The organism is Micromonospora sp. NPDC051924, from assembly GCF_055586005.1.
In genome coordinates, this window is sequence record NZ_JBVJJA010000020.1 from 55,286 (window position 1) to 107,726 (window position 52,441).

63 protein-coding genes, 1 pseudogene and 1 riboswitch (2 of these 65 cut by a window edge) are annotated in these 52,441 nt (G+C 73.4%); of the genes and pseudogenes, 32 read left to right on the forward strand and 32 right to left on the reverse strand.

The genetic code is table 11. The features are described 5' to 3' along the window. Window positions 1-1,860, forward strand: partial view of a zinc ribbon domain-containing protein gene (locus ACZ6S5_RS17750; RefSeq protein ID WP_466001604.1) — the 3' portion only. Its footprint begins 45 nt before the window's first position; 1,860 of the gene's 1,905 nt are visible here — the last part of the coding sequence; its start codon lies off the left edge, out of view; its stop codon occupies window positions 1,858-1,860. On the opposite strand, the gene ACZ6S5_RS17755 is transcribed toward ACZ6S5_RS17750, so the two are convergent. Continuing rightward, window positions 1,782-2,087 (reverse strand): GNAT family N-acetyltransferase, encoded by a 306-nt coding sequence (locus ACZ6S5_RS17755; protein ID WP_466001749.1) that lies wholly within the window; start codon window positions 2,085-2,087, stop codon window positions 1,782-1,784. The two genes, ACZ6S5_RS17750 and ACZ6S5_RS17755, sit on opposite strands and share 79 nt — an antisense overlap. Window positions 2,088-2,331: 244 nt before the next feature. Between ACZ6S5_RS17755 and ACZ6S5_RS17760 the strand changes: the two genes are divergently transcribed. Both ACZ6S5_RS17760 and ACZ6S5_RS17765 read left to right on the forward strand, forming a co-directional pair. Next, window positions 2,332-3,750, forward strand: a complete 1,419-nt coding sequence (locus ACZ6S5_RS17760) for an OFA family MFS transporter (RefSeq protein ID WP_466001606.1) — start codon at window positions 2,332-2,334, stop codon at window positions 3,748-3,750. After that, window positions 3,747-3,869 (forward strand): MFS transporter small subunit, encoded by a 123-nt coding sequence (locus ACZ6S5_RS17765; protein WP_466001608.1) that lies wholly within the window; start codon window positions 3,747-3,749, stop codon window positions 3,867-3,869. The genes ACZ6S5_RS17760 and ACZ6S5_RS17765 overlap by 4 nt, the downstream gene beginning before the upstream one ends. Window positions 3,870-3,920: 51 nt before the next feature. On the opposite strand, the gene ACZ6S5_RS17770 is transcribed toward ACZ6S5_RS17765, so the two are convergent. Then, window positions 3,921-4,649 carry an SDR family NAD(P)-dependent oxidoreductase gene (locus tag ACZ6S5_RS17770; RefSeq protein WP_466001610.1) on the reverse strand — a complete coding sequence of 243 codons (729 nt, stop codon included), beginning with the start codon at window positions 4,647-4,649 and terminating at the stop codon, window positions 3,921-3,923. A gap of 79 nt (window positions 4,650-4,728) precedes the next feature. Here ACZ6S5_RS17770 and ACZ6S5_RS17775 point away from each other — a divergent pair, with 79 nt between their 5' ends. The 4 genes from ACZ6S5_RS17775 (at window position 4,729) to ACZ6S5_RS17790 (ending at window position 7,890) form a co-directional block, all read left to right on the forward strand. Further along, window positions 4,729-5,562: a patatin-like phospholipase family protein gene (locus ACZ6S5_RS17775; RefSeq protein ID WP_466001612.1), complete on the forward strand. Its 834-nt coding sequence runs from the start codon at window positions 4,729-4,731 to the stop codon at window positions 5,560-5,562. A 44-nt stretch (window positions 5,563-5,606) separates the two neighbouring features. Beyond that, window positions 5,607-6,065 (forward strand): peroxiredoxin, encoded by a 459-nt coding sequence (locus tag ACZ6S5_RS17780; RefSeq protein ID WP_466001614.1) that lies wholly within the window; start codon window positions 5,607-5,609, stop codon window positions 6,063-6,065. Between the two features lie 67 nt (window positions 6,066-6,132). Next, window positions 6,133-6,819 carry a hypothetical protein gene (locus ACZ6S5_RS17785; protein WP_466001616.1) on the forward strand — a complete coding sequence of 229 codons (687 nt, stop codon included), beginning with the start codon at window positions 6,133-6,135 and terminating at the stop codon, window positions 6,817-6,819. Between the two features lie 180 nt (window positions 6,820-6,999). Further along, window positions 7,000-7,890, forward strand: coding sequence for a GNAT family N-acetyltransferase (locus ACZ6S5_RS17790; protein WP_466001618.1), 891 nt, complete (start codon window positions 7,000-7,002; stop codon window positions 7,888-7,890). A gap of 66 nt (window positions 7,891-7,956) precedes the next feature. Here the strand turns inward: ACZ6S5_RS17790 and cydB are convergent, their stop codons facing one another. Together cydB and ACZ6S5_RS17800 are read right to left on the reverse strand one after the other, a co-directional pair. After that, window positions 7,957-8,955: a cytochrome d ubiquinol oxidase subunit II gene (gene cydB / locus ACZ6S5_RS17795; RefSeq protein ID WP_466001620.1), complete on the reverse strand. Its 999-nt coding sequence runs from the start codon at window positions 8,953-8,955 to the stop codon at window positions 7,957-7,959. A gap of 15 nt (window positions 8,956-8,970) precedes the next feature. Further along, on the reverse strand, window positions 8,971-10,383 hold the full coding sequence (locus tag ACZ6S5_RS17800) for a cytochrome ubiquinol oxidase subunit I (protein WP_466001622.1): 1,413 nt from the start codon (window positions 10,381-10,383) through the stop codon (window positions 8,971-8,973). A 177-nt stretch (window positions 10,384-10,560) separates the two neighbouring features. On the opposite strand from ACZ6S5_RS17800, the gene ACZ6S5_RS17805 reads away from it, so the two are divergent. Then, window positions 10,561-11,337, forward strand: coding sequence for a lysophospholipid acyltransferase family protein (locus tag ACZ6S5_RS17805; protein ID WP_466001624.1), 777 nt, complete (start codon window positions 10,561-10,563; stop codon window positions 11,335-11,337). Between the two features lie 65 nt (window positions 11,338-11,402). After that, entirely contained in the window at window positions 11,403-12,251 is an 849-nt protein-coding gene (locus ACZ6S5_RS17810) for an SDR family NAD(P)-dependent oxidoreductase (protein ID WP_466001626.1), read from the forward strand. A gap of 69 nt (window positions 12,252-12,320) precedes the next feature. Here the strand turns inward: ACZ6S5_RS17810 and ACZ6S5_RS17815 are convergent, their stop codons facing one another. Continuing rightward, window positions 12,321-12,689: a DUF4180 domain-containing protein gene (locus ACZ6S5_RS17815; RefSeq protein WP_466001628.1), complete on the reverse strand. Its 369-nt coding sequence runs from the start codon at window positions 12,687-12,689 to the stop codon at window positions 12,321-12,323. Next, window positions 12,682-13,140 carry a helix-turn-helix domain-containing protein gene (locus ACZ6S5_RS17820; RefSeq protein WP_466001630.1) on the reverse strand — a complete coding sequence of 153 codons (459 nt, stop codon included), beginning with the start codon at window positions 13,138-13,140 and terminating at the stop codon, window positions 12,682-12,684. The genes ACZ6S5_RS17815 and ACZ6S5_RS17820 overlap by 8 nt, the downstream gene beginning before the upstream one ends. 99 nt (window positions 13,141-13,239) lie before the next feature. Here ACZ6S5_RS17820 and ACZ6S5_RS17825 point away from each other — a divergent pair, with 99 nt between their 5' ends. The 3 genes from ACZ6S5_RS17825 to ACZ6S5_RS17835 all read left to right on the forward strand — a co-directional run bounded on the left by ACZ6S5_RS17825 (window position 13,240) and on the right by ACZ6S5_RS17835 (window position 16,213). Beyond that, the gene (locus ACZ6S5_RS17825) at window positions 13,240-14,007 is read left to right on the forward strand and encodes a glycerophosphodiester phosphodiesterase family protein (RefSeq protein ID WP_466001632.1); all 768 of its coding nucleotides are present in this window, start codon (window positions 13,240-13,242) and stop codon (window positions 14,005-14,007) included. A 14-nt stretch (window positions 14,008-14,021) separates the two neighbouring features. After that, window positions 14,022-15,413 carry an MFS transporter gene (locus ACZ6S5_RS17830; protein ID WP_466001634.1) on the forward strand — a complete coding sequence of 464 codons (1,392 nt, stop codon included), beginning with the start codon at window positions 14,022-14,024 and terminating at the stop codon, window positions 15,411-15,413. Between the two features lie 80 nt (window positions 15,414-15,493). Continuing rightward, on the forward strand, window positions 15,494-16,213 hold the full coding sequence (locus ACZ6S5_RS17835; RefSeq protein WP_466001636.1) for a thymidine kinase: 720 nt from the start codon (window positions 15,494-15,496) through the stop codon (window positions 16,211-16,213). A gap of 2 nt (window positions 16,214-16,215) precedes the next feature. On the opposite strand, the gene ACZ6S5_RS17840 is transcribed toward ACZ6S5_RS17835, so the two are convergent. Together ACZ6S5_RS17840 and ACZ6S5_RS17845 are read right to left on the reverse strand one after the other, a co-directional pair. Next, window positions 16,216-17,100 carry a metallophosphoesterase gene (locus ACZ6S5_RS17840; protein WP_466001637.1) on the reverse strand — a complete coding sequence of 295 codons (885 nt, stop codon included), beginning with the start codon at window positions 17,098-17,100 and terminating at the stop codon, window positions 16,216-16,218. Between the two features lie 20 nt (window positions 17,101-17,120). Beyond that, window positions 17,121-17,197, reverse strand: a riboswitch (ZMP/ZTP riboswitch). Window positions 17,198-17,236: 39 nt separating this feature from the next. Further along, window positions 17,237-17,695, reverse strand: coding sequence for an Rv0361 family membrane protein (locus tag ACZ6S5_RS17845; protein WP_466001751.1), 459 nt, complete (start codon window positions 17,693-17,695; stop codon window positions 17,237-17,239). A 133-nt stretch (window positions 17,696-17,828) separates the two neighbouring features. On the opposite strand from ACZ6S5_RS17845, the gene ACZ6S5_RS17850 reads away from it, so the two are divergent. Continuing rightward, window positions 17,829-18,200: a VOC family protein gene (locus ACZ6S5_RS17850; protein ID WP_466001639.1), complete on the forward strand. Its 372-nt coding sequence runs from the start codon at window positions 17,829-17,831 to the stop codon at window positions 18,198-18,200. Window positions 18,201-18,270: 70 nt separating this feature from the next. Here ACZ6S5_RS17850 and ACZ6S5_RS17855 read toward each other — a convergent pair whose 3' ends face one another. Beyond that, window positions 18,271-18,675 carry a VOC family protein gene (locus ACZ6S5_RS17855; protein WP_466001641.1) on the reverse strand — a complete coding sequence of 135 codons (405 nt, stop codon included), beginning with the start codon at window positions 18,673-18,675 and terminating at the stop codon, window positions 18,271-18,273. 87 nt (window positions 18,676-18,762) lie between these two features. Here ACZ6S5_RS17855 and ACZ6S5_RS17860 point away from each other — a divergent pair, with 87 nt between their 5' ends. Further along, on the forward strand, window positions 18,763-19,719 hold the full coding sequence (locus ACZ6S5_RS17860; RefSeq protein ID WP_466001643.1) for a helix-turn-helix transcriptional regulator: 957 nt from the start codon (window positions 18,763-18,765) through the stop codon (window positions 19,717-19,719). Window positions 19,720-19,725: 6 nt separating this feature from the next. Here ACZ6S5_RS17860 and ACZ6S5_RS17865 read toward each other — a convergent pair whose 3' ends face one another. Genes ACZ6S5_RS17865 through ACZ6S5_RS17890 form a run of 6 tightly spaced genes read right to left on the reverse strand, consistent with a single transcriptional unit; the run spans window position 19,726 to window position 24,065 of the window. Next, entirely contained in the window at window positions 19,726-21,345 is a 1,620-nt protein-coding gene (locus tag ACZ6S5_RS17865) for a YncE family protein (RefSeq protein ID WP_466001645.1), read from the reverse strand. Window positions 21,346-21,394: 49 nt separating this feature from the next. Continuing rightward, on the reverse strand, window positions 21,395-21,661 hold the full coding sequence (locus ACZ6S5_RS17870) for a hypothetical protein (RefSeq protein WP_466001647.1): 267 nt from the start codon (window positions 21,659-21,661) through the stop codon (window positions 21,395-21,397). A 39-nt stretch (window positions 21,662-21,700) separates the two neighbouring features. After that, on the reverse strand, window positions 21,701-21,985 hold the full coding sequence (locus tag ACZ6S5_RS17875) for an LLM class flavin-dependent oxidoreductase (RefSeq protein WP_466001649.1): 285 nt from the start codon (window positions 21,983-21,985) through the stop codon (window positions 21,701-21,703). A 29-nt stretch (window positions 21,986-22,014) separates the two neighbouring features. Then, the gene (locus ACZ6S5_RS17880) at window positions 22,015-22,389 is read right to left on the reverse strand and encodes a VOC family protein (protein ID WP_466001651.1); all 375 of its coding nucleotides are present in this window, start codon (window positions 22,387-22,389) and stop codon (window positions 22,015-22,017) included. Continuing rightward, window positions 22,386-23,030 carry a TetR/AcrR family transcriptional regulator gene (locus ACZ6S5_RS17885; RefSeq protein WP_466001653.1) on the reverse strand — a complete coding sequence of 215 codons (645 nt, stop codon included), beginning with the start codon at window positions 23,028-23,030 and terminating at the stop codon, window positions 22,386-22,388. Before ACZ6S5_RS17885 ends, ACZ6S5_RS17880 begins: the two co-directional genes overlap by 4 nt. Window positions 23,031-23,072: 42 nt before the next feature. Then, window positions 23,073-24,065: a tyrosine-type recombinase/integrase gene (locus tag ACZ6S5_RS17890; RefSeq protein ID WP_466001655.1), complete on the reverse strand. Its 993-nt coding sequence runs from the start codon at window positions 24,063-24,065 to the stop codon at window positions 23,073-23,075. A gap of 133 nt (window positions 24,066-24,198) precedes the next feature. Here ACZ6S5_RS17890 and ACZ6S5_RS17895 point away from each other — a divergent pair, with 133 nt between their 5' ends. Beyond that, window positions 24,199-25,209 carry a helix-turn-helix transcriptional regulator gene (locus ACZ6S5_RS17895; RefSeq protein WP_466001657.1) on the forward strand — a complete coding sequence of 337 codons (1,011 nt, stop codon included), beginning with the start codon at window positions 24,199-24,201 and terminating at the stop codon, window positions 25,207-25,209. A 6-nt stretch (window positions 25,210-25,215) separates the two neighbouring features. Here the strand turns inward: ACZ6S5_RS17895 and ACZ6S5_RS17900 are convergent, their stop codons facing one another. From ACZ6S5_RS17900 to ACZ6S5_RS17920, 5 genes are all read right to left on the reverse strand, one after another. After that, entirely contained in the window at window positions 25,216-25,641 is a 426-nt protein-coding gene (locus ACZ6S5_RS17900; protein WP_466001659.1) for an Hsp20/alpha crystallin family protein, read from the reverse strand. Window positions 25,642-25,737: 96 nt separating this feature from the next. Continuing rightward, entirely contained in the window at window positions 25,738-26,097 is a 360-nt protein-coding gene (locus ACZ6S5_RS17905) for a hypothetical protein (RefSeq protein ID WP_466001661.1), read from the reverse strand. A gap of 38 nt (window positions 26,098-26,135) precedes the next feature. Further along, on the reverse strand, window positions 26,136-26,657 hold the full coding sequence (locus ACZ6S5_RS17910; RefSeq protein WP_466001663.1) for a DUF2087 domain-containing protein: 522 nt from the start codon (window positions 26,655-26,657) through the stop codon (window positions 26,136-26,138). 70 nt (window positions 26,658-26,727) lie between these two features. Further along, on the reverse strand, window positions 26,728-27,297 hold the full coding sequence (locus tag ACZ6S5_RS17915) for a cysteine hydrolase family protein (protein ID WP_466001665.1): 570 nt from the start codon (window positions 27,295-27,297) through the stop codon (window positions 26,728-26,730). A 36-nt stretch (window positions 27,298-27,333) separates the two neighbouring features. Continuing rightward, window positions 27,334-27,861 (reverse strand): MarR family winged helix-turn-helix transcriptional regulator, encoded by a 528-nt coding sequence (locus ACZ6S5_RS17920; protein WP_466001667.1) that lies wholly within the window; start codon window positions 27,859-27,861, stop codon window positions 27,334-27,336. Window positions 27,862-27,929: 68 nt separating this feature from the next. Between ACZ6S5_RS17920 and ACZ6S5_RS17925 the strand changes: the two genes are divergently transcribed. Beyond that, a complete protein-coding gene (locus tag ACZ6S5_RS17925; RefSeq protein WP_466001669.1) occupies window positions 27,930-29,201 on the forward strand; it encodes an MFS transporter in 1,272 nt (423 codons plus the stop codon). Window positions 29,202-29,211: 10 nt separating this feature from the next. On the opposite strand, the gene ACZ6S5_RS17930 is transcribed toward ACZ6S5_RS17925, so the two are convergent. The 3 genes from ACZ6S5_RS17930 to ACZ6S5_RS17940 form a co-directional block, all read right to left on the reverse strand. After that, window positions 29,212-29,607 carry a cupin domain-containing protein gene (locus tag ACZ6S5_RS17930; RefSeq protein WP_466001671.1) on the reverse strand — a complete coding sequence of 132 codons (396 nt, stop codon included), beginning with the start codon at window positions 29,605-29,607 and terminating at the stop codon, window positions 29,212-29,214. Between the two features lie 46 nt (window positions 29,608-29,653). Beyond that, complete coding sequence (locus ACZ6S5_RS17935) at window positions 29,654-30,313, reverse strand: DUF4232 domain-containing protein (RefSeq protein ID WP_466001673.1); 660 nt, start codon at window positions 30,311-30,313, stop codon at window positions 29,654-29,656. A 136-nt stretch (window positions 30,314-30,449) separates the two neighbouring features. Beyond that, window positions 30,450-30,935 (reverse strand): GNAT family N-acetyltransferase, encoded by a 486-nt coding sequence (locus ACZ6S5_RS17940; protein ID WP_466001675.1) that lies wholly within the window; start codon window positions 30,933-30,935, stop codon window positions 30,450-30,452. Window positions 30,936-31,124: 189 nt separating this feature from the next. On the opposite strand from ACZ6S5_RS17940, the gene ACZ6S5_RS17945 reads away from it, so the two are divergent. Both ACZ6S5_RS17945 and ACZ6S5_RS17950 read left to right on the forward strand, forming a co-directional pair. Further along, a complete protein-coding gene (locus tag ACZ6S5_RS17945) occupies window positions 31,125-31,958 on the forward strand; it encodes a DUF2785 domain-containing protein (RefSeq protein WP_466001677.1) in 834 nt (277 codons plus the stop codon). 23 nt (window positions 31,959-31,981) lie between these two features. Then, window positions 31,982-32,800: a TIGR04222 domain-containing membrane protein gene (locus tag ACZ6S5_RS17950; RefSeq protein WP_466001679.1), complete on the forward strand. Its 819-nt coding sequence runs from the start codon at window positions 31,982-31,984 to the stop codon at window positions 32,798-32,800. Window positions 32,801-32,830: 30 nt separating this feature from the next. On the opposite strand, the gene ACZ6S5_RS17955 is transcribed toward ACZ6S5_RS17950, so the two are convergent. Next, window positions 32,831-34,303: a vWA domain-containing protein gene (locus tag ACZ6S5_RS17955; protein WP_466001681.1), complete on the reverse strand. Its 1,473-nt coding sequence runs from the start codon at window positions 34,301-34,303 to the stop codon at window positions 32,831-32,833. A 261-nt stretch (window positions 34,304-34,564) separates the two neighbouring features. Between ACZ6S5_RS17955 and ACZ6S5_RS17960 the strand changes: the two genes are divergently transcribed. The 6 genes and pseudogenes from ACZ6S5_RS17960 to ACZ6S5_RS17985 all read left to right on the forward strand — a co-directional run bounded on the left by ACZ6S5_RS17960 (window position 34,565) and on the right by ACZ6S5_RS17985 (window position 39,831). After that, on the forward strand, window positions 34,565-36,025 hold the full coding sequence (locus tag ACZ6S5_RS17960) for a hypothetical protein (protein WP_466001683.1): 1,461 nt from the start codon (window positions 34,565-34,567) through the stop codon (window positions 36,023-36,025). Window positions 36,026-36,065: 40 nt separating this feature from the next. Then, window positions 36,066-36,341 (forward strand): annotated as a pseudogene (locus ACZ6S5_RS17965) (hypothetical protein); the annotation flags it as partial. A 781-nt stretch (window positions 36,342-37,122) separates the two neighbouring features. Continuing rightward, window positions 37,123-37,605 (forward strand): hypothetical protein, encoded by a 483-nt coding sequence (locus tag ACZ6S5_RS17970; RefSeq protein ID WP_466001685.1) that lies wholly within the window; start codon window positions 37,123-37,125, stop codon window positions 37,603-37,605. A 46-nt stretch (window positions 37,606-37,651) separates the two neighbouring features. Continuing rightward, window positions 37,652-38,113 (forward strand): HNH endonuclease, encoded by a 462-nt coding sequence (locus ACZ6S5_RS17975; RefSeq protein WP_466001687.1) that lies wholly within the window; start codon window positions 37,652-37,654, stop codon window positions 38,111-38,113. Between the two features lie 158 nt (window positions 38,114-38,271). Continuing rightward, entirely contained in the window at window positions 38,272-38,679 is a 408-nt protein-coding gene (locus ACZ6S5_RS17980; RefSeq protein WP_466001689.1) for a YciI family protein, read from the forward strand. A 6-nt stretch (window positions 38,680-38,685) separates the two neighbouring features. Further along, window positions 38,686-39,831, forward strand: coding sequence for an RNA polymerase sigma factor (locus ACZ6S5_RS17985; RefSeq protein ID WP_466001691.1), 1,146 nt, complete (start codon window positions 38,686-38,688; stop codon window positions 39,829-39,831). Window positions 39,832-40,009: 178 nt separating this feature from the next. Here ACZ6S5_RS17985 and ACZ6S5_RS17990 read toward each other — a convergent pair whose 3' ends face one another. Then, window positions 40,010-41,152, reverse strand: a complete 1,143-nt coding sequence (locus ACZ6S5_RS17990) for a hypothetical protein (RefSeq protein ID WP_466001693.1) — start codon at window positions 41,150-41,152, stop codon at window positions 40,010-40,012. 60 nt (window positions 41,153-41,212) lie between these two features. Here ACZ6S5_RS17990 and ACZ6S5_RS17995 point away from each other — a divergent pair, with 60 nt between their 5' ends. Continuing rightward, entirely contained in the window at window positions 41,213-41,680 is a 468-nt protein-coding gene (locus ACZ6S5_RS17995) for a MarR family winged helix-turn-helix transcriptional regulator (protein WP_466001695.1), read from the forward strand. 183 nt (window positions 41,681-41,863) lie between these two features. Next, the gene (locus tag ACZ6S5_RS18000; protein WP_466001696.1) at window positions 41,864-42,676 is read left to right on the forward strand and encodes a class I SAM-dependent methyltransferase; all 813 of its coding nucleotides are present in this window, start codon (window positions 41,864-41,866) and stop codon (window positions 42,674-42,676) included. Window positions 42,677-43,085: 409 nt separating this feature from the next. On the opposite strand, the gene ACZ6S5_RS18005 is transcribed toward ACZ6S5_RS18000, so the two are convergent. Continuing rightward, a complete protein-coding gene (locus ACZ6S5_RS18005) occupies window positions 43,086-43,925 on the reverse strand; it encodes a helix-turn-helix transcriptional regulator (protein ID WP_466001698.1) in 840 nt (279 codons plus the stop codon). Between the two features lie 102 nt (window positions 43,926-44,027). Here ACZ6S5_RS18005 and ACZ6S5_RS18010 point away from each other — a divergent pair, with 102 nt between their 5' ends. Next, complete coding sequence (locus ACZ6S5_RS18010; protein WP_466001700.1) at window positions 44,028-44,735, forward strand: SDR family NAD(P)-dependent oxidoreductase; 708 nt, start codon at window positions 44,028-44,030, stop codon at window positions 44,733-44,735. A 40-nt stretch (window positions 44,736-44,775) separates the two neighbouring features. Here ACZ6S5_RS18010 and ACZ6S5_RS18015 read toward each other — a convergent pair whose 3' ends face one another. Further along, window positions 44,776-45,549 (reverse strand): SIR2 family NAD-dependent protein deacylase, encoded by a 774-nt coding sequence (locus ACZ6S5_RS18015; RefSeq protein ID WP_466001702.1) that lies wholly within the window; start codon window positions 45,547-45,549, stop codon window positions 44,776-44,778. A 98-nt stretch (window positions 45,550-45,647) separates the two neighbouring features. On the opposite strand from ACZ6S5_RS18015, the gene ACZ6S5_RS18020 reads away from it, so the two are divergent. Together ACZ6S5_RS18020 and ACZ6S5_RS18025 are read left to right on the forward strand one after the other, a co-directional pair. Further along, on the forward strand, window positions 45,648-46,214 hold the full coding sequence (locus ACZ6S5_RS18020) for a maleylpyruvate isomerase N-terminal domain-containing protein (RefSeq protein ID WP_466001753.1): 567 nt from the start codon (window positions 45,648-45,650) through the stop codon (window positions 46,212-46,214). A gap of 44 nt (window positions 46,215-46,258) precedes the next feature. Further along, the gene (locus ACZ6S5_RS18025) at window positions 46,259-46,852 is read left to right on the forward strand and encodes a TetR/AcrR family transcriptional regulator (protein ID WP_466001704.1); all 594 of its coding nucleotides are present in this window, start codon (window positions 46,259-46,261) and stop codon (window positions 46,850-46,852) included. Between the two features lie 198 nt (window positions 46,853-47,050). Here the strand turns inward: ACZ6S5_RS18025 and ACZ6S5_RS18030 are convergent, their stop codons facing one another. Then, window positions 47,051-47,539, reverse strand: a complete 489-nt coding sequence (locus ACZ6S5_RS18030) for a DnaJ family domain-containing protein (RefSeq protein ID WP_466001706.1) — start codon at window positions 47,537-47,539, stop codon at window positions 47,051-47,053. Window positions 47,540-47,676: 137 nt separating this feature from the next. Between ACZ6S5_RS18030 and ACZ6S5_RS18035 the strand changes: the two genes are divergently transcribed. Continuing rightward, entirely contained in the window at window positions 47,677-48,105 is a 429-nt protein-coding gene (locus ACZ6S5_RS18035) for a YkvA family protein (RefSeq protein ID WP_466001708.1), read from the forward strand. Beyond that, on the forward strand, window positions 48,106-48,825 hold the full coding sequence (locus tag ACZ6S5_RS18040; RefSeq protein ID WP_466001710.1) for a sulfite exporter TauE/SafE family protein: 720 nt from the start codon (window positions 48,106-48,108) through the stop codon (window positions 48,823-48,825). Between the two features lie 8 nt (window positions 48,826-48,833). Here ACZ6S5_RS18040 and ACZ6S5_RS18045 read toward each other — a convergent pair whose 3' ends face one another. Continuing rightward, complete coding sequence (locus ACZ6S5_RS18045; protein WP_466001712.1) at window positions 48,834-49,820, reverse strand: ABC transporter permease; 987 nt, start codon at window positions 49,818-49,820, stop codon at window positions 48,834-48,836. Window positions 49,821-49,949: 129 nt separating this feature from the next. Then, window positions 49,950-50,498, reverse strand: a complete 549-nt coding sequence (locus ACZ6S5_RS18050) for a GNAT family N-acetyltransferase (protein ID WP_466001714.1) — start codon at window positions 50,496-50,498, stop codon at window positions 49,950-49,952. 92 nt (window positions 50,499-50,590) lie between these two features. On the opposite strand from ACZ6S5_RS18050, the gene ACZ6S5_RS18055 reads away from it, so the two are divergent. Further along, window positions 50,591-51,241 (forward strand): LysE family translocator, encoded by a 651-nt coding sequence (locus ACZ6S5_RS18055; protein WP_466001716.1) that lies wholly within the window; start codon window positions 50,591-50,593, stop codon window positions 51,239-51,241. 76 nt (window positions 51,242-51,317) lie between these two features. Here ACZ6S5_RS18055 and ACZ6S5_RS18060 read toward each other — a convergent pair whose 3' ends face one another. Beyond that, window positions 51,318-51,827 (reverse strand): NUDIX hydrolase, encoded by a 510-nt coding sequence (locus ACZ6S5_RS18060; protein WP_466001718.1) that lies wholly within the window; start codon window positions 51,825-51,827, stop codon window positions 51,318-51,320. A 9-nt stretch (window positions 51,828-51,836) separates the two neighbouring features. Further along, window positions 51,837-52,441 carry the 3' portion of an SDR family NAD(P)-dependent oxidoreductase gene (locus tag ACZ6S5_RS18065; protein WP_466001720.1) on the reverse strand. Its footprint extends 220 nt past the window's final position, so 605 of the gene's 825 nt are visible here — the last part of the coding sequence; the start codon falls outside the window, past its right edge; it ends in the stop codon at window positions 51,837-51,839.

Sequence of the window (52,441 nt, forward strand, 5' to 3'; positions counted from 1 at the left end):
GAACGTGTCGGCTGGTGTGCTGATCTGGTGGCGGGCATGGTGGGCGCTCTGATCGGTGAGCATTGGAACCGGGCAGATGTGGATGTGCTCGCCCGCGGGCAGGACGCGGGTGGGCGGAGGTTGCCGTCGAACGCGTGGATGGCGTTGCGGCGGCTGGGCTGGACGGCTGCAGCGCCTGCGGGTGTGAGGGTTAATGACCGGATCGTTCGGATGGCCCAGGAGCAGGCGGGCCGTGTCCTACGGTCGGTGAAGTGGCGTGCCGATCTGACCGCCGGCGTTGTGGCAGCATGGCCGACCGATCCGCGTCGGCGCACCCCGATCGAGTGGGAGCAGGTACGCGCGGCGATCCCTGGCGGCCAGTCGCTCCCGTCGGGTGTCATCAAGGCCCGAACTCGGCAGGTCTTCACGTTCCTCAACGCCAATGGGCGTCTGCCGGTGGATGTGTTCGAACTCGAGAACAGCCCGAGAGTCTCGCGGATGCTGCTGCTGGCCGCGTGTGACCGGCAGCAGGCCACGATTGAACGCAGCGACAGCGACCCGGGCAGGGCGCTGCTGCGCCTGCAGTTGCCCAGCCGTCCGGATCCGCGCACGTACCGGGACTGGACGTGGGTGGCCTGCCTGATCAACCTGCCGCCCACCGTCCCCGCAGACGCGCTGCTGCACTTACCCACCCTGCGCCTGGCCGGCCGGCAGGTGCGGGCCGACGTCGCGTACACGCATGTCGTGCCGACAGCCCGGCGTGCCGGTCATTTCGTGGCGCTTGGTGTGGACTGGGGTCTGAACACGCTGCTCAGCACGGGGGCCCTGCGACTGCGAGAGGATGGCCGGATCACCGCATTGGGCGCTGGCGGCCAGTTCCGGGCCGCGGGTGTCCTTGCCAAGCAGCATCGCCTGCGCCGTCACGGTGAGCGGCTGCAGGGCAAGGCCGACCAGTATCAGCGGCTCATCGGCATCGACCCGCAGCATCACCTGCTCGGCAAGCTTGCCGTGCTGCGCGGCGAGATCCGCCGCGTGTCCGAGCGCCGCCAGAACCTGAACGCCGCGCTCGCGTGGGCTGCCGCCCGCTGGACGGTGGACCAGGCGATCGCCGCCGCCGCGACCGTCATCTACGTGGAAGACCTGCGATCTTTGGAAGCCAACGGCATGGGCGCCACCCTCAACACGCGCCTGTCCCAGCAGGTCCGCGGACAGATCGTCGACCGCATCCGGCACCTCGCCGCCGAGACCGGTGTCGCCGTGGTCACCGTCCCCGCCCGCAACACCTCCAAACACTGCCCGCAATGCCTGACCCCGCTGCACCATCGCAAAGCACCCGACAAGCCCACCACCCCAGGCTGGAAATGGGCCATCTGCCCCAACACAGGCAGCTGCGGCTGGCAAGGCGACCGCGACCACGGCGCCTGGCGGCGCATCGCCGCCCGCGGCCTCACCCACCAGACCAAGAGCATCACCGACCGCACCAACGGCACCATGGCGATCCCGACGGTGGTGGAGACCCTCGAAGCCGCCGCCGTCGTCACCCCCACCGTCAAGCCCAGCCGCACGGACCGGTCGAAAACCGGCCCCACCCGGCACCAGCCACCACGCCCCGCGCCCAGGCGACGCAGGGCACCCTCCCCCACCCGGCCCCACCACGGCCGGGCGGGTAAGCGTCCGGAGGGACACGCACCAACGGACCGGACGAGGCTGCCCCGCGCAGCCCACCGGCACCAGAGCGTGAACACGATCAGCACACCCACCACCGGCCATCGGCCACGAGGAGCCGCACTGGGCGCCGGATTTCACCTCCACGCCCACGCGACCCCACCACGGTGGGAAACGATCCCGGAAACCCAATCCGACGCAGGATCGCTTAGCTGATCAGAGACGCTGATCTGGCCGAGGACGCCGGTGGTGTCGGTGACGGCCCAGCCGGCGGCGGTCTCGGCCTGCCAGCGGCGTGGCCAGGCGGCGAGCCAGGCCTGGGCTTCGTCGTCGGTCATGGTGCGGCAGTGCCAACGGCGGATGTCGGGGTCGGTGTAGGCGGTGCGGACGGCGGGCAGGTCGTCGGGTTGCCAGGGGCGCAGGAGCAGTTCGCCGGCGGGGATGTCGGGGTTGTGGCCGGTGGGCCAGGTGGCCGGGGGTCAGGGCCGGGGTGGTGAGCAGGGGCATGGGGTGATCCTGCCGGAGAGACGGCGGGTCGTGGTGGGGTGACCGTCGGTGTGGGCGGCGGTGGGGGGTGACCGTTCGGCTCAGGGTTTCGACCGTCCGGCGCGCGGTGGGTTTGCCCGATGCGTGAGGTGTGGGCATGTGGCGGGGAGTTACCGCCATTTTTCGTGAGAGGAAGCAAGAATGCTTTCCGCACTCGATCGTCGGCACACCGTCGCGCCTCCGGGGTACAGCCGTTGGCTGATTCCGCCGGCGGCGTTGGCGATCCATCTCTGTATCGGGCAGGTCTATGCGACCAGCGTGTACAAGAACTCTTTGATCGCGCACTTCGGTGCCAGCCAGACGGCGATCGGGATCATCTTCAGCATCGCGATCGTGATGCTGGGGTTGTCGGCCGCGGTGGCGGGCACGTGGGTGGAGGCGAACGGGCCGCGTAAGGCGATGTTCGTCTCGGCGTGTTTCTGGGCGGCGGGTTTCCTGGTCGGGGCGTTGGGCATCGCGACGAAGCAGTTGTGGCTGCTGTACCTCGGGTACGGGGTGTTGGGTGGGATCGGTCTGGGGATTGGGTACATCTCTCCCGTCTCGACGTTGATCAAGTGGTTCCCGGACCGGCCGGGGCTGGCGACGGGTCTGGCGATCATGGGGTTCGGTGGTGGGGCGATGGTGGCCTCTCCCCTGTCCCGGCAGTTGTTGTCGTTCTACGACGCGGGGTACGACCCGGCGAACGCGGGGTCGACGGCGTCGGGGTCGGCGTTGGTGTGGTTGTTCGTGACGTTGGGCGTCGGCTATTTCCTGATCATGATGTTCGGGGTGTTCAACGTGCGGGTGCCGGCGGCGGACTGGCGCCCGGCGGGGTTCGACCCGGCGCGGGTGGCGGCGAAGCCGCTGGTGACCACGGCGAACGTGTCGGCGGCGAACGCGGTGAGGACGCGGTCGTTCTGGCTGCTGTGGGTGGTGTTGTTCTGCAACGTGACGGCGGGTATCGGGATCCTGGAGCAGGCGAGTCCGATGATTCAGGACTTCTTCCGGGACAACGGGACCTCGGCGGTGTCGGTGGCCGCGGCCGGCGGGTTCGTGGGGCTGCTGTCGTTGTTCAACATGGCGGGCCGGTTCGTGTGGTCGTCGACGTCCGATGTGATCGGTCGTAAGCCGATCTATCTGGTGTATCTGGGTGTCGGGATGGTGCTGTACGTGTTGCTGGCGCTGTTCGGGCAGCTGGCGACGGCGTTGTTCGTGCTGTTGGCGTGCGTGATCCTGTCGTTCTACGGCGGTGGATTCGCGACGGTGCCGGCGTATCTGCGGGATCTGTTCGGCACGTTCGAGGTGGGCGCGATCCACGGTCGGTTGTTGACGGCGTGGTCGGCGGCGGGGGTGGCCGGGCCGCTGATCGTGAACGCGTTCCTGGACGCGCAGGGCAAGCCGGGCACGTTGACGGCGGCGGCGTATCGGCCGGCGTTGTTCACGATGGTCGGGGTGTTGGCGGTCGGGTTCGTCGCCAACCTGTTGATCCGGCCGGTGCCGGAGCGGTTCCACGAGCCGGCGTCGGGTCGGGACGTGGCGGAGGGTACGGAGCCGGTGGCGGCGGAAGGGAGCGCGCGGTGAACGAGGCGGGTCACGGGCAGCAGGTCCGGCTGGTGGTGTCGTGGCTGATCGTGTCGGTGCTGCTCGGTTACGGGGTGGTGCAGACGGTGATCACGGCGGCGAAGTTGTTCACCCACTGACGATCGGTATGCGCCGGCGGCCCGGGGGCTCTCCCCCCGGGCCGCCGGCGTTCAGAGGCCGCCGGCGATGCGCAGGACGGCGCCGGTGGTGTAGGAGGCGTCGGGGCCGAGGAGGAAGGCGATGGCGCCGGCGATCTCGTCGGGTTCGCCGGCGCGGCCGAGCGGGATGCGGCCGGCGGCGGTGTCGGGGCGGTCGGGGGCGCCGGAGAGGGCGTGGATGTCGGTGCGGATGATGCCGGGGGCGACGGCGTTGACCCGGATGCCGCGGGGGGCGAGTTCCTTGGCCAGGCCGACGGTGAGGGTGTCGGTGGCGGCCTTGACGGCGGCGTAGTGGATGTATTCGCCGGGGCTGCCGAGGGTGGCGGCGGCGGAGGAGACGTTGACGACGGCCCCGCCGGGGGTCATCCGGCGGGCGGCCTGCTGGGCGCAGAGGACGTACCCGATGAGGTTGACGTCGACGACCTGGCGCAGGTCGTCGACGCGCAGGTCGGTGAAGGGGCCGATCGGGCTGGTGATGCCGGCGTTGTTGACCAGGCCGGTGAGGGGGCCGAGGTCGGCGGCGGCGTCGAAGAGGCGTTGGACCTGGTCGGGGTCGGTGGTGTCGGCGGGGACGGCGACGCCGCGGCGGCCGGCGGCCTGGATGTCGGCGAGGACGGCCTTCGCGGCGGTGTGGTCGCTGCGGTAGCCGATGGCGACGTCGTGGCCGGCGGCGGCGAGCCGGCGGGCGGTGGCGGCGCCGATGCCGCGGCTACCGCCGGTGATGATGGTGACGGAGGTCAATGCCTGCTCCCCTGCCCTGGTGGTGTCGGTGACGTTACCGTGGCCGGGGCGGGCTGCGGGTGGAGAGGACGGTCACACCATGACGCGGGCGTTGGTGCTGGGGGGTGGCGGGGTGACCGGGGTGGCCTGGGAGTTGGGGCTGCTGGCGGGCCTGGCGGAGCGGGGCGTGGACCTGACGGGTGCGGACCTGGTGGTGGGGACGTCGGCGGGGTCGGTGGTCGGGGCGCAGGTGTGCTCGGGGATCCCGGTCGTGGAGTTGTACGCGGCGCAGTTGCGGCCGCCGCGGGGTGAGGTGGTGGCCCGGTTGGGGGCGGGTGTGCTGCTGCGCTGGGCGTGGGCGGGCGCCCGGGGGCGGGACGCGCTGCGGGCGCGGGTGCGGGTCGGGGCGATGGCGCTGGCGGCGCGTACCCCGTCGGAGGCGGCACGGCGGGCGGTGATCGGGGCGCGGTTGCCGACGTCCGACTGGCCGGCGCGGCGGCTGCTGGTGACGGCGGTGGACGCGACCTCGGGTGAGTTCGTGGTGTTCGACGCGGCGGGCGGGGTGTCGTTGGTGGACGCGGTGGGGGCCAGTTGCGCGGTGCCCGGGGTGTGGCCGCCGGTGACGATCGGGGACCGCCGGTACGTCGACGGTGGGGTGCGTTCGGCGGTGAACGCGGACCTGGCGGCGGGGGCGGAGGCGGTGGTGGTGCTGGCCCCGGTGTCGTCGGGGTTCGGGCCGATGCCGCGGCTGTCGGCGCAGGTGGCGGCGTTGCGGGCGGGGGGTTCGCGGGTGGCGGTGGTGTCGCCGGACCGGGCGGCGCGGGCGGCGATCGGGAGGAACGTGCTGGATCCGGCGCGGCGGGCGGGGTCGGCGCGGGCGGGGTTCGCGCAGGCGGCGTCGGTGGCCGGTGAGGTAGCGGCGATGTGGGGTTGATCGCCTAGGCTCACCGCGTCGGTGTCGACGAGCGGAGGTATGCGGTGGCGGTGGGTGTCGGTGACGTGGTCGAGGACTTCGAGCTGCCGGACGAGACGGACACGCCGCGGCGGTTGTCGGAGTTCCTGGCGGCGGGGCCGGTGGTGCTGTTCTTCTACCCGGCGGCGATGACCCGGGGTTGCACGGCCGAGAGCTGCCACTTCCGGGATCTGGCCGCGGAGTTCGCGGCGGTCGGCGCGCAGCGGGTGGGGATCAGTCGGGATCCGGTGGCGCGGCAGGCGGAGTTCTCCCGCCGGCACGGTTTCGACTATCCGCTGCTGTCGGACGTCGACGGGGCGGTGGCGGCGGCGTTCGGGGTGCGGCGGCGGTTGCCGTTGGGGGCGTTGAGCACGCGGCGGATGACGTTCGTGATCGGCCCGGACCGGCGGGTGCTGGCGGTGGTGCACAGCGAGTTGAGCATGAACGAGCACGCCGACGCGGCGTTGCGCGCCCTGGGGGGTTGATCTTCCGCTTGTCGCAGCCAGCTGGTATCAACGCTGCTAATCAAACGTGTGTACGGAAGAGGGCGTGATGGCGGGCCAGGGTTTGTCCACTGACGAGGTGCAGGGGATCCGGGAGGCGTTGGCGGCGGGCCGTAAGCCGAAGGTGGTGTTCACCGCGGCGGCCGGGCAGATGGCCGGTCAGCTCGGGCAGGTGATCGAGCTGACCGACCCGGAGCTGTCCGAGGAGTTCGTGGTGGTGCGGTTCGGCCGCGATGAGTTGCCCTTCTCCCCCGCCGACGTGGCGATCGCCCCGCGGGGGGCCGGGCGCAAGCCGGCGGAGCCGAAGCCGGAGCCGCCGGTCGAGCAGGAGCCGGCGGCGTCGGAGCCGGAGTTCGTGTTGGACACGCCGCGGGTGCCGGCGCCGCGACGGGAGGAGCCGAAGGTGGAGCAGCAGGCGGAGGCGAAGCCGGCGAAGCGGGCGGTGAAGGCGGCGAAGCCGAAGAGCCCGGCCGGGCTGACCGTCACGTTGGCGTACGCCGAGGGCGAGTGGACGGTGGCGGCGCAGCAGGGCGCGAAGGCCCTGGCGAAGCCGTACGTGGTGAAGCCGGCGGAGGCGTTGCGGATGGTGGCGCTTGTGGACGTGCCGGGGGTGCAGGAGGCGGTGGAGCAGATCCTGGCCGCGGAGCGGGCTGAGGCGGAGCAGCAGGCGGAGAAGCTGCGCGCCGAGTTGGCGGAGATCGAGGCGCGGCTGGCGGAGCTGCGCGAGGCCCGCTGAGCCCGGCCGGTAATCGTCTCGGCCGGGACGCCGGGGGTCTGGTACGGTTCCCCGGCGTCCTCGAGGAGACCGAAAGGGAGGTGAGCGCCATGGCACGTACGACTGACCTGCGCTCCCACCCGGCCGCGAGGACGTCGGGTTCCTGATCCGGGGAGCGCACCGCTTCCTGGAAGGACCTGCATGACCGACCTGGTCATCCGCCCGCTCGTCGCGGGCGAGGAACACCTTTTCGACTCTCTTTCCGACCCGGGCCTGGTCGGGCGGGCCGTGCTCGGCGACACGTACGCCGAGGGTGGTTACCGCCCGGAGTGGACCTGGGTGGCGCTGCGCGACGGCGTGGTCGTCGCCCGGGCCGCCTGGTGGGCCGGCCCCGATGATCCGGCGCCGCTGGCGCTGGACTGGTTCGACTTCACCGACCCGGACGCCGGTGTGGCGTTGCTGCGGGCGGCGCCGCTGCGCGCGGAGTACTCGATCCTGCTCCCCCACGGCTGGCGGGACGATCCGCTGGTCGCCGCGCAGGGGCAGGCCCGGATCGACGCGGCGACGGCCGCCGGTATGCGGGTGCTGGTGGAGCGGTTCCGGTACCGGTGGACGTCGGAGTGCGGCCTGCCGGCGCGGCCGTGCCGGCTGGAGTTCCGGCCCGAGCCGGACGACGCGGTGATCCTGGACGTGCTGCGCCGCATCGGTGAGGGCAGCCTGGACGCCCACTTCCGGCACGCGGCGGCCGCGCACGGCCCGGAGGCCGCGGCGCGGGAGGACCTGGACCTGCTGCGGTGGCTGCCGAGCCCGCGTGACTGGTGGCAGCTGGCCTGGACGCCGGGCGGGGAGCTCGCCGGGATCATCGTGCCGGCCCGCAACCCGACTGCGTACATCGTCGGGTTCGTCGGGGTGCTGCCGCAGCAGCGGGGCCACGGGTACGCCTACGACCTGCTGGTCGAGGCCACCCACCGGCTGATCGAGGTGGGTGCGCGGGAGATCGTGGCGGCCACCGACCAGGGCAACGCGCCGATGGCGGCCACCTTCGCCCGGGCCGGCTACCCGGTCGAGTGGGAACGCGTCGACCTGGTGTGAGACGCCCCGCGGGGCCGGTGCGACCCCCTCGCACCGGCCCCGCGTTTCCCCGCGCCCGCAGGCTGGTCAGTGTTGCGGGATGTTCTGTACCCCGATCCGCTTGCGGAACACCCAGTAGGTCCAGCCCTGGTAGGCCAGCACGATCGGGGTGAACACCACGGCCACCCAGGTCATGATCTTCAGGGTGTAGGGGGTGGAGGCGGCGTTGCCGGCGGTCAGGGTGCCGGCGGCGTCCAGGGTGGACGGCATGACGTTGGGGAACAGCGCGGCGAACAGGGTCGCCACGGCCAGGGCGATGGCCACGGCGGTGCCGGTGAACGCCCAGCCCTCCCGGCGTACCTTGGCGGCGGCGAGACCGCCGAGCAGGGCGAGGGCCGCGGCGACGGCGAGCACGACGGCGGCGGCGCTGGAGCGGATGGTGAGCGTCCAGGTCAGGAAGGCCACCGCGACGACGGCGGTGGCGGCGCCGACCTTGACGGCGAGGGCGCCGGCGCGGTCGCGGATGTCGCCGGTGGTCTTCAGGGCGAGGAACACCGCGCCGTGGGTGAGGAACAGCCCGAGGGTGGTCAGGCCGCCGAGCAGGGCGTACGGGTTGAGCAGGTCGAACAGGCCGCCGACGTACTCGTGGTCGGCGTCCAGTGGCACGCCGCGGAAGATGTTGGCGAAGGCGACGCCCCACAGGATCGCCGGGATCAGGGAGCCGACGAAGATGGCCTGGTCCCAGCGGCGCTTCCAGGACGCCTCGGGGCGCTTGTGCCGGTACTCGAAGGCGACGCCGCGGGCGATCAGGGCGAGCAGGATCAGCAGCAGCGGCAGGTAGAAGCCGGAGAAGAGGGTGGCGTACCACTCGGGGAAGGCGGCGAACATGGCGCCGCCGGCGGTGATCAGCCAGACTTCGTTGCCGTCCCAGACGGGGCCGATGGTGTTGATCAGGACGCGGCGTTCCCGGTCGTCGCGGCCGAGTACGGGCAGCAGCATGCCGACGCCGAAGTCGAAGCCTTCGAGGATGAAGTAGCCGGTGAAGAGCACGGCGACGAGGAGAAACCAGATGGTGGTCAGTTCCACGATGGGCTCCGGGGATCAGTAGGCGAACGCGAGCGGGCGCTCGGCGTCGTCGGTGTCGTCGTCGGCGGGGGTCGGGGTGACGTCGGGGACGCCGGCCTTGGCGTAGCGGACCAGCAGCTTGAACTCGATCACCGCGAGGGCGGCGTAGATCAGGGTGAATGCGGTGAACGAGGTGAGCACCTCGGTCAGCGAGACGGTGCGGGAGACGCCGTTGCGGGTGAGCATCTCGCCGAAGACGATCCAGGGCTGGCGGCCCATCTCGGTGAAGATCCAGCCGAAGGAGTTGGCCAGCAGCGGCAGCGCCGGCATGACCAGGCCGGCGCGCAGCAGCCACTTGCTGGTGGGCGTGCGGCCCTTGCGGTGGGTCCAGAGCACGATCAGGGCGATGGCGGCGGCGGCCAGCCCGAGGCCGATCATGAAGCGGAAGCTCCAGTAGGTGACCGGGATGATCGGGGTGTAGCTGCCGGCGCCGTACTGGGCGGCGTACTGGGTCTGCAGGTCGTTGATGCCCTGCACGGTGCCGTTGGGGTCGCCGGTGCCGAGGAACGACAGCAGGTACGGGATCTTGATGGCGAAGACCTCGCGGCTGCCGTCGAGGCTGCCGACGGTGAGCACGGAGAACGAGGCGGGGCTCTCGGTGGTGTAGAGGGCCTCGGCGGCGGCCATCTTCATCGGCTGCACGTCGGTCATGATCTTGCCTTGGATGTCGCCGGTGAACAGCACCAGCGCCGAGGAGATCAGCACCACCCAGGAGCCGAACTTCGTGGCGAAGCGGTAGGCGTCGGTGTCGGCGCTGTCGCGGTTGCGGATGACGTGCCAGAGGCCGACGGCGACGATCAGCGACCCGGCGACCAGGAACGCGCCGGAGAGGGTGTGCGGGAAGGTGATCAGGGCGACCTTGTTGGTGAGCACGGCGAAGAAGTCGGTCAGCTCGGCGCGGCCGGTGGTGGGGTTGATCCGGTAGCCGACCGGGTGCTGCATGAACGAGTTCGCGGCGAGGATGAAGTACGCGGACAGGTTGGTGCCGATCGCGGCGGCCCAGATGGCGGCGAGGTGCAGCCGCTTGGGCAGCCGGTCCCAGCCGAAGATCCACAGTCCGATGAAGGTCGACTCCAGGAAGAACGCCACGAGTGCCTCGATCGCGAGGGGCGCGCCGAAGATGTCGCCGACGAAGCGCGAGTAGTCCGACCAGTTCATGCCGAACTGGAACTCCTGCACGATGCCGGTGACCACGCCCATCGCGAAGTTGATCAGGAAGAGCTTGCCGTAGAACTTGGTGAGCTTGAGGTAGCGCTCGTTGCCGGTGCGGTGCCACAGGGTCTGGAGGATGGCCACCAGGATGGACAGGCCGATGGTCAACGGCACGAAGAGAAAGTGGTAGACGGTGGTGACACCGAACTGCCAGCGGGCGACGTCCAACGCGTCCACCTGAAACCCCCAGCTGTGCATACTACGAGACGTAGTAGATACTACTCGTCGTCGTAGAAGAATCGGCAGGGCCGCAGGGCCCGACCGGGCCCGGGACCAATGACCCTGATCACCTCTGCCGCCCGGCCCGGGACCGGACCCCGGCCTAACCCCCCGGCGTGCGACCATCCAGCACTGATGGAGACCCCGACCACCCCCTGGCGGGCGCCGCTGCTGTGGCGCGCCGCGCAACTGCTCGCCCGCGCCGTCGTCGGCCTGCTCGGCCGCCTCGAGGTCACCGGCGACGTGCCGGACACGCTGCGGCACGGACCGCTGATCCTGGCCGCCAACCACATCAGCCCCTTCGACCCCGTGGTGCTCACCGCCGCCTGCCGGGTCCGCGGGATCCACCCGCGGATCATGGCCACCGGCGGGCTGTTCCGCGCCCCCGTGGTCGGCCCGCTGATGCGCCGCGCCGGGCACATCCGCGTCGACCGGGGCACCATCTCCGTGCACCAGGCCCTGGAGGTCGCCGCCGCGGCCGTGGCGGGCGGCTCGGTCGTCCTGGTCTATCCCGAGGGGCGGATCGGCCTGGACCCCGGGATGTGGCCCGAGCGGGGCAAGACCGGCGCGGCCCGGCTCGCCTTCGCCAGCGCCGCCCCGGTGGTCCCGGTCGCCCAGTGGGGCTCGCACGAGGTGCTGCCGTACCGGACGCCCAAGGGGATGCTGCGCGGCCTCGCCCGGGCGATCGCGCGCCGACCGGTGATCCGGGTGCACTTCGGCGCGCCGGTGGCCCTGCGCGACCTGCACCCCGGCACGCCCGGCGCGGCCCGGCGGGCCACCGACCGGATCATCGACGCGATCACCGACGACCTCGCGCCGCTGCGCCCCGACGAGCCCGACCGGCCCCGCCACGTCGACCCCGGCCGCCCGGTGGAGACCAGCCGCTCGCACCGCCGGCGCCGGTCCGGCTGAATCCGGCACCGGCGCCGCCGTGCGGTGAGACCCTCGCCGGGAGGAGCCAGGCGAGGAGGACCGGTATGGGCGCACCCACCGTGCTGATCACCGGCACGTCCAGCGGCATCGGGCTGGAGATCGCCGTGGGCGCGGCCCGCGCCGGCTGGCGGGCCGTCGCCACCATGCGCGACCCTGCCCGCGCCGACCCGCTGCGTGCCGCCGCCGACGCCGCCGGGGTCGCCGACCTGGTCGAGGTACGCCGGCTCGACGTCGTCGACCAGGCCTCGGTGGCCGCCTGCGTTGCCGACGTGGTGGCCGCCCACGGCCGGCTCGACGCGGTGGTCAACAACGCCGGCGCCGGCCATGTCGGCACTCTGGAACAGGAGACCGTCGAGGACGTCCGGGCGGTCTTGGAGGTCAACTTCTTCGGCGTCCTGCACGTCACCCGGGCCGCCCTGCCGCACCTGCGGGCGTCGCGGGGCCGGCTGCTCACCGTCACCAGCGTCGGCGGGGTGGTCGGACAACCGTTCAACGAGGCGTACTGCGCGGCGAAGTTCGCCGTCGAGGGCTTCATGGAGTCCCTCGCCCCGGTCGCCGCCACGCTCGGGGTCAGCGTGACCGTGCTCGAGCCGGGCGCGGTGGCCAGCGAGTTCGTCGCCAACGTCGGCGTCGACCCGGAGGCCGCGATCGCCGCCGCCGGGGTGTACGGGCCGGCGCTGCGGGCCTATCTGGCGCGCAGCGCCGGCGCGTTCGCGGCCGCGCAGTCGGCGGCCGACGCCGCCGCCGTGGTGGTGGCCACGCTGACCGACCCGGAGCCGGCGCCCCGGGTGCAGACCTCCCCCGCCGCCCGGCAGTTCGTCGCCGTCAAGCTGGCCGACACCGACGGGCTCGGGGTGACCGCGCTGACCGCCGGCTGGCTGCGCGGTCCCTGACCCACTCCGGTACGCCGACGTGGCGGGGTGAGCGGCGCTGTGATACCGCCACGTCGGCGAGGCGCAGGCTCAGCCGGCAGCGGTCAGCCGGGCGTCGAGCGCGGCCAGGTCGGAAACGAACCAGATGTGGTCGTGCCGGTTGGACTCGGTCACCAGGGCCCGCAGCGCGGCGCTGGCCGCCAGGTGCCGGGAGATGTCCCCGACGACGACCAGCCGCAGCCGGTAGTTGACGAACTTCTGCATGATCTCCCCGGCGAAGCGGGTGCCCAGGGCGAAGAAACTCGGGTCGAGCCGCTCGACCGGCACGGCGACGGCCGTGGCGCCGAGGAAGGCGGCGCCGATCAGGTCCAGCGCGTCCCGTTCCGTGGCGATCGGCGCTCCGGCCGGGTCGCACACCAGCACCGGCACCCCGGCGCGGTCCTGCAGCACGTCAGGCATTCCCGGCCCCCTTCCCGGCGAGCAGGCCGTCCGCGCCGTGCAGGACCGCGTCGAGCAGGCGCAGCAGGTCGGCGGTGGCGGCGGCGTCGCCCAGGATCACGATCTTCATGCGGTGGCGTTCCTCGTCGTGGACGGTCTGCACCCGCAGCGGGCGCGCGGGGTCGTGGTGGGTGTTCGCGGCGGCCAGCACGAGGGTGGCGAGCCGGTCGACGGTGGTCCGGTCGACGCCGTCGACCTGCGCGATGCTCGACACCTCCAGGGTGGCCGGGCCGGCGGGTGCGGCCGGGCCCGGCCGGCCGGTCAGCGCGTCGAGGTCGGCGCGGGCGATCCGGTACTGCTTGCCGATCCGCACCGCCGGCAGCCGGCCGGCGCGGATGTAGCCGCGCACGGTGCGCACGTGCAGCCCCAGCAGCTCCGCGACCTGCTCGACGGAGTACATGTCATTACTCATCGTTCCCCATCGTAGGCACGACAGGGAAGGATAGGGAAGTTGGTTGTGGCGACGCCGGGCGGTCACCCGGAGGCCACCGGCGCCGGGCATACTTCCCGCGTGCAGCCCCGACACGGCTACCTCGACGCCCCCGCGCCGCTGGCCTTCGCCCATCGCGGCGGCGCGGCCGACGGCGACGAGAACACCGCCGCCGCGTTCGCCCGGGCCATCGCGCTCGGCTACCGGTACGTGGAGACCGACGTGCACGCCACCGCCGACGGCGTGCCGGTGGTCTTCCACGACGCCACCCTGCGGCGGGTCACCGGTGAGGCGGGGCGCATCGCCGACCTGCGCTGGGCCGACCTCGCCTCGGTACGCGTCGGCGGCGCCGCCGTGGTGCCCCGGCTGGACGAGGTGCTCACCGCCTGGCCGGAGGTCCGGTTCAACGTCGACGTCAAGGCCGACGGCGCGGCCGCGCCGGCCGTCGACACCGTCGTGCGGGCCGGCGCCGGCGAGCGGGTGCTGCTCGCCTCGTTCAGCGACGCCCGGCTGGCCCGGCTGCGCGCCCTCGCCGGACCGAAGGTCGCCACCAGCCTCGGCATGCGCGGGGTGGCCCGGCTGCGGATGGCCTCCCTGCACGGCCGGCCGCTGCGGGTGCCCCCGTCCGTGGTCGCCGCCCAGGTGCCCGTCCGGTACGGGCGCATCCCGGTGGTGGATCGGCGCTTCCTCGCGTACTGCCACCGGATCGGGTTGCAGGTGCACGTCTGGACGATCGACGAACCCGCCGAAATGCACGACTTACTTGATCTTGGTGTGGATGGCATCATGACCGATCACGTCGGCGTGCTGCGCGACGTGTACCGCAGCCGCGGCCACTGGGCCGCCTGAGTCAGAGGAACCCGATGGCCGAAACGGTCACCCCCGCCGTCGCCGAGCCCGCCCACCCGGGCAGCACCCGCCGGGAACGCACCGGCTGGTACTTCTACGACTGGGCGAACTCCGCCTTCCAGACCACCGTGATCACGGTCTTCCTCGGGCCGTTCCTTACCACCGTCACCGAACTCGCCGCCGGTTGCCGGCTCGGCGCCGACGAGTGCCACGGATCCGTGCATCCGCTGGGCATCCGGATCGCCGCCGGCTCCTACTACCCGTACCTGATCTCGCTGTCGGTGTTCCTCACCGTGTTCGTGCTGCCCGTGATCGGGGCGGTCGCCGACCGGTCGGTGCACAAGAAGCGGCTGCTGGCCGCCGCCGCGTTCACCGGCGCCGGCGCCACCATCGGGTTCGCGTTCGTCACCGGCGAGCGGTACCTGCTCGGTGGGGCGCTGTTCCTGATCGCCAACATCTCCTTCGGCGCGGCCGTCGTCGTCTACAACTCGTTCCTGCCACAACTCGGCGGCCCCGACGACCGCGACGCCATCTCCAGCCGTGGCTGGGCCATCGGCTACCTCGGCGGCGGGCTGCTGCTCGCGTTGAACCTGGTCGCGGTCACCGTGCTCAGCGAGGAGGGCAACCCGCAGCGCACCCTCGACCTGGCCCGCTGGTCGATCGTCTCGGCCGGCGTGTGGTGGGCGGCGTTCACCCTGCTGCCGCTGCGCTGGCTGCGCGAACACCCCACCGCCGAGGCGCTGCACGGCGGCGGCAACGTGCTCACCGACGGGTTCCGGCAGCTCGGCCGCACCCTGCGGGAGATCAAGACGTACCCGCTGACGCTGTTCTTCCTGCTCGCCTTCCTGGTCTTCAACGACGGCATCCAGACCGTCATCACCCTGGCCAGCCAGTACGGCACCGAGGAGCTGCGCCTGGAGCAGAGCACCCTGATCGTGACCATCCTGCTGGTGCAGTTCCTCGCCTTCGGCGGCGCGCTCGCCCTGGGCGCCCTGGCCCGGCGCATCGGCGCGTGGAAGACGGTGCTGCTGTCCCTGGTGCTCTGGACCGGTGTGATCATCGCCGCGTTCCGGCTGCCCGCCGAGGCGCCGCTGCCGTTCATGATCCTCGGCGGCTGCATCGGCCTGGTGCTCGGCGGCAGCCAGGCGCTGAGCCGGTCGCTGTTCAGCCAGCTCATCCCCGCCGGCAAGGAGGGCGAGTACTACGGCTTCTACGAGATCAGCGACAAGGGCACCAGCTGGCTCGGGCCGCTCGCCTTCGGCCTGGTGTTCCAGCTCACCTCCTCCTACCGGGTGGGCCTGGTCTCCCTGCTGATCTTCTTCGTGGTCGGGTTCGCGCTGCTGGCCGCGGTGCCGATCCGCAAGGCCATCGTCGCCGCCGGCAACACCCCGCCCCGGGTGCTGTAGGGCTGGTCCGCGCGCGGTCCGATCATGGAGGGCCGCGCGCGGACCGATCCTCCGGTGTCGATGGGCTAGGCTGCCCCGACGTGACCGACGACGCCGCTGCCGCCCCGATCTGCCTGGCCCGACCCCTCCCGGGGCCCGGGGACGACCGCCCCGGTGGCTGTGCCGCCGCCCGCGCCGTCGACGGTCGGCCGCTGCACGCCGCCGCGCTGAAGTTCTTCTGGGGGCCGATGGACTGCGGCAAGTCCACCATGGCCCTGCAGATGAACTACAACCACGCCCGGCAGGGCCGCCGCGGCCTGGTCACCACCCGCATCGACCGCTCGCTCGGCCCGCAGGTAACCACCCGCATCGGGCTGGCCCACTCGGCCATCGAGGTCACCGACGCGCTGGACCTGCGCGACCTGGTCCGCGACGCCTGGGCCGAAGGGGTACGCGTCGACTACCTGATCTGCGACGAGGCGTCCTTCTACAACCTGGAGCACGTCGAGCAGATGGCCGAACTGGTCGACAACTACGACGTCGACGTGTACGCCTTCGGCCTGGCCACCGACTTCCGCTCCTGCCTGTTCCCGGCCGCGCAGCGGCTGTTCGAACTCGCCGACGAGGTGGCCCGCATCCAGGTCGAGGTGCTCTGCTGGTGCGGCCGGGAAGGGCTGCTCAACGCCCGGGTCGTCGACGGTCGGGTGGTCCGCGAGGGTGAGCAGGTCGTCATCGGGGACACCGTGGACACCGCCGACGTGCGCTACCGGGTGCTCTGCCGCCGGCACTACCGCTCCGGCGACCTCGGCCCGCGCGGCTGAGCTCACTGCGCCGGCACGTCCACCCCCGAGACGGCATCGACCAGGTAGACCTGCCGGCCCGCCCGCGGATCCCGGGCGTGCAGGGTGTGGAACATCGGCGACCCCGGGCCACCCAGGTCGACCACGCTCGCGCCGGCGCCCGTCACCGCCCGCTCCCACGCCGGTGGCGCGGTCAGGTCGATGCGGGTCACCACGCCGGGGGTGACCCACACCGGCACCCCGGCCAGCGAGCCGGACAGCTGCAGGTGGTAGTGGCCGCAGAGGATCGCCCGCACGTCGGTGCCCGCCACGGCGTCGGCGAGCCGCGCGGCATCACGCAGGTTGACCGAGGCCATCAGCGGCGACGAGGGCAGCGCGATCGGCGGGTGGTGCAGCACGATCACCGTGCCGGCCTCGGCCGGGCGGGACAGCAGCGTGCGCAGCCAGCGCAGCTGCCGGTCATCGAGCAGGCCGTGCACCGCCCCCGGCACGAGACTGTCGAGCGTCACCACGCGCAGCCCGCGTACCACGCTGACGGCCGCCCGGTGCTCGCCCGCCGGGTCGGCCGGCTCACCGACGTCGGTGCCGTCGGCGGCCAGGTGGCCGGTGCCCAGCACGGCGGCGAAGGAGTCCCGGCGGTCGTGGTTGCCGGTGCAGTACACGTGCGGTACGCCCCGCTCGGCGGCGAACCGGCCGACCGCCTCCCGTACCGCGGCGCAGCCGGCGACCGAGCCGTCGTCGGCGACGTCGCCGCTGACCACCACCAGGTCGAGGTCCGGCACGTGCCGCACGTCGTGGAGGATGCCGGCCAGGGCGGCGCGGGCGTCCACGCCGTCCTCGTCGAAGCCGTTCGCGCCGACGTGGGTGTCGGACAGGTGCAGGATCCGGTGGCGTACGGGGGAACTCATGCGGCTCCTCATCTCCTCGATGAGGGCACCCAGGCGGTCGACGCCCCCGACCTCACTCCCCGGTGGTCGCCCACCCGCGCCAGTCGTGTACCGACAGCCTAGGAGACGAGCGGGCGGGCGCGCTGCCCCCGACGGGTCAGAACGGGTCCCCGCACACCCGCCACTTGCCGTCCTCCTGCACCACGGGCAGGTCCCGCTCCTCGCTGGCGCCGCCCTCGCGGGTCAGCCGCACCTTCACCGTGGCGCGCGGCCGGCCGCTCCGGGTGGCCACCGACACGTCCACGATCTCGTAGCCGCTGACCTGCGGCGGGGTGCGCACCCAGCTGCCGAAGCCGACCTGGCTCCACTTGCCGCGCGCGGTCCGGCAGAGCTTCTCGTACGCCTGGTCGGTGTCGCCGGCGGCGACCTGCCGGAAGAACGTGTCGGCGGTCTCCCGGACCGGGCCGTTGGCCTGCAGCACCACCTGCACGTTCCAGACCGCGAGGCCGGCCACCCCGACCAGGCACATGCCGAGCCCGAGGCCGCCGACGAGCACGCCCGCGCGGACCGGCCGGCGCCGCCGGGCCGGCCTGGTCCACCCCTGCTCCCTGCCCATCACCTACCGACCGTAGAGACAGCGGCGGGCGCCCGCAGGAAGTTGAGCCGCTGTCGCCACGGCCGGCTGCGGGCCGAAATCCGCCGGAGGTACCTGCCAGAAGGTGTCAGCTTCCGTCGCCAGGATGGGTGGCATGACAGTGCACGCCGACCTCGCGATGGTCAACCTCGACAGCTCCGACCCGGTCGCCCACGCCGGCTTCTACTCCCGCGCCCTCGGCTGGGAGGTCACCCACAGCCAGGCCGAGTACGCGATGATCAGCAAGGACGGGGTCTCGATCGGCTTCGGCCTGGTGCCCGGCTACACCCCGCCGGCCTGGCCGGACGAGACCGCCGGGAAGCGCTACCACCTCGACCTGTACGTCGACGACGTGACCGTCGCCGAGAAGGAGTTCGTGGCGGCCGGTGCCAGCCGGCCGGAGTTCCAGCCGGGCGGCGAGCGGTGGACGGTGCTGCTCGACCCCGTCGGGCAGCCCTTCTGCCTCTGCCCGCGTCCGCAGGGCTGACGGTGGGGCGGCTCGTCGGGTGGTCGCCCGCCCGACGAGCCGGCCTGCGCCGGTTCGTCCGGTCACGCCGTCACCGGGCCGCCATCCGCAGGTAGTGCTGGTTGTACATGACGCCGAGGAGATTGCCGAACGGGTCGACCACCGAGGCGGTCACGAACCCCGGCCCCCGCTCGACCGGCTTCTCGTACGCCGTGGCGCCCAGCTCCAGCAGCCGGGCGAAGGCGACCTCGACGTCGTCGACGTGCCAGTAGACCACCGCGCCACCGGCCTCCTGCGGCCGGGGACGCGGGGCGAACCGGCGGTCGATGATGCCCAGCTCGTGCTGGTGGTCGCCGACGCGGAACTCGACGTACGCGGGCGTCCCCTCTACCGGGCGGGTGAAGTACGGCGGGACGCCGAGCAGCTCGCTGTACCAGCGGGCGGCAGCGGTGACGTCGTCGGCGAAGAAGCTGACGGTGGTGAGGCCTCGCAGCATCGGTAGTTCCCTCCTCGGTGGCTGACCCGACCATCATCGACAGCAAAGTGCTCACCTTCTGCGCACTTTCCGGGAGAATCGCTGGTCATGCGCGCTGACCGTCTGCTGGCCGTACTGCTGCTCATGCAGACCCGGGGCCGGGTCACCGCGGCCGAGCTGGCCGGCGAACTCCAGGTGTCGGTCGCCACCGCCCGCCGCGACCTGGAGGCGCTCTCGGCGGCCGGCGTACCGGTGTATCCGCAGGCCGGGCGCGGCGGCGGCTGGTCCCTGGTGGGCGGCGCCCGCACCGACCTCAGCGGCCTGACGGCGGCCGAGGCGCAGGCGCTGTTCCTGCTCGCCGGCCCCGCCGCGGCCGTCTCCCCCGAGGCCCGCGCCGCGCTGCGCAAGCTGCTGGCCGCGCTACCGCGCCCGTTCCGGGCCGACGCCGCGGCCGCCGGCGACGCCACCGTGGTGGACCCGGTCCGGTGGGGCGAGCGCGACCGGCCCCGGCCGGCGACCGTCGACCTGCTGCGGACCGCCGTGGTCCGCCGCCGCAAGGTCCGCCTCCGCTACGTCGGCCGGGACCGGGAACCGACGGAACGCCTGGTGGACCCCTGGGGCCTGATCGACAAGGACGACGTCTGGTACCTGCTGGCCGGCACCGACCGGGGCCGGCGCACGTTCCGGGTGGACCGGATCGTCCGGGCCGACCCGACCGACGAGCCCGCCCACCGCCCCGACGACCTGGTGCTGGCCGGCGTCTGGCAGGAGGTGGTCGACGAGATGGAGCGGCGGCGCTCGCGCACCTGGGCGACGGTGCTCGTGCCGCGACGGTTCGCGGCGATCCTGCACGACCAGTTCGGCCGGCACTGCCACGCCGACGGCGAACCGGTCGACGGCCGGGTCCGGGTCCGGCTCGCCGCCCCGACCGCACGCGACATCGCCCGGCACCTGGCCGGCTGGGGTGAGCTGGTCGAGGTCGTCGACCCCCCGTCCGTGCGGGACGAACTGGCCCGCATCGGCGACGAACTGGTGGCCCGCTACCCCGGCGGAGCCCCGGGCTGAGCGGGCTCAGGGCGCGGCGGTGGTCGTGGCGGTGGCCGCCTCCTGCCAGTCGTTGCCGTCGTAGGTGGCGGTGAAGGTGGTCGGGCCGGTGACCGTGTACGTGGCGGTCAGCGGCGCGCCGTCCGGCACCGACCCGCTGGTCAGGAATTGGGTGCCCGCCGAGGTGGTGACGGTGACGGTGACGTACCGGTGCCCCACGGTGGGGCCGAGGGTGACCGCCACGGTGCCATACACGCTGCCGCGCTTCTTCTTGACCGGCTGGAAGGCCACCGCCAGGGACGTGGGCAGCTTGTCGGCCTGGAAGGTGGCGGTCCCGTCGGCGCGGGCGTAGGACCCGTCACCCGGGAAGTGTGCCCGGTACGTCCAGGTGCCGCTGCGCGGCGTGGCGTCGCTGAACGACACGCTTCCGGTGGCGTCGGTGGTGAAGGTGCCCAGCAGGGTGCTGTCGTAGGGCTGCTCCCGGTAGACCTGTACGGACGTGCCGGCGGGGGCGGGTGCGCCGCCGAGCAGCACCTGGGTGGTGAACGTGGACGACCTGGTGGTGTACCCGCGCGCCGGCCCGGTCACGGTGGCGGCGGCCGGTCGTAGGCCGATCCGGTCCACGTACCGGACGGCCGGCGCCCAGAGGCCCTGGGAGCCGATGGTCACCCGGCCGGCGTCCGCGTCGAACGCCAACCCGCGCTGCACGGGCGTCCGCTCGGGCTCGCCGACGAAGTCGGCGGTCCGCAGCGGCGTCGGGGCGCCGCGCGCGAACAGGGCCACCTTGTAGTCCTGCCCGTTGCACATGGTCACCAGTCGGCTGCTGTCGGCGGACCAGGCCACCGAGCGCGACGAGCAGGTCGTCGGGTAGAGCATGACCGGGCTGAGGTCGGCGGTGGTGGTGAAGGTCTGGATGCCGCCGACGTCCACCCCGGTCAGCGCCACCTGACTGCCGTCCGGGGACACGGCCAGGTCGGCCGGGTTGGCCATGCCGAGCTTGCGGCCGGCGACCCACCGGACGGTGCCGTCGCTGACGTCGAGCATCGTGAGGCTGACGGTGTGCACCAGGTAGTCGGTGGCGAACACCCGCCCGGGCAGGCCCGGTGAGGTCGCGACGATCGGCTGGTACCACGACCACTCCGGCGGCGACAGCGACACCGCGCCCGTACGGGTGTCGAGCACGCCGACGCCGGTGGGAGTCGGCGGGAGGGTCTGGTCGGAGTAGTGCAGGCAGTCGAAGGCGAAGGCGACGTACGGGCCGGTGGGTGCGACGTCACCCGGGCAGATGTCCGCTCCGACGTCGTAGCGGGCGGTCACGGCGAGGGTGGTGGTGTCCACGGCGGCGATCTGCCGGTCGTTGGGCAGCCCGACCCACAGGATGCGGCCGTCCTGCGCCATCCGCACGCCGACGGCGCGGCCGAGACCGTCCACCCGGCGCGCGGACGTGGCGTCGGCGTCGACCACGAGCACGCCCGACTCGACCGCGCCGACGAAGGTCCGGCTGCCGTCCGGGGTGCCGGCCATCGTCCAGATGGTGGGCGTGTCGACCGGTACCGCGGCGTGTGCCGGCAGGGTCGGGGCGACCACGGTGGCGGCCGCCAGGACCATCGCGGTCAGCAGTGTGGATGTCCGGTGTCGTGTCCCCATGGTCCGCCCCTTCCGACGGCACGACGCACCACCTCCCGCTCAGCATCGGTCAGCCGCCGACCGGGCGCAAACGCTGGGCCGATGTGGAGCGTCGCCGGCTCAGCGCGGCGGCCCGCGGGCCCACCGCCGCGCGCATCGCCTCCGGCTCACCGGCCGGCACGTACTCCAGCCACCAGGTCGCTCCGGCCGCCGCCAGTCCGGTCAGGTACGCCCGCTCGGCCCGCTCGTCGGCACGCCGGCGACGCCCGCCGATCGCCACGTCGAACGGTTGCCCGTCGGCGCGGGTGGGCGGCAGAGCGGCGGCCAGGTCGTGCACCTCGTCGGGGGTGAGGGTCGGCCCAGTCGTCGGTGTCGGTCAGCTTGTACGGCACGCCGCCGTCGGCGCGGGCGGCGCGGCGCAGCACCGCCTTCGGCTGGGTGCTGCCGCCCACCCAGACCGGCGTACCAGGGCTCGGCCGCCGGAGAGGTGGTCGAGGGTGAGCACCTCCCCGGCGAGCTTGGCCGGCCGGCGCCGGGGCAGGGCGGTCACCGTGGTGTCCAGGACCACCCGGTCGGTCCGGGCGGCCACGGCGGCGAGGACCAGCCACGGGTCGTAGGTCGGCGGGTCGTCGCCGCAGCAGATCTCCAGCCCGTGTCGCATGCCGGCACCCTACGAGCGGCGTACGACGATCACGCCGGGGACATGACCTCGTAGAGGTTGCCGGACTCGTCGCGGAAGAACAGGCCCCGCGCGCACAGTGGATGGTCGGTGCGCCCGTTGTCGGGCGACCTGGGCTCGCTGCCGTAGGGCACGCCGCTGTCGCGCAGCCGGGTCAGGATCGCGTCGAAGGTGGCCGGGTCGACGTCGAAGGCCAGGTGGTGCCCCTCGGGCGTGGGCACGCTCATGAAGTCGAGGGTCAGTTGCTCGTTGACGCGTACCGGGGCGAAGTGGCCGTGCCGGCCGGCGGGTGGCAGCACCGGCAGGCCCATCAACTCGGCGAAGAACCGGGCGGCGGCGTGGTGGTCACGGGCCGGGACGATCGTGTGGTTGAGGGTGACGGTCACCGGCTCGCCTCCTCTGGAGTCGTGATGAGAGCGCCGTGCAGGAACAGGTCGACCAGCTCGGCGGGGGTGGGCGGGTCGCCCGGCAGCGGGCCGCGGCCGGGCAGCAGGACGGCGAGGAACAGCGCGGCCAGCCGGTCGGCGGGCAGCCGCAGCCGGTCCTGCTCGGGGGCGAGCAGGGCGGCCACTGCGGCCCTTACCGCGGCCGCCGACTCGTCCCGGCCCGATCGGGCGTCTTGCGAGCCGTGGTCCGGACGGGCGTTCCGGCGGGACCGTCCGGGGCGGCCGGCGGCGTGGGCGGCGGCGAGCACCGCGCCGAGCCGCTCCAGGTGGGCGCGCAGGGCGGTGGCGGCGGCGGTGAGCCGGTCGGCCAGCGGCTGGTCCAGCCCGACGGCGGCGAGCTCGGCGAGCGCGGTATCGGGGCGCAGCGCCTCGGCGACGGCGGCGTCGACGAGGGCGTCCTTGTCGGCGAAGGCGCGGAAGACGGTCGCCTCGCCGATGCCGGCGGCCCGGGCCACCTGGGCGGTGGTGAACGTGGCGCCGTGCGTGGCGAGCAGCGGCAGCGCGGCCTGCACGATCATCGCCCGGCGCTGGTCCGGGCTCATCCCCGGCGCGCGGCGGCGGGGCAGGTCGGGGTCTGTCATGCCGCCCAGGATGCGGAGTGAGTACTCACTCCGTCAAGCGGGTTATCCGCGCCGGCGCGCCCGTGCGGCCCAGATGACGTACGCGGGGTCGCGGTCGAGGTTGTGCCGGTCCCGGTCGTAGCGCCGGGTGGTGCGCGGGTCGGCGTGCCCCATCGCGTCCTGCACGTCCTCCAGCGGCACCCCTTCGGCGCGGGCCGTGGTGGCGAACGCGTGCCGCAGCGAGTGCGGGGACAGCTTCGCCCAGGCGGGGATGCCGGCGACCTGGGCGAGCCGGCGGACCAGCCGGAACACCGCGTGCCGGTCCAGCCGGGCGCCGGTGGCGGTGACCAGCAGCGGCCCGGTCAGCTCGGGCACGGTCAGCCGCTGCGCGGCGGCCCGGGCGGCCAGGTAGGCGTCCACCGCGTACGCGGTGCCGGGGGTGAGCGCCCGCCGGCGCACCTTGCCGCCCTTGCCGACGAACCGGACGCTACGGTGCCCGCGCTCGGCGCCCAGGTCGGTCAGGTCCAGCGAGATCAGTTCGCCGACCCGCAGCCCCAGGTCCGCCAGCAGGGCGATGGTGGCCCGGTTGCGTGGCGCCGTCGGGCCGGAGCCCGCCTCGGCCGCGGCCAGCAGCGCGTCCACCTCCTCCGGGGTGAGCCCGACGGTGGCGGAGTGGTCCCGGTCGACCCGGGGACGGTCGGCGCCGGCGACCGGGTTGGCCTCCACCGCGCGCAGCTTGACCAGGAAGTCGTACCAGCTGGACAGGGCGGACAGCCGGCGGGCGACGGTGGCCGGGGTGAGCGGGCGGCCGCTGCGCACGCCCAGGGTCGACTCCAGCTCCCGGCCGTACGCGTTCACATCGAGGAAGCTGACCCGCAGCGGATCCAGGCTCCGGTCGGCGCACCAGTTCAACCAGGCGGCGACGTCCCGCCGGTACGCGTCGCGGGTGTGCTCCGACAGCCGCCGGTTGCGCAGCCACGCCTCGGTGAAGTCGGTCGGCCCGCCGCGCAGGGCGGGGCGGGCCGAGGCGCGGGGCAGGACCTCGGGACGCAGCATGTGAGAAAGGCTCTCAGCCTTCGGGAGGAATCGCGACGAGGCGCGCCCGACGGAAGTCCGACACACGTCACACGGGCCTCGCCCCGAGCCGGCCGCGGGACACGGCGTCTTCCGCCCGGGTTACCGTCACCGCGTGCGTGCCAGCCGCCTGGTCTCCCTGCTGCTGCTCCTGCAGACGCGGGGGCGGATGACCGCCCAGGAACTCGCCGACGCCCTCGAGGTGTCCGTCCGGACCATCTACCGGGACGTCGAGTCGCTGGGCGCCGCCGGCGTGCCGGTGTACGCCGACCGCGGCCCGGCCGGCGGCTACCAGTTGCTGGAGGGCTACCGGACCCGGCTCACCGGGCTGACCGCGCCCGAGGCCGAGGCGCTGTTCCTCACCGGGATGCCCGGCCCGGCCGCCGAGCTGGGGCTCGGTCCGGTGGTGGCCGCCGCCGAGCTGAAGGTGCTCGCCGCGCTCCCCGACGAGCTGGCCGACCGGGGCGGGCGGATGCGGCAGCGGTTCCACCTCGACGCGCCCGGCTGGTTCCGGCATCCGGAACCCACCCCGCACCTGACGGCCCTGGCCCGGGCGGTGTGGGAGGACCGGCTGGTGGAGATGCGCTACCGGCGCTGGCGGGCCCCGCGTGAGGTGACCCGGGTGGTGGCCCCGCTCGGCGTGGTGCTGAAGGCGGGTCGCTGGTATCTGGTGGCCCGCTGTGAGGAGCAGCTGCGCACCTACCGGGTCGGCGCGGTCCTGGACGTCGTGCTGTCCGACGAGCGGTACGCGCGCCCGGCCGACTTCGACCTGGCCGGCTACTGGCGGGAGTGGACCGAGCGGTACGAGCGGGACGTCTACCGGGCGCAGGCGCGGGTACGGATGACCGTGGCCGCGCTGGAGTTCATGCCGTACGTCTTCCCGCCCGAGATGAGCCGGGCCGCCCGGGCGGCGGCCGGCGAGCCCGACGAGGACGGCTGGCTGGAGACCACCGTGCCGATCGAGTCGGTGAAGCACGCCCACACCGAACTGCTCAAGCTCGGCGCCGAGGTGGAGGTGCTGGAGCCGGCCGAGCTGCGGGAGCGGCTCACCGCCACCGCGCACGCCCTGGCCCGGCTCTACCCCGACACGACGATGGGGGCGTCCGAACCGGACGCCCCCAGGTGATCCCCGTCAGGCGCTGATCTCCCGGCGGCCGTCGGCGGTCGCGGTGACGCTGATCCGGCGCGGCTTGGCCCGCTCGGCGACCGGGATGCGCAGGGTCAGCACCCCGTTCTCGTAGCCGGCCTCCAGCTTGTCGGCGTCGAGGGTGTCGCCGAGGAACAGCTGCCGGGTGAAGGTGCCCATCGGCCGCTCGGCCGCGACGAGCTCCACGTCGTCCCCGGTGGGCCGGCGCCGCTCGGCGCGGACCGTCAGCACGTTGCGCTCCACCGTGCAGTCGATGCTGTCCGGGTCGACGCCGGGCAGGTCGAAGGCGGCGTAGAAGAAGTCGCCGTCGCGGTAGGCGTCGAGGTGCATGACCGCCGGCCGGGCGGTGGTGCCGAAGAACTGCTCGGCGAGCCGGTCGATCTCGCGGAACGGGTCGGTACGCATCAACATGGCCGTGCCTCCTCGGTTCTCCTGGCCGAAGGTGTCAAGTTGAGTCGAGGCGACTCAACTACCTGGTTTCTTATTTAGCGCGTGGCAACCGCGCCGTCAACCCCGGCCGGCAGGAGCCTCTCGAACCAGTGCTGGGCGTACCGGTCGACGTTGCAGGCCGGGATCTCGGCGTAACCGTGCCGGGCGTACAGGGCGCGGGCCTCCACCAGGTCGCCGCGGGTGCCCAGCCGGGCTGCCGGCGCAGCCGGCGAGCCGCCCGCCCTGGTGGGCCACCAGGAGCAGCCCGGTGGGCGGGACCAGGCCGTCGCTGGGCGACCCGATGAGCGTGGCATCCACCTCGCCAGGACGTTCCGGCCGGCGGTGCCAGCGGCGGACCATCTCGGCCAGGTGTTCGCGCAGCAGCAGGGCGGCCTCGGGGGTGTCGGGCCGGGTGGGGGTCGTCGTCCAGGTGGGCACCGTCCGATCCTCGCCGGACGGTGACCGGCTTTTCCCGGTCAGGGCCGCCAGTAGACCCCGTGCTCGCGGGTCAGGAGCAGGTCGTCCACCAGGTAGCGGCGCAGCGAGACGTGGTCGGCCTCGCCGCCCTCGCACCACGTTCGCAGCGCGTCGTCGACGACCCGCTCCGGGTAGCGCACGCCGGGCTCGAAGGAGCGCTCGGTGATGTGTTCCAGCAGCACCCGCCGCCGGCCGCGCTGGGCGGGCAGGCGGGTCAGCCGGCCGTCGTGGACGAAGGTGCGCAGGATCCGCTCCCGGGGGTCCGCCGCCGCAGCCGCGGTCGCCGGCTCGGCGGTGCGCGCGAGCTCCCGCAGGCGCTCCCCGTCGATCCGCAGGCCGATCGGGTCGTCGGCCACGATCCCGGCGTCCACGAGACGCCGTACGCCGGTGGCCACGTCCCGGGCGGACAGCCCGGTACGCGCCACGACGGCCGGGACGTCCCCGGCGCCGAGGACGATCGCGGCGAACACGGCACGGCGTCGGTCGTCGGCGAGCGCACCCGCCAGGGCCTGCGAACTCATGACCGGCAGCCTGCCAGCCGGCCCGCGGGGCGGCCAGGCGTTTTCCGTCGGGGCGGGGAGCCGGTGCGGCTCACACGCCGGCAGGGGTGGCGGCGAACTCGACGTCGGCGGTGTCGACCGTGCCGGCCGTCCGGCCCGGAGCCGTATGGTCGTTCCAGTAGAGGTTGGTGTGGGCGATGACCTGCTCGGGCGAGGGCGCGCCGTAGGCCGTCAGGTCCTCGGTGGTGTGCGCGTCGGCGACCAGGGTGGCGTCGTAGCCCCGGGCGATCGCGCCGTGCAGGGTCGAGCGGATGCACTGGTCGGTCTGCGCGCCGGCGACCACCAGCCGACCGATCCCGCGTTCGGCCAGGACCTGCTCCAGCTCGGTGTCTTCGAAGGAGTCGCCGTACTCCTTGTGCACCAGTGGCTCGTCGTCGCGCCGCACCAGCTCGGGCACGTACTGCCACTGCTCGCTGCCCTGGGGCAGCTCGTCGCTGCGGTGCTGGACCCACACGACCGAAACGCCGGCGGCGCGGGCCCGGTCGACCAGGGTGGCGACGTTGGCCACCACCCGGTCCCGGTCGTGGGCGTGGTTCACCACGCCGTTCTGCACGTCGATGACGAGCAGGGCGGTGTGCGGTCGGTCGACGAGCGTGGTCATGGTGCCTCCCTGTGCGCCTGTTGGCCTGCGGCCAACCTAGACCGGCCCACCGACATCCCGGGACGGCGCGGCGGGCGGCCGCTCGGCGACCAGGGTGACCCGGCGGAGCAGGTCGGACAGGAGCCGTCGCTCGTCCGGGGTGAGCGCGCCCAGCACCCGGTGTTCCTCGTCGCCGACCACGCCGATCGCGCGACGCCAGTAGGCCCGGCCGGCGTCGGTGAGTTCGACGTCGATCCGCCGCCGGTCGACGGTGGACGGGATCCGCCGGACGAAGCCCCGGCGGACCAGCGCGTCCACCCGGGCGGTGATCGAGGCGGGCGCCATCCGCAGGTCGGCGGCGATGTCCGAGGGCGCCGCCCGGCCGCCCCGGCCGGCGAGGGCGTGCAGGGTGCCGTACTCCTTCTCCTGCAGGTCCAGCTCGGCCAGGGCCCGGTCCTTCACCTCGCGCAGGTGCCGGGTGAGCAGCGACATCCGGACGACCGCGCCCTCGACATCCGGGTCCAGGTCGGGCAGGACGGGCAGCCAGCGCGCGACGTGCTCGTCGACGGGGTCACGGTCGGTCACCCGACCACCGTACGACGCCGACAAAATATTCGTTGTCGAAATTTTCGGCGTCGAAGTATCCTTCCCAGGTGACGCATCCACTCCGCCTCCGGGCGTTCCGCCTGCTGTTCCTCGGCCGTACCGTCTCCGCCGTCGGCGACGCCGTGGTGCCCACCGCCCTCGCCCTGGCGGTGCTGCGCGCCACCGGGTCGACCGCGGCCCTCGCCGTGGTGCTGGGCTGCGCGATGGTGCCCCGGTTGCTGCTGCTGCCGCTCGGCGGCGTGGTCGCCGACCGGTTCGACGCACGGCGCGTCGCGCTCACCACCGACCTGGTGCGCTGCGTCGCCCAGCTCGTCGTCGGCGCCGAACTGCTCGGCGGAACCCCGTCCCTGGCCCACCTCGCGGTGGCCTCCGCGGTCGGCGGCGCGGCCTCCGGCTTCGCCATCCCCACCGCGTCGCCGCTGGTCGCCGGCACCGTCGAGGCCGAGGGCCGGCAGCGGGCCAACGCGCTGATGGGGGTCGCCGCCAACGCCAGCCGGCTGGCCGGCCCCGCCCTCGCCGGGCTGCTGGTCTGGACCGCCGGACCCGGCTGGGCGTTCGTGCTCGACGCCGCGTCGTTCGCGGTCAGCGCGGCGCTGCTGGCGGTCATCCGGGTCCGGCACGTGCCCGTGCCGCACCGGGCGCTCCGCGCTGACCTGGTGCACGGCTGGCGGGAGGTCCGCTCCCGGGACTGGTACTGGAGCAGCCTGGTCGCCCACGGGGTGTGGAACGGTGCGGCGGCGGTGCTGCTCACCGTCGGCCCGCTGGTCGCCGTGGACCGCCTCGGCGGCGAGGGCGTCTGGGTGCTGCTGCAGCAGGCCGGGGCGGTCGGCCTGCTGGCCGGATCGCTGCTCGCCGCCCGGGTCCGCCCGGCCCGGCCGGTGCTGCTGGGCAACCTCGCGCTCGCGGCGTACGCGGCGCCGCTGCTCCTGCTCGCCGCCGCCGCGCCCGCCCCGGTGACCGTGGCCGCCTACTGCCTCGCGCTGACCGCGCTGGGCTTCCTCAACCCGATCTGGGAAACGGTGGTGCAGGGCCAGTTCCCGCCGGAGGTGCTGGCCCGGGTCACCTCCTACGACTGGCTGATGTCGCTGGGCGCCATGCCGCTCGGATACGCCCTGGCGCCGCTGGCCGCCCGCTCCTGGGGGCCAGCGGCGCCCCTGGCGGTGGCCGGGGTGCTGGTGCTGCTCGCCTGCGCCGGCACCGCCGCTGTCCCCGGCGTACGCCGGCTCGGCTGGCCGGCGAGCGCCCCGACCGACCCCGTCGAGCAGGTGCCGGCGAGCGCCCCGGCCGACCCCGTCGACCAGGTGCCGGCGAGACGCTGACCCGACGTGGTCAGAGCCGGTGCCCGGTGGTGGCGTCCACGTGACCGGGCACCTCGTCGTGCCGGTCGCCGACGCTGGACGTGCCGGACGGCTCGAACATCAGGATCGACGCGCCGTCCGGGGCGGACGGCCGGTGCTCCACCCCGCGCGGCACCACGTACACCGCGCCGCGCGGCAGCACCACCTCCCGCTCGGCGCCGTCGGCCCCGTCGCGCAGGGCGATGCGCAGCTCCCCGTCGAGCACCAGGAAGAACTCGTCGGTGTGGTCGTGGGCGTGCCAGACGTGCTCCCCGGCCACCTTGGCGACCCGGACGTCATAGTCGTTGACGGTGGTGACGATGCGCGGACTCCACAACTGATCGAAGCGCGCCAGGGCGGCGGCCAGCTCGACAGGTTCGTCTCTCATGCGCCGATCCTCGCGCACCTGACGCGGCCGGTGGGGGCGCCGATCCTCAGCCGGCCCGGCCCGTGGTGCCGGCCACCACCGGGTGCACCTCGAGCGCCGAGCAACTGTCGGTGGTCCAGCGCAGTCGCACCGACCGGGTCTCGTCCGGCGGCGTCACCAGCAACGACGCGTACGCCTCGCACGCCCCGCCGTCGGCGGCGCGGAAGGCCAGCGCCTCGACCAGGGCGGAGGCCAGCTCACCCGGGGCGAGCAGCACCCGGGCGGGCTGGTCGCCGGCGATGCCGCCGAGGTAGCCGTGCGGGGTCCGCTTCGCGTGGGCCAGGGTCCGTCCGGCGCTGTCGAGGCCGTCGACGCCCGGGTAGCCCTGCAGCCAGCACGGCCGGTCACCGCTGTTCTGCAGGACGACCGGCACCCCGCGGTGGCCGGAGCCCACCGTCTCGTCGCCGAGGAGCACGTCCAGTTGGGCCGTCGTGCACCGCTGCGGCGCGCCCGTGCCGGCGGCGGGCACGGTCGAGCGCGTCGGACCGGCGGTCGTCGGCGCGGCGGTCGGCGTGCCGGGGGTCGCCGTCGGCGCGGTCGCCGTGATCTCCGGCGCGGCCGTCGACGGCGACGCGTTCGGGCCGCAGCCGGGCAGCGCCAGCACGCCGACGAGCAGGAGATACCGGTACGCGACACCGGCGCGCGGCCGGACAGACAGGACAGCCATGAGGGGTCTCCGTTTCCCGCTTTGTGGGCACGGGCCGGGGCCGGATGCCCGGGGCCGACGTGCCTGTCGCCCTACACGCCTCGGTCCGGCATCCGGTTGCAACCCGATCGCGACGGTCGTCAACGCGACAGCATGCTCAGAGGTACCGGTGCATCACGTGGAGCCCGATCCGGCCCTGGGTGGGGTGCGCGAACGCCTCCGGCACGGTGCCGACCACCGTGAAGCCGAGCCGCCGGTACAGCTCGACGGCCGCCGCGTTGCTCTCCGCCACCGCGTTGAACTGCATCGCCGCGTAGCCCTGGCGGCGGGCCCAGTCGAGGGTGTACTCGACCAGCGCCCGGCCGACGCCGCGCCCCCGCGCGGCGGCGGTGACCATGTAGCTGGCGGAGGCCACGTGCGAGCCGGGGCCGGGCTTGTTGGGACCCGTCTTGGCGGTGCCGAGGATCATCCCGTCCGCCTCGGCGACCACGGTCAGGCCGGGCGGGCGTTCCACCCACACGTCGTGCAGCACCTCCGGGGGCCACGCGGGGTCGTACGGGAAGGTCTCCCCCGCGCCGATGACCTCGTCCAGGATCGGCCGGATCTGGTCCCAGTCGGCCTCGGTGTACTCGCGGATCCGCATCCCGCGCACGTTAGCCGCGCGCCCGACGGTCCGCGACCGGGATTACCCGGGCCGCCGGCGGGACCCGACGCGGTGGCGCACCGGGACGGTGATGAGCCCGTGATCCCGGATCTGGTCCAGCCAGGTACGCCACGCCTCCTGATCAAATTCAGACGCGCACGTCGATCATGGCCGTTAGGATGACGTGCCGTGACCGACACGGCGAGCGCGCTCCTGGCCGACCTGCGACGGATCGAGGCGGACGACTACCGGCTGCGCCCGGGTGAACGGCCGGCGGACCTCGTCCCGGCGCTGCTGGCCCACATCGGCGACCCCGATCCGCGGCTGCGCGACGAACTCGTCTATCCCACCTTCCACGCGTTCGTCACCGGCGACCGGTTCACCGACGACGAGCTGGGTCGCCTCCTCGACGTGCTGATCGACGACCGGCACCTGTTCCACGGCATCGGTGGCGACGGTGACCCGACGGTGTTCACCCGGACCTTCAGCATGCTCGTGGTCGCGCTGGTGCTGGCCCGGCACCGCCGCCAGCCGTTCCTGTCCGTCGCCCGGTTCGCCCGCGTACGCGACGCCCTGCTGCGCTACCACCGGCAGGAGCGGGACCTGCGCGGACTGGTCCCCGGCGGCGGCTGGGCGCACGCCGCCGCGCATTACGCGGACGCCCTGGACGAGCTGGTCCGCTGCCCGGAGAGCGACCGGGCCACCCACCGGGCGGTCCTGGACGCGCTGGCGGCGATGCTGCACAACGGCGCCACGATCTTTCCGGACGAGGACGACGAGCGGATGGCCACCGTGGTGGACGCGCTGGTCGAGCAGGCGCGGCTCCCGGCGACGGAGATCGCGCAGTGGTTGGACCGGCTGGCCGACTGCGCCGACCGGCCCCGCGACCGCGCCCAGGTGGTGGCCCGGGTCAATACCCGGAACCTGCTGCGCAGCCTGTGGTTCCGGCGGCCGCGTACGGGCCCGCTCGCCGAGGCGCTGCGTACCGCCGAGGCGCGGGTCAACAGGTTCCGGGCGGCCTGAGCCGGCGCGCCATACTTGGCGCCATGCTCTGGGGTGTCAGCGGACCGCTCTTCCTACTCGACTACGTGACCGCGGTCGCCGTGGCGCTCGCGGTCGCCCTGGCGGTGCGTGAGCTGACCGGCCGGCGTGCCCGGGGCGCGGAGCCGGACACCGTCGAGGTGGCGTACCTCACCGACCGGGCGCTGCTGGCCTGCCAGGTCGGTATGGCCGCGCTGCACCGGGCCGGGGTGGTGCACCGTGGTGAGCTGGCCACCCTCGCGGTCGACGGCCCCCCACCACCCCGCTCGTCCCCGCTGGTCCGCGCCCTGCACGCCGCGCTGCGCCGGCCGCAGACCTGGGCGGCCGTGCTCGCCGACCCCGCGGTGGGGCGGGCGCTGCGCCGGCTGGTGGGCCGGCTGGTCCGCGACGGCTGGCTGCTCACCGCGGCGCAGCGGCGGCGGGTGGCGCTGGGCACCCTGCCCCTGTTCGGCGTCGCGGTGGTCGGGCTGGCCCGGCTGGTGGACAGCGCCGTCGAGGGCCGCGACGCGGGCGGCCCGGCCTCCGTGGTAGGGCTGCTGCTGTGCTGCCTGGCCACCGCCCTGGGCGGCTGGTGGCTCTGCGAGGTGCCGGAGACCGGCGCCGCCGCGCGCCGGATGCTGCGGCGGCTGCGCCGCCGGCACGCCGACCTGGACCCGCAACAGCGACCGGCGTGGAGCGAGCGCGGCACCGACGAGCTGCTGATCGCGATGGCCCTGTTCGGGCCGCGCCCGCTGCTGGCCGTCGACCCGCGCTTCGGGGAGCTGGTCGGCATCGACGTCGAGCGCACCCGCCCGGCCCCGCAGCGCAAGCTCTCCCGCGCCTGACGGTCCGCGGGCCGGCCCGCGGACCACCCGTCAGCGCAGCTGGTCGGCCTCGCGGATCACCCGGCCGAGGTCCCGCACCTCGGCGTCCTCGGTGGCGTCGGCCGCCCGGTCCGCGATCGTGGCCAGGTCACTCAGGCGGGCCTCCCCGCCGCCCTGCAGGGCCACCGCGAAGTAAGCGGCCGCGTAGCAGGTCCGCAGCCGCGGCGACGCCTCGGCGAAGTCCCGGTCCAGGTCGGCGACGGTCACCGACTCGTACGTCTCGGCCGGTTCCCGGTCCTTCGGGTCGGTCCAGCGCACCTGCACCCGGGCCACCCGCTCCGTGGGAGACGCCCCGTCGGCGAGCCGGACGGCGTAGAGCGCGGTGACGCTGTGCCCGGGGCCGACCTCGCCGCCGTCGACCCGGTCGTCGCGGAAGTCCTCGTCGGCGATGGCCCGGTTGTCGTAGCCGACGAGCCGGTAGGAGCGCACCGCCGACTTGTCGAAGGTCACCTGCACCTTGGCGTCGAGCGCGCGGACGCTCAGCGTCGCCGGCAACTGCTGCACGAACACCTTCCGGGCCTGGTCCCGCTCGCCCACGTACACCACGAAGCCGTCGCCCCGGTCGGCGAGCTGCTCCATCAGTCGGTCGCCGTACTGGCTGCCGACGCCCACGCCGAGCAGGGCGATCTGCTTCTCCGCCTCGGCGCGTACCCGGCGCAGGATCGGCTCCGACTCGGTGCTGCCGGTGTTGGCGAGCCCGTCGGAGAGCACGATCACCCGGTTGGTCTTCCCGGGACGGAACCCGTCGCGGGCCACCTGGTAGCCGAGCACCAGGCCGGCCTCCAGGTTGGTGCTGTCCTGCGGACGCAGGGAGTCGATGGCGGTGTGCAGCGGCCGGGCGTCGGAGACCGGGGTCATCTCCCGGACCACCCGCGCCCTGGTGCTGAACTCGACGATGGCGATGGAGTCGGTGGGACGCAGCTGGTCCACCAGGCTGTGCAGCGCGTCCTGCACCAGATCGAGCCGGCCGGGTTCACCCATCGAGCCGGAGACGTCGATGACGAAGGTGAGCGCGGCGTCCGAGCGGCTCTCCCGGTCCTCGCCGCGGGTCTGCAGGCCGACCCGCATGATCCGCTCGTCCGCCTCGCCCCGGTGGGTCTCGGGCGGGCGGGCGCCGTCGACGTGCACGGCGAAACCGTCGCCGGCCGGGTCGGCGTAGTCCTGCCGGAACGAGTTCACGAACTCCTCCGGGCGCACCTCGGACCGCTCGGGCAGCCGCCCGTCGCGGATGAGCCGGCGGGCGTAGCCGTACGACGCGGTGTCGACGTCGACGCCGAAGGTGGAGGCGGCGTCCTCCTCCGTGATCGTGTCGTTCCCGCCCGAGCGGGGTGCGCCGTCGTACGGGCGGGCCGGCCCGCGGGCCGAGTCGGCCTGCCGCCCGGCGTCCCCGGCGGTGCAGGCGGGGATTGTCAGCGCGGCGGCCAGCACCACCGGCAGCAGCAGTGACCGTCTCACGTGGCTCATCGGATCCTCCCGGATGGACGAAGGGGCGGTGATCCGGCCACGCCGCACCGGATCCGTCACGGTCATTGACGCAGGGCGACCGGGGCGCGGCTCCCGCCGTGGCCGAGCCGATACGCAAGCGTGAACGTCGTGACCGATCCGTGCGGCAAGCGTGACCTGAAGCGGTCAGCGGGGTTGCGCGGCCCTGTGCTGCGGCGCCACCGGCGATGCGGCAGAGTGGGCCCGGAGTCGGCAGTCGAGACGACCGGGAGGACGGCGACCGTGGAAGGCCCGAGCGGGGTGGTGTTCCCCGAGACCGGCGGTACGCGCAGCACCAGCGCGCTGGGGCGGGCCGTGGTGGCCGACGCCCTGCGCGCGGTCGACCCGGTGGGCGCCCGCGCCGCCGAGCACGAGACGAACTGGCGGCACGGCTACCTCGGCCACTTCCGCCGGCTGGTCGAGGCCGGCCTGCTCTCCCGCGACGCGGCGCTGACCGTCGCCCGCGACGGGCTGGCCTCCCTGCACGCCCGGATGCGCTACCTGCCCGAGGACGGCGCGGAGATCGACCTCGGCCGGGTGTTCGACCTGGCCGACCCCGAGCCGCTGGAGACCGCCACGGTCACCGGGACCGGCGAGGTGGACCGGGAACTGTCGCTGCCGTACCGGGGGCAGCGGCTGCGCGGCGACGACCTGCGCCGCCGCCTGGACGCCTGGGTGGACGCCGGGGTCATCGAGCCGAGCTGCGCCGAGGCGGTCCGCGCGGTGCTGGCCAACCCGGACTGGCTGGACCTGCGCGACCAGCGGGTCGTGGTGCTCGGCGCGGGCGCGGAGATGGGTCCGCTGCCGTCCGTGCTGCGCTGGGGCGGCGAGGTGGTCGCCGTGGACCTGCCCCGCCCCGACATCTGGCGCCGGGTGCTGCGCACCGCTCACCGCCACGGCGGGCGCCTGCACCTGCCGGTGCGCCCCGGCACGGCGGGCGACGACGCGGCCCTCGCCGCCGGGGCGGGCGCGGACCTGCTGCACCGCCTCCCCCAGGCCGCCGCCTGGCTGCGCGGCCTCGACGGGCGCCTCGTCCTGGGCAACTACGTGTACGCCGACGGCGCCACGAACGTGCGGGTCGCCACTGCGGTCGACGCGCTCACCGTCCACCTGGCCAGCCAGCGCCCGGACGTGGCGCTGGCCTTTCTGGCCACCCCCACCGACGTGTACGCCGTCCCCGCCGAGGCGGTGGCCCACGCCGAACGCGGCTACGCCGCCCGGGGTCTGGCCCGCCGGTCACTGCGGGTGCTCTCCGGCGGCCGGCTGCTGCACCGCAACTACCCGCCGGACGCGGACCCCGGCATCAACGACAGCCTGGTCCCCCAGCAGGGCCCGAACTACGCCCTGGCCAAGCGGCTGCAACGGTGGCGGGCGGCGGTGGCCCGGGACGCCGGGACGACGGTGTCGTTCACCGTGGCCCCGCCGACCCGGACCCGCTCGGTGCTGCGCAACCGGGCCCTCGCGGCGGCCTACGCGGGCGCGCACCGGTTCGGTATCGAGGTGTTCGAGCCGGCCACCAGCAACACCCTGATGGCCGCGCTGCTCGTGCACGACCTGCACACCGGGGGCGGGCCCGCGCAGGCGCACCCGTGGCGGGACGAGGCGTACGCGGCGGCGCATGGTGGCCTGTGGCGGGTGCCGTACGCCCCGCGCAGCGCCCTCGGGCTCGCGGTGCTGCTCGGCCTGGGCGGTGCGCGGGCCTGAGCGCAGGTTTCCTTGTCCGGGCACTCGGGAAGGCAACCGCATGGCCGAGACCTTCGCAGACCAGGACCTGACCACCCTGCGGTCCATCGCGCGCGGTGCCGGCATACCGGACACCGAACGCATGCCGCACGACCAACTGGTCGACATGTTGCGCCGGGCCGGCCTGGCCGAACCGGACGGCCGGCCCGTCGACACCAGCCTGGCCGATCCCGGTGATCCGGGCGACGCGTCGGGCGTGTACCACGGACGTGGCATCGGGCGCCGGGAATCCGCCGGCGGCCCGGCGGCGGAGAGCGGCTGGCCCGACCAGCCGACCGACGATCCCGCCGGCCTGTCCCGGCTGCCGCGCAGCGACCTGACGCTGGGTGACGAGAGCACCGGCGGGCGCGCGGCCGAGGAGGCGATCGGCGGCCGGCCCGGGCGGGCCGAGGTCTCGGACCTCGCCCAGGACGCCCGCGGCGTGCAGGGCGAGATTCGGGACCCGGCCGGATTGTCCGGGCTGCCCCGCAGCGACCTGACGCTGGGTGACGAGAGCACCGGCGGGCGCGCGGCCGAGGAGGCGATCGGCGCCCGACCCGGCGAGTCCGGCACGGAGATCGACGACCGCACTCAGCGCTGAGTGCCCATTGTGGGGCCGCCCCCGGCCGGGGCGGCCCCGAACTCTTCTGTTCGTCGTCCTGTTTCGGCGCTCGAGGCGCCACTGTCGGCACGAGCCGGGTTTTCGCCCCACCTTCCGGATATGCGCATAATGGAGCATTGCCGCCGACCCTTCCCTCGTGAATATGGGACACGCCGGTAGAAATGGCCATAAGTGACTGATTCCTGCCCTAGAGTTCCCTCACGACGCCGAGCGACCCAGGGCGGGAGACATCGGGTCCGCCCGCCGGACGTCCGGACGAGCGTCGTGCCACACGCCACGGCGCGGCGTCCGGACGTCCACCGGATTCCGGTCGCGCCGCCGGCGGGAAGACGGTGATTGGGGTGATCACCGTGGCCGGCACGGGCCTCGCCCTCCTACAGGTCCGTGCCGGCCACCCCGCCGCGCACGCCCCGCGACCCAGCCATCCGACCCGGCCACCGGGATGAGAGGAGACGAGATGTGGCGTCCACCGACACCCGTCGAGCAGGAGTTGTGGAACGCTGTCGTCGCCGGGGTCCGCGCCGCCAACCAGGCGGACCGCGACGGCTTCCAGGCCGCCGTACGCCGCCTGTCCCGGCTGCCCCGGCCGTGGACGCCGCGGGTGCTCCACGACACCGCCGACCTGCTGGTCGAGGAGTGGGACCCGGACGGCCGGTATCCGTGGCCGCTGTTGGCCGCGCAGCTCGACCACGTCACCGGATGGCTGCCCGAGGCCGAACCACGGCTGCTGGCCGCCCTGCTGGCCGGCAGCGGTCTGCCCACGGCCGGCATGCCGGACGACATCGCCGACATCCGACTGCGCCTGCTGCTGGTCGCCCTGCTGGCGAACGTGGCACGGGTCGGCGTCGGCGCCTTCGTCGACGTCGCGCTGGCCGGCAACGGCACGCGCACCCCGCGCCGCCTGTCCGGAACCGTCCCGCACTGCCGCCCGGGTCGCTGACCCGCCACGAACCCGCGTTGTCCGTCAGCGCCACTACGCTCGCTGCGTGCTGTCTCAGGTGAGTGGACTCTCCCGGCACTTCAGCGAGGAGTCGCTGAAGGCGTACCTGCTCCAGCGGTCGGAACGCCGGCCCGGTGGGTGCCTGATCGTCCGGGGCTACGGCAACCGGCGGGGCGTCCACCAGAAGCTGGCCGGTCGGGCCTGGGCGCACGTGGCCGCGTACGCCGTCTTCGTCGGCGGTTACCGGCCCGACCTCGACGTCCACCACGAGTGCGGCGTGCCCGACTGCATCGAGCCGGCCCATCTGCGCCAGCTCACCCGCGCCGAGGCCGCCCGGCGCCGTCAGCAGCGGCCCCGGTGCCGTAACGGCCACGACCGTGAGGTGGATCCGGCGACCGGCCGCTTCCGCCGGGTCTGCCGGCGCTGCAACAGCGAGGCGCAGAAGCGGTGGCGGGACCGGCAGTCCGCACAGGTCGCCGACGCCCGCGCCGCCTACGGACGGTCCTGACCGACCGGCGGTGCTGCCCTTCGCGCCTCCCCGAGCGCGCGGCGTCACTGAAGTCCGCCAGAAAAATATCCCGGTGGGATGTCGAGAACCCCCGCGCGGCTTCGTCCCCGCAGTGAACACGGCCAGAATGGGCCCGTACCGCACCAGGGGAGAACATGATGACCAAGTACCTGCTGCTCAAGCACTACCGGGGCGCGCCGGCACCGGTCAACGACGTGCCGATGGACCAGTGGACGCCGGAGGAGCTTTCGGCCCACGTGCAGTACATGCGAGACTTCGCCGCACGGCTCGAGGACACCGGCGAGTTCGTCGACGCGCAGGCGCTCTCCCCGGAGGGCACGTTCGTCCGTTACGACGGCGAGGGGCGGGCGCCGGTGACCGACGGCCCGTTCGCGGAGACCAAGGACCTGATCGCCGGCTGGATGGTGATCGACGTCGAGACCTACGAGCGAGCGCTCGAGCTGGCCGGCGAGTTGTCCGCGGCTCCGGGCGCGGGTGGGAAGCCGATCCACGAGTGGCTCGAGGTGCGCCCGTTCCTGGGCGAGCCCCCGACCATCACGGAGTGACGCACGGTGGACGAGGCCCTGCTGCGGACCCTCACCCCCGCCGTGATCGGCATTCTCGGCCGCCGCGGAGCCGACTTCGCGGCGGCCGAGGATGCCGTGCAGGACGCCCTGATCGAGGCCGTGCGCGTGTGGCCGGACGACCCGCCGCGGGACCCCGAGGGCTGGCTGGTCACTGTGGCCTGGCGCAAGTTCCTCGACGCCGCCCGCGCCGACACCTCCCGACGGCACCGCGAGGTACGCGTCGTGGGCGAACCCGTGCCCGGCCCGGGCGAGGTGGTGGACGACACGCTCCAGCTGTACTTCCTGTGCGCGCACCCGTCCCTGACACCCGCTTCGGCCGTCCCGCTCACGCTGCGCGCGGTGGGTGGCTTGACCACGCGTCAGATCGCGCGGGCCTACCTCGTGCCGGAGGCGACCATGGCCCAGCGGATCAGCAGGGCCAAGCGGACCGTCTCGGGCGTCCGGTTCGACCAGCCCGGTGACGTCGCCACGGTGCTGCGGGTGCTCTACCTGGTCTTCAACGAGGGCTACTCCGGCGACGTCGACCTGGCCGGCGAGGCGATCCGGCTCACTCGCCAGCTGGCGGCCACCACCGACCATGAGGAGGTCGCGGGCCTGCTCGCGCTCATGCTGCTCCACCACGCACGGCGCCCGGCACGGACCGGCCCCGACGGCCGGCTCGTGCCTCTTGCCGAGCAGGACCGCGGCCTGTGGAACACCCGCCTGATCGCCGAGGGCGTCGACGTGCTCCAGACGGCCCTCACCCGCGACCGCCTGGGCGAGTTCCAGGCCCAGGCCGCCATCGCCGCGCTCCACGCCGACGCCCCGACGGCCGAGGAGACCGACTGGGTGCAGATCGTCGAGTGGTACGACGAACTGGTGCGCCTCACCGACAGCCCGGTGGCCCGCCTCAACCGGGCCGTCGCGGTCGGCGAGGCCGACGGCCCGCGCGCCGGCCTGGCCGCCCTGGCGGGGCTCGACCCCGCCCTGCCCCGCCACACCGCCGTCGCGGCCTACCTGCACGAACGTGATGGTGATCTGGTGACCGCAGCACGGCTCTACGCCGAAGCTGCCCGATCGGCGCCCAACCTTCCCGAACGCGACCACCTCACGCGACAGGCCGCACGGCTCAACGCACAACTGCGCGGTTGAGCGACGGGCCGCGCCTCACCGGCTCGCGACACCAGCGTTGAACGACATGTGATCTTCAGTGAGAACGACATTGTTCTTCAGTGGCTTCGCCGGGGTGAGGTGGTGGTCACTCGATGCTCCAGCCACGCATGGATCGGGCGCCGAGGAGGTGGCATGCCTTCTCGACTGAGGCAGATGGTCATGGACTCTTCATGACGTGACGCCGGTGTCGGCGACCGATAAGGCCGAGTGCGTGGTCGGCGAGGAATCTGGTCAGGGCCGCACGCTGGCGTAGCAGCGCGGCGACTTCAACGGTCGGCGGGCCGTCGAGCAGCTCGTAGGGCAGTGAGGTCAGGGCTGAGCGCACGGTGAGGGCGCCGAGGTAGCCGTATGAGACCTGCTCGGAGTCGGCGTCGACGCCGTGCTCGCGCATGCCGGCGACGTACGCCGGAACGAGGCACTCATGGATGGCCGGAAGCTGCTCGGCGGTGACGGTGCCGGCGTGTGCCAGGCCGACCAGCAGCTGGCCCAGGTCGAAGCCGACGGCGACGGGGCATTGGAAGGAGACGTCGATGGCGACGAGCACGCCGGGCTCGTCGCGAGGGACGAGAAGGTTCTGCGGGCTGGCGTCGCCGTGGGCGAGAGTCTGCGGCAGCGTGTCGAGCCGGTCGAGAATCGCGGGCACCGCGCCGGCGATGCGGCGCAGGTCGTCGCGCAGTTCCGTGTCGACGGCCCCGGCCAGCATCGGATGGCCCCACAGGCGATCGTCCTCCAACTGCGGCACGGCGCCCTGCAGGACGCGCCCTTGGGCGTACCCACGTAGTCCCCAGCCCACTGGGCGGCCGGTGGCGGCGAGGAGCTCGGGTGAGCTGCGCGATGCGGCGAGGCCGCCCAGTGCGCGAGCCGCGTGGGTGTAGAGGTCGAGGTTCCAGCACGCGTCGTCGTGGGCGTCGACGTCCTCCATCCACAACAGCAGCCGATCGTCGCCCAGGTCGGTCATTCGGTAGAGGGCGGGCGGGCGCAGGCCGGGGGGCATACGCGCGGCGAACGACGGCTCCCACAGGGACAGCTCCTGCCGCCACGGGAACCCGTCGGCGAACGCGGCGCGGTACTCCTCCGGCAGCACATGTAGCCGCGGCCAGTGCCGCGCATGCTGCACCAGCTTCACGAACACCGCCCAGTCGCGGCCGTCGTCGCAGTGGCCGCGTACCCGCATCAGCCCACCGGTCGCCGGGGAGCCGGAGTCATAGGCCACCTGCTCGACGGTCCATGTTCCAGGCGTGGCCGTGCCGTCGAGCATCAGCTTCACGACGGCGGCAACATCGGGCGCAGGCAGATCCATGACCACTCCCCGAGATAGTAAGGTTGGCTGACGACCTCAGGAAGATAGTAAGGTTGCCTTATGAGTTCGGTCAACTACGATCTGGTCCACGTGTTCGACCTGCTCGGCGCGGCGCTGACCGTCGGCAAGCGGGCCATGGAGGCCGAGGTCGCCGACGAACCGCATCACCTGCGTGGCTCACACTTGCGCCTGCTGTCGCTGACCCCCGCCGAGGGCATGCGCCCAACCGACCTCGCCGGACGTGTCGGCATGACCAAGCAGTCGCTGGGCGAGTTCGTCGCCACCATGCAGAAGGCCGGCTTCCTGCACGTCGATCCAGACCCCACCGACCGGCGAGCCCGTATCGTGCGTCCGACCGCCAAGGGCCTGCGCCTACAAGCACGGATCCTGGAGATCTTCGCCGAGACAGAAGATCGCTGGCGCCGCGAGATCGGCGCCCGCGACTGGGACACCTTCCGCAGAGTCCTGGCCCACATCGCCGCCCAGAGCGGCCATGATCACCCGCACGCGCTGCGGGGCGACAGTTGACAGTGGACATGCATCTCGGGGCGGCCGGGCCTCCCAGGCCGGTGTCCCCGATCGCCGCCGGGGATAGGCCGAATCTCGGCAGCGCCACGGCGTAGCCGATGTTGAGCGACATGGAAATGCTTTTTAACACCGGTCAACCGGTGGCAGGATCCGGTCTGCGCAGCGCCTGTAGCGTTGCAGACCATGAACGACCAGACGGGGCGATGGCGCGAGCTGAATCAGGCTTCCTGGGACGAACGTGTGCACATTCATTTGCGCGGGCCCTTCTACGATGTGGCCGAGTTCCGCGACCGGCGCGATTCCCTCAAGGACTTCGAGAAGGTAGAGGTCGGGGAGGTCACCGGCAAACGCCTGCTCCACCTGCAGTGCCACTTTGGACTAGACACGCTGTCGTGGGCGGCGCGCGGGGCGCGCGCGGTCGGGCTGGACTTCTCGCCCCCGGCAATCGAGGCGGCCTCGCGTCTGGCGGCCGATCTGAACCTTGATGCGCGGTTCGTTACGGCAGACGTCTATGACGCGGTCTCGGCCCTACCGGGCCAGACCTTCGACATCGTCTACACCGGCTTCGGCGCGCTGAACTGGCTGCCGGACCTTCCGCGTTGGGCGAGGCTCATCGCGGAACTACTCCGCTCCGGCGGATTCCTCTACCTTGCCGAGTTTCATCCGTTCAGCTTCGTCCTCGACGATCAGACGGGCCGGACCGTCACCCATGACTACTTCGACGAGGGCCCGCACCTTTCCGGCGGGCCTGGCACTTACGCTGACAAGACAGCCGCGACCGAGAATAACGTGACCATCGAGTGGGAGCACATGCTGTCGTCCGTTGTCTCCGCGATCGCGGGCGCAGGACTGCGCATCGAATTCCTGCATGAACACGACCACACGTTCTACCTGCAACGGCAGTCGCTGCAGCGGCACGCCAATGACATCTACCGGCATGCTGCTGGCTCGCCGCGTTATCCGCTGACCTACTCGATCCGCGCGCGCAAGCCCTGAGCCAACACCTATCTCCCAATGAACCGTTGGCGTTTGATCAATGGTGTTGTCAGGCGATAAGGGCCGGGTCGAGGATGACGAGCGCGGCGGGCCGGTTCGCCGGGCAGTTCGTGGAGGGGCTGCTGTCGACCGGCAGTCGGACCCTGTCTTGATCTTGTTCAGGAAACGATCGTTTCTCAGACAGCTGCTGAACGCCCGCGTCGCCGGCCAATGAAGTGCGGCTGGCACTCAACACGCCCGACCGGCGACGGCGGTGGCGGATACACCAACGCAAGTTGTTACACCCAATAACTGTCATTATGGTGTGTCGGCGTTACGTCCCCTTTGTCGGCTTGTTTTATCGGATTGTCATTGCCAATAATCCGATAAACCGGCTGCGGGGAACTGTCGACAGGAAGGTGGAATTGGCTCAGCCGGCGAGGGACTGGACGCCGAGGACGGTGAGCAGGGCGAGGCGGTCGGCATCCTCGGTGCCCGGCTCGGCGGTGTAGATCATGATGCGCAGGTCGCTGCCGGCCACGGTCAGCACATCGCAGTCGAGGGTCAGCGCACCCACCCGCGGATGGTCGATCGTCTTCCGGGCGGCCTCGTGCCGGCCCACCGCGCCGACGTCCCACAGCTCGGCGAACCGGTCGCTGCCCGCCCGCAACTCCGCAACGAGCCGCCGCAACCGTTGATCGGCCGGGTAGCGGGCGGCCGCCGCCCGCAGGTCGGCGACGAGCGCGCTTTCGAAGGCCCGCCGGGCCTCCGGGGTGTACCGCACGCGACCGCCCGGCCCGAGAAAGTTCCGCCACACCCCGTTGCGCTGGTTGCCCCGCCAACCGGACGGATCACCCATCAGTGCCGCGTACGGCGGGTTGGCCAGCAGCAGCGTCCAGGACGCGTCGTAGACCGCGACCGGTGTCCCCGTCAACCGGTCCATCAGCCGCTGCACGCTCGGGCTGATCTCGGCGGGCACGGTCTCCGGACCCGGCGGCGCCAGCCCGGCCAGCCGGAACAGGTGCGCGCGTTCGGTCCGCGACAGCCGCAGCGCCCGGACCAGGGCCTCGACGACCTGCCCCGACGGGTGCGACGCGCGGCCCTGTTCGAGGCGGGTGAGGTAGTCCACGGAGATCCCGGCCAGCAGGGCCAACTCCTCCCGGCGCAGCCCCGGGGCACGCCGCTGCCCGGCCGCGGGCAGCCCGGCGACCTCGGGCGCCACCCGGTCGCGCCAGCGGCGGACCGCCTGCCCGAACTCCCCCGTCGTCATGTCCACCAGTCTGCTCCGCCGGTCGCCGCCCTGGCTGGTACCCGCAGTCCCAGGAAGACGGGACGACTGGGTGGCCGCCCGGTACCGCCGCACGCTGGGGACATGACGACAACACTGATCACCGGAGCGAACAAGGGGCTCGGCTTCGAGACCGCCCGCCGGCTCGTCGGTGCCGGCCACACCGTCTGGATCGGCAGCCGCGACGCCGAGCGCGGGCGGCGGGCCGCCGAGCAGTTGGGCGCGCGGCTGATCGCGCTCGACGTGACCGACGACGCATCGGTGGCGGCCGCGGCACGGACCATCGAGGCGGCCGGCGGACTGGACGTACTGGTCAACAACGCCGGCATCGAGGCGCGCACGCCGGACAACGGGGTGGCCGGCGCCGGGGAGACCACCGCCGACCTGATGCGGTCGCTGTTCGAGACGAACGTCCTCGGCCTGGTCCGCGTCACCCACGCGTTCCTGCCACTGTTGCGGCGTTCGGCCGCGCCGGTCGTGGTGAACGTGAGCAGCGGGCTGGCCTCGCTGACCCGGGTCACCGACCCGAGCGACCCGGCCCACGCGTACCCGGGGGTCGCGTATCCGGCGTCGAAGGCCGCGGTCAACATGGTCACGGTGCAGTACGCGAAGGCGTTCCCCGGCATGCGGATCAACGCGGTGGAACCCGGTCACACCGCGACGGACCTGAACGGGAACACCGGCGTCCAGACCGTCGCGGAGGGCGCGGAGATCATCGTCCGGATGGCGCAGGTGGGTCCCGAGGGCCCGTCCGGCGCCTATGTCGACGCCGACGGGCCGCTGCCCTGGTAGCGGCGAACGAGGCCGGCCCGTCCCCGACGGGCCGGCCCGGTCAGCCGGCCGGGGCCAGGTGACGCTGCTCGCGCAGCGCGGCGACGATGCGGGGCAGGGCCTCGCCGATCGGGTCGCGGACCACCTCGTCGGCCAGGTCGTCGTAGGGCGTCTCGTCGCGGTTGACGATGACCAGCCGCGCGCCGGCGCGTACCGCCACGGTGCACAGCGAGGCGGCCGGTTCCACCCGCAGGGAACTGCCCACGACGAGCAGCAGCTGCGACGCGGCGGCGATCTGCCGCGCGTGGTCGAGGACCCGGTCGTCGAGGTACTCGCCGAAGAGCACCACCGCGAGCTTGAGGATCCCGCCGCAGTCCGGGCAGGTCGGGTCGGCCACCCCGGCCCGTACCCGGTCCAGCGTCGGGGCGGTCGGCGTACGGGCGGCGCAGCCGGTGCACCGTACCTCGTGGATGGTGCCGTGCAGCTCGAGCACGGTCCGGGCGGGCAGGCCGGCACGCTGGTGCAGCCCGTCGACGTTCTGGGTGAGCACCCGGAGGGCGGTGCCGGACCGCTGGAGCTCGACCAGGACCCGGTGTGCCGCGTTGGGCTCCGCCCGCCAGGCGGCGTGGTCGGCGTAGGTCCGCCAGAACCGGGCGCGGGCCTGCGGGTCCGACATGAACCGGTCGTAGGTGAAGGCGTCCACGGCGGCCGGGTTCCGGGTCCAGAGCCCGTCCGGGCCACGGTAGTCCGGCACCCCGGAGTCGGTGGAGATGCCGGCTCCGGTCAGCACCGCCACCCGGGTGATCCCCCGCGCCCACTCCCCCGTCGCATTCATGCGGGTGATCGTAGGAACCGGTCGGGACGCTCGGCGAACGCTTTTCGGTCGGCTTGCCGGACCGGGTGATCGATGGCAGGGTCTTGGGCGTGACGGGGATGACGGGCGCGGACGTACGGGCGGCGGCCGCCGGGATGACCCGGGTGCTGGCCGGCGCCACCGACCGGGACTGGACGGGCCGGGCCGGCGACCTGGAATGGTCCTGCTGGACGACCGCGGCGCACGTGGCGCACGACCTGGTCGCCTACGCCGGCCAGGTGACCGGGCGGCCCGAGGCCGGGTATCTCCCGTTCGACCTGCGGGTACGCCCCGACGCGACGCCCGCCGACGTGTTGACCATGGTGACCGCCGCCGCCGGTGTGCTGGCCGCCGTCGTGGACACCGCCGACCCGGCCACCCGGGCCTGGCACTGGGGCCCCTGCGATCCGGGCGGGTTCGCCGCCATGGGGGTGGCCGAGATCGTGCTGCACACCCACGACCTCACCCGGGGGCTCGACCTGGACTGGACGCCGCCGGAACCGCTGTGCGCCGGGGTGCTGCGCCGGCTCTTCCCGGACGCGCCCGAGGGCGAGCCGGCGCCGGTGCTGCTCTGGATGACCGGCCGGGCGCCGCTCGGGGACCGGCCACGGCGTACCGGGTGGACCTGGCGGGCGGCGCTCGACTGAGACGGGGGTTGCCCCGCCGCCGCCGTCCGGTAAATACTTACTGCATGAGTGACAGTCGGGCCGTCCTGCTCGATGCCGCGACGGAGGAGTTCGCCCGTACCGGACTGCACGGCACCCGGGTCCAGGCGATCGTGAAGCGCGCGGGCGTCAACGAGCGCATGATCTACCACCACTTCGGCAGCAAGGAGGGGCTCTACGCGGCGGTCATCGACGAGCAGCGCACCACCCTCGGGTCCGCCTGGGCGCCGGCGCTGGAGCGGGCCGCCACCCTCGACCCGTACGAGGGGATGCGCACCGCGTTCGCCGGGTTCTTCGACATCCTGCGCGCCCACCCCCGGCTGCTCGCCCTGATGCTGCACGAGTCGCTCAGCGGGGCCGGACTGCTGTCCCTGCCCACCGCCGACCAGCTCCCGAAGGCCATCCGGGAGCTCTACGAGCGCGGCCAGCAGGACGCCGTTTTCCGGGCCGACTGCCCGTTCGAGGTGGCGTACGCCACCGCCGTGGGCGCGCTCGTGTCGCTGCAGATCTTCGCTCCGCCGTTCGCGGCCGAAGCCGAGTCCGCCGGTGGACCCGCACTCCGGGACCGGGTGGTCGGGCAGTTGCTCGACGGCATGACCGGGCCCGTTCCGGGCCGCTGACGTCCCCGCCTGGGGCGTTCCTGGCGCAATTCCGCCCTAGCCGTAAGCATTTACCGCAGCCGTGCGGAGTGAACGGGGATGGACCAGACCGTGCGGCCGCCGGCGCACGCCGCGGGCCAACCGCCGGACCTGCTTCGGCTCGTCGGGGTGATCATGCTGGGCCCGTTCGCCGTGGGGTGGTCCCCGACGGCGGCACGATCAGCGCCGCCGCCAGGGCAGTCGCCAGCGCCGCGCCGGCACGGTGGGAGCGGCCGCCGGCGCGGCGGTCCGCTCGGCCGCCGCGCGTTCCCGCTCGGCCCGCCACCGGCGTACGACGTCGTCGGCGTTGACCGGGCGGACCACCACACGCGGTCCCGTCGGGGTACGCAGCCAGGCCACGATCTCGGTGTTCAGGTCGGCGACGCACGCCCGCACCGACTCCTCGGTGGGCAGGTCCCGCACCTCGTCGGGGAGCCGCTCGATCCGGCGGCGTAGCAGCAGCGGGGTGGGCAGCAGCAGGTCCGTCGGGAGCTGCTCGCGCTCCAGGAAGCTCCTGATCCACCACGATTCGTCGTAGGGCAGGTTCCGCCCTGGGATCGGCTTGCCGGCGCCGGGCAGGCCGTCGAACTCGCCCCGCTCCTGTGCCGCCCGGATCTGCGCCTCGACCGTCGCCTCCCAGCCGTACGTCACCGCCGTCACCTCCCGCACCCACCGTATCCGCCGGTCCCGACCCTGCTCAGCGCCGCTGGCGGGCGACGCATTCCCCGCAGGCGGGCGGCGGCGACGGGGCGTACATTCCTGGTGGGCCGGCTTGCGGCCCGCACCCCAGGGGAAGGGTCACCGGCGTGCGCGACTGGCTGATCGGGCTCGGTGTCGCGGTCGCCTGCCTGCTGGCCAGCTGGGCGCTGCTGGTCCTGCTGGCCCGGCGGTTGCCGCCCGGCATCATGCGGGACCTGGCCGCGTTCATCCCCGACTGCCTGACCACCGTGCGCCGGCTGCGCAAGGATCCGCGGGTGCCCCGCCGGGCGAAGGCGGCCATCGTCGTCGCCGGGCTCTGGGTGGCCAGCCCGATCGACCTGATCCCCGAGTTCCTGCCGGTCATCGGCCCGCTCGACGACATCGTCGTGGTCGCCCTGGCCCTGCGCTACGCCGGCCGTCAGGTGCCTCGGCAGGTGCTGCTCGACGCGTGGCCCGGCGAACCGCGGCTGCTGTTGCGGCTGCTCGGCCCGGCGACGGGCGACTCGGCGACGGGCGCCGAACCGGTCGGCCGCTGAGTGCTCGGCACGCTCCTGGCCGCCTCGGTGGCGGCGTTCCTGCTGGCCCTGCTCTCCGCGGTGACCGGCTTCGGCGGCGGCGTGCTGCTGCTGCCGGTCTTCACCGCCCTGTTCGGGTTGCGGGTCGCGGTGCCGGTGCTCACCCTCGCCCAGCTGTCCAGCAACGGCGCCCGGGTCTGGCTGAACCGGCGGGAACTGCACCGGCCGCTCGCCGGCCGCTTCGCCGTCGGCGCGGTCCCGTTCGCGCTGCTCGGTGCGCTGCTGCTGGCGCACGCCCCACTGGCCGCGCTCAAGCGGCTGCTCGGGGTGTTCCTGCTCGCCGTGGTGGCGTGGCGGCGCCTCGGCCGTCCGCCGGGTCGCCCGGCCGAGCGCACCTTCATGGCGGTCGGCGCCGCCTCGGGCCTCGGGTCGGCGCTGCTCGGCTCCGTCGGCCCGCTCACCGCGCCGTTCTTCCTGGCGTACGGGCTGACCCGGGCCGCGTACGTGGGCACCGAGGCGGCCGCCGCGCTCACCCTGCACCTGTCCAAGACCGCCGGGTACGCGGCGACCGGGCTGCTGCGCCGGGAGGTGCTGCTGCTCGGCGCGGCGCTGACCCCGGCCACCCTCGCCGGTGCCTGGGTTGGCCGGCGGGTCGTCGGCCGGATCGGCGATCGGACGTTCGTCGCCCTGGTGGAGGTGGGTCTGGTGGCGGCGGCGCTGCTGTTCCTCGCTGGTCTCTGAGCGGGTGGTCAGCGCAGCTTCGGGTCGAGCGCCTCGCGGACCGCCTCGCCGAGCATCACGAAGCTCAGCACGCAGGTGACCAGGAACAGGGCCGGGAAGAACAGCAGGAACGGCGAGACCCGGATGTAGTTCTGCGCCTCGCTGATCATGATGCCCCAGGACACCACCGGGGTCTTCAGGCCGATGCCCAGGAAGGACAGGGTGGCCTCGGCGCCGATGAACGAGCCGACCATGATCGTGCCGTAGACCAGCAGCGGAGCTAGACAGTTCGGCAGCAGGTGCTTGAGGATGATCCGGCCGGTGCCGGCACCCAGCGCCCGGGCCGCGACGATGTAGTCGGCCTCCTTGGTGGCCAGCACCGACGACCGCATCAGCCGCATCGTCACCGGCCACATGAGAACCACCATGGAGGCGGTGACCAGGGCCATGATCTGCCACTGTCCGTTGTCGGTGCCGGCGCCGTTGAAGGTGGTCAGGATGACGATCGAGCCGAGCACGAACGGCAGACCGAAGAAGATGTCGGCGATCCGGGACAGCAGACCGTCGACCCAGCCGCCGCGATAGCCGGCGACGATGCCCATCGCGCCGCCGATCAGCAGGACACCGAGGGTGGACAGCACCGCCACCACGATCGAGGCGCGGGCGCCGTGGATGGTGCGGGCGTAGACGTCCCGACCCTGCACGTCGTGGCCGAACCAGGCGTCCGCGGACGGCTCGACCCGGCTGCGCGACAGCGCGCCGTTGACCGGATCACCGGTGGTGAACAGCTGCGGGAACGCCGCCATCACGAGGAACAGCGCGATGAACGCGGCCGAGATCCAGAACAGCGGCTTGCGGCGCAGGTCCAGCCAGGCGTCGCCGAGCAGACCACGCGGCTTCTGCTGCCTCCGGGCGCTCTCCGGCAGGCCGGCGTCGACGGGCGCACCGGAACCAGCCTCGGACGGCATGGTCGCGGGCGGCGTCGAGACGATCGACGCGGCACTCGGGTCGGTCATGCCCCCACCTCGCTCCGCTCGGCGCGAGCGGTGCACGCCCGCGCGGCCGGCGTTGACGACGCCGTCCACGGTATCCGCCGGGTGTCCGCGCCGGACTCCCGTGTGGACAGAAGCGGGCAAACGCGGCGGTCAGCCCCGGTGGCGCACGTGCCGGTGGCCGTCGCGCGGGAACGGCGGCCGGGCGGGCAGCACCTCCTCGAAGGCGTACCCGCTCTTTTCCGCGACCCGGCAGGAGGCCGGGTTGTCGACCTGGTGCAGCAGCTCGAGACGGGTCAGCCCGTGCGCGGCGAAACGGGCGAACGCCCACGCGGTGACCGCGTCCACGGCGCGCGGCGCCACCCCGCGTCCCCGCGCCGGCGCCGCCGTCCAGTAGCCCACCTCGGCGGCCGGGCGGCCGGGCCTGACCTCCTTGAGCAGCACGTGCGCCACCAGTCGGTCCCCGGCCGGGGTCGGCTCCAGCACGGCGAAGCTGAACCGCCGGTCGGCCGCCCAGCCCTGCCGGCTGCGGCGCAGGAACGCGCGGGCCTCGGCCCGGGTGGTCACCGGGGCCCGGGTCCAGCTCAGCAGCACCGGATCCCGGTACGCGGACAGCAGCGCGTCGACATCGCCGTCGCACCAGGGCCGCAGCAGCAGTTCAGGCGCGGCGGACGTGGCCGGAGCGCGCAGGACGATGGACATCCCGGTAGTGTCGCCGGTCACCCCCGCCGTTGGCGAGCCCGGCCCCTGAACGGGCGTATGGTCCGGGTGGAGTCGACCTTGGGGGAGAATGCATGGTCACGATCGGCGCGGTGGTGGGTATCGCCCTGGTGGCGTTGGGTCTGGTGCTCACGCCCGGCCCGAACATGGTCTACCTGGTGTCCAGGTCGGTCACCCAGGGACGCCGGGCCGGACTGGTCTCGCTGCTCGGCGTGGCCGTCGGCTTCCTGGTCTACCTGGCCGCGGCGGTCGCCGGGATCGCCACGGTCTTCGTGCTGGTGCCCCCGCTGTACCTGGTGGTGAAGCTGGCCGGGGCGGCGTACCTGCTGTGGCTGGCGTGGCGGACACTGCGCCCGGGCGGCACCTCGGCCTTCACCCCGGCGCCGCTGCCACCGGACCGGCCCCGGCGGCTGTTCACCATGGGTCTGGTCACCAACCTGCTGAACCCGAAGATCGCCATCCTGTACGTGTCGCTGCTGCCGCAGTTCATCGACCCGGCGCGCGGGCACGTGGCGGTGCAGAGCCTGCTGCTCGGGCTGACCCAGATCAGCATCGCGCTGACCGTGAACGGGCTGATCGTGCTCACCGCCGGCAGCGTCTCGGCGTTCCTGACCCGCCGCCCCGGCTGGGCCAAGGTGCAGCGGTACGTGATGGGCAGCGTGCTGGCCGGGCTCGCGATCCGGATCGCCGCGGACCGGTCCCGCGCCGTCGTCGCCACGTCCTGACCCGGGCGGCTTCACCGTGGGCGTGCCGCACCGTCGGCCTACCCGGGCTGGTCGACGGCGGCGTCCGGCGGTGAGGTCACAGGTTGTCCGGCTGGTGCAGTGCCGGGTGGTGCTCGCCGGGCGCCGTGAACCAGGCGGCCCGGTCGGCGCGCAGCGCGGTGGTGATCCGCAGCCGGGACCAGTCGTCCAGCTCGGGCAGGTCGTCCGGGGCGAACCAGTCGACCGCGAGGGACTCGTCACCGTCCACGGTGGGCGCGCCGCCGACCGCCCGGCAGTGGAACCAGATGTTGAGGTACTCACAGACGTCGCCGTTGGGGTAGACGACCGGGTGGGTGGCGACGCCGCCGATCCGGTCGATCTCGACCTTGACGCCGGTCTCCTCGTACACCTCGCGCAGCAGCGCGTCGGCCGGCTGCTCGCCCGGGTCGACCACGCCGGCCGGGACGGACCAGCGGCCGTTGTCGCCCCGGCGGGCCAGCAGCAGCCGGCCGGCGTCGTCGGTGACCACGCCGCTGACGCCATAGAGCATCAGCAGGTCGTGTCCGATGTGGCGGCGCATCTGGGCGACGTAGGGCGACAGCGGCATGCCGGCACTCTACCGGTGGGTCTCCCGGTGCCGCCGGACCATGCCGGCCGCGAGCGCCGCGCCGTCCAGGTCACCGGCGGCGATCCGCTCGGCGACGGTACGGCGCACCAGCCGGTCGGCGAGGGCGGGTGCGTGCCGGGCCAGGGCCAGCTCGACGCGTCCCCGGGTGGTGGTGGCCACGTCCCGGGGCGCCCGGCGGGCGGTGGCGGCCCGCAGGATCGCGGCGACGACCCCCGCCACGGGTTCCAGTCGGGACACCCCGCTCAGCGACAGCCCGGCCCGGGCGGTGCTGTCGTGGATCGGTGAGGCGACCATGCTGGGGTAGACGACGCTGACCCCGACGTGGGTGCCGACCTCGTGGCGCAGCGCGTCGGCGTACGCCACCAGGGCCCGCTTGCTCACCCCGTACGCGGCGGCGAGGGGCAGCGGCAGCACGGCCATCCGGCTGGCCACGAAGACCACCCGGCCGCGGGTCGCCTCCAGCGCGGGCAACGCCGCCGCCGTGGTCCGCCAGGCGGCGAGCAGGTTGACCTCGAGCTGTTGCCGGACCACCTCGTCGGGCGGCAGCTCGGCGGGGGCGGGCCCGCCGACACCGGCGTTGTTGACCAGCAGGT

Bases quoted from the DNA above. Each gene is read 5' to 3' on its own strand.
- ACZ6S5_RS17760 (WP_466001606.1), top strand. From the start codon at position 2,332: ATGCTTTCCGCACTCGATCGTCGGCACACCGTCGCGCCTCCGGGGTAC.
- ACZ6S5_RS17820 (WP_466001630.1), bottom strand. From the start codon at position 13,140: ATGAGTAATGACATGTACTCCGTCGAGCAGGTCGCGGAGCTGCTGGGG.
- ACZ6S5_RS17930 (WP_466001671.1), bottom strand. From the start codon at position 29,607: ATGAGAGACGAACCTGTCGAGCTGGCCGCCGCCCTGGCGCGCTTCGAT.
- ACZ6S5_RS18025 (WP_466001704.1), top strand. From the start codon at position 46,259: ATGAGTGACAGTCGGGCCGTCCTGCTCGATGCCGCGACGGAGGAGTTC.
- ACZ6S5_RS17855 (WP_466001641.1), bottom strand. From the start codon at position 18,675: ATGCTGCGAGGCCTCACCACCGTCAGCTTCTTCGCCGACGACGTCACC.
- ACZ6S5_RS17935 (WP_466001673.1), bottom strand. From the start codon at position 30,313: ATGGCTGTCCTGTCTGTCCGGCCGCGCGCCGGTGTCGCGTACCGGTAT.
- ACZ6S5_RS17955 (WP_466001681.1), bottom strand. From the start codon at position 34,303: ATGAGCCACGTGAGACGGTCACTGCTGCTGCCGGTGGTGCTGGCCGCC.
- ACZ6S5_RS17775 (WP_466001612.1), top strand. From the start codon at position 4,729: ATGACGCGGGCGTTGGTGCTGGGGGGTGGCGGGGTGACCGGGGTGGCC.
- ACZ6S5_RS17910 (WP_466001663.1), bottom strand. From the start codon at position 26,657: ATGAGTTCGCAGGCCCTGGCGGGTGCGCTCGCCGACGACCGACGCCGT.
- ACZ6S5_RS18055 (WP_466001716.1), top strand. From the start codon at position 50,591: ATGGTCACGATCGGCGCGGTGGTGGGTATCGCCCTGGTGGCGTTGGGT.
- ACZ6S5_RS17890 (WP_466001655.1), bottom strand. From the start codon at position 24,065: ATGCTGCGTCCCGAGGTCCTGCCCCGCGCCTCGGCCCGCCCCGCCCTG.
- ACZ6S5_RS17830 (WP_466001634.1), top strand. From the start codon at position 14,022: ATGGCCGAAACGGTCACCCCCGCCGTCGCCGAGCCCGCCCACCCGGGC.
- ACZ6S5_RS17990 (WP_466001693.1), bottom strand. From the start codon at position 41,152: ATGGATCTGCCTGCGCCCGATGTTGCCGCCGTCGTGAAGCTGATGCTC.
- ACZ6S5_RS18015 (WP_466001702.1), bottom strand. From the start codon at position 45,549: ATGAATGCGACGGGGGAGTGGGCGCGGGGGATCACCCGGGTGGCGGTG.
- ACZ6S5_RS18000 (WP_466001696.1), top strand. From the start codon at position 41,864: ATGAACGACCAGACGGGGCGATGGCGCGAGCTGAATCAGGCTTCCTGG.
- ACZ6S5_RS17805 (WP_466001624.1), top strand. From the start codon at position 10,561: ATGGAGACCCCGACCACCCCCTGGCGGGCGCCGCTGCTGTGGCGCGCC.
- ACZ6S5_RS17865 (WP_466001645.1), bottom strand. From the start codon at position 21,345: ATGGGGACACGACACCGGACATCCACACTGCTGACCGCGATGGTCCTG.
- ACZ6S5_RS17950 (WP_466001679.1), top strand. From the start codon at position 31,982: ATGCTCTGGGGTGTCAGCGGACCGCTCTTCCTACTCGACTACGTGACC.
- ACZ6S5_RS18050 (WP_466001714.1), bottom strand. From the start codon at position 50,498: ATGTCCATCGTCCTGCGCGCTCCGGCCACGTCCGCCGCGCCTGAACTG.
- ACZ6S5_RS17790 (WP_466001618.1), top strand. From the start codon at position 7,000: ATGACCGACCTGGTCATCCGCCCGCTCGTCGCGGGCGAGGAACACCTT.
- ACZ6S5_RS18005 (WP_466001698.1), bottom strand. From the start codon at position 43,925: ATGACGACGGGGGAGTTCGGGCAGGCGGTCCGCCGCTGGCGCGACCGG.
- ACZ6S5_RS18020 (WP_466001753.1), top strand. From the start codon at position 45,648: ATGACGGGCGCGGACGTACGGGCGGCGGCCGCCGGGATGACCCGGGTG.
- ACZ6S5_RS17845 (WP_466001751.1), bottom strand. From the start codon at position 17,695: ATGGGCAGGGAGCAGGGGTGGACCAGGCCGGCCCGGCGGCGCCGGCCG.
- ACZ6S5_RS17995 (WP_466001695.1), top strand. From the start codon at position 41,213: ATGAGTTCGGTCAACTACGATCTGGTCCACGTGTTCGACCTGCTCGGC.
- ACZ6S5_RS17840 (WP_466001637.1), bottom strand. From the start codon at position 17,100: ATGAGTTCCCCCGTACGCCACCGGATCCTGCACCTGTCCGACACCCAC.
- ACZ6S5_RS17900 (WP_466001659.1), bottom strand. From the start codon at position 25,641: ATGTTGATGCGTACCGACCCGTTCCGCGAGATCGACCGGCTCGCCGAG.
- ACZ6S5_RS17815 (WP_466001628.1), bottom strand. From the start codon at position 12,689: ATGCCTGACGTGCTGCAGGACCGCGCCGGGGTGCCGGTGCTGGTGTGC.
- ACZ6S5_RS17885 (WP_466001653.1), bottom strand. From the start codon at position 23,030: ATGACAGACCCCGACCTGCCCCGCCGCCGCGCGCCGGGGATGAGCCCG.
- ACZ6S5_RS17875 (WP_466001649.1), bottom strand. From the start codon at position 21,985: ATGCGACACGGGCTGGAGATCTGCTGCGGCGACGACCCGCCGACCTAC.
- ACZ6S5_RS17970 (WP_466001685.1), top strand. From the start codon at position 37,123: ATGTGGCGTCCACCGACACCCGTCGAGCAGGAGTTGTGGAACGCTGTC.
- ACZ6S5_RS17940 (WP_466001675.1), bottom strand. From the start codon at position 30,935: ATGCGGATCCGCGAGTACACCGAGGCCGACTGGGACCAGATCCGGCCG.
- ACZ6S5_RS18060 (WP_466001718.1), bottom strand. From the start codon at position 51,827: ATGCCGCTGTCGCCCTACGTCGCCCAGATGCGCCGCCACATCGGACAC.
- ACZ6S5_RS17915 (WP_466001665.1), bottom strand. From the start codon at position 27,297: ATGACCACGCTCGTCGACCGACCGCACACCGCCCTGCTCGTCATCGAC.
- ACZ6S5_RS17785 (WP_466001616.1), top strand. From the start codon at position 6,133: ATGGCGGGCCAGGGTTTGTCCACTGACGAGGTGCAGGGGATCCGGGAG.
- ACZ6S5_RS17810 (WP_466001626.1), top strand. From the start codon at position 11,403: ATGGGCGCACCCACCGTGCTGATCACCGGCACGTCCAGCGGCATCGGG.
- ACZ6S5_RS18010 (WP_466001700.1), top strand. From the start codon at position 44,028: ATGACGACAACACTGATCACCGGAGCGAACAAGGGGCTCGGCTTCGAG.
- ACZ6S5_RS17860 (WP_466001643.1), top strand. From the start codon at position 18,763: ATGCGCGCTGACCGTCTGCTGGCCGTACTGCTGCTCATGCAGACCCGG.
- ACZ6S5_RS17980 (WP_466001689.1), top strand. From the start codon at position 38,272: ATGACCAAGTACCTGCTGCTCAAGCACTACCGGGGCGCGCCGGCACCG.
- ACZ6S5_RS17850 (WP_466001639.1), top strand. From the start codon at position 17,829: ATGACAGTGCACGCCGACCTCGCGATGGTCAACCTCGACAGCTCCGAC.
- ACZ6S5_RS18045 (WP_466001712.1), bottom strand. From the start codon at position 49,820: ATGACCGACCCGAGTGCCGCGTCGATCGTCTCGACGCCGCCCGCGACC.